The 57,671-nt window shown below is 61.1% G+C and carries 47 protein-coding genes and 1 pseudogene (1 of these 48 only partly in view); 20 read left to right on the forward strand and 28 right to left on the reverse strand.

The features are described 5' to 3' along the window. Window positions 1-323: 323 nt before the first annotated feature. Entirely contained in the window at window positions 324-929 is a 606-nt protein-coding gene (locus AC1DRE_RS01605) for a DUF1326 domain-containing protein (RefSeq protein ID WP_476983045.1), read from the reverse strand. Window positions 930-1,491: 562 nt separating this feature from the next. Here AC1DRE_RS01605 and AC1DRE_RS01610 point away from each other — a divergent pair. The 3 genes from AC1DRE_RS01610 to AC1DRE_RS01620 all read left to right on the forward strand — a co-directional run bounded on the left by AC1DRE_RS01610 (window position 1,492) and on the right by AC1DRE_RS01620 (window position 5,888). After that, on the forward strand, window positions 1,492-1,656 hold the full coding sequence (locus AC1DRE_RS01610; protein WP_476983046.1) for a hypothetical protein: 165 nt from the start codon (window positions 1,492-1,494) through the stop codon (window positions 1,654-1,656). 463 nt (window positions 1,657-2,119) lie between these two features. Continuing rightward, a complete protein-coding gene (locus tag AC1DRE_RS01615) occupies window positions 2,120-4,336 on the forward strand; it encodes a hypothetical protein (RefSeq protein ID WP_476983047.1) in 2,217 nt (738 codons plus the stop codon). Between the two features lie 484 nt (window positions 4,337-4,820). Beyond that, window positions 4,821-5,888: a hypothetical protein gene (locus AC1DRE_RS01620; protein WP_476983048.1), complete on the forward strand. Its 1,068-nt coding sequence runs from the start codon at window positions 4,821-4,823 to the stop codon at window positions 5,886-5,888. 374 nt (window positions 5,889-6,262) lie between these two features. Here the strand turns inward: AC1DRE_RS01620 and AC1DRE_RS01625 are convergent, their stop codons facing one another. The 3 genes from AC1DRE_RS01625 to AC1DRE_RS01635 all read right to left on the reverse strand — a co-directional run bounded on the left by AC1DRE_RS01625 (window position 6,263) and on the right by AC1DRE_RS01635 (window position 14,597). Further along, window positions 6,263-11,668: a DUF3320 domain-containing protein gene (locus AC1DRE_RS01625; RefSeq protein WP_476983049.1), complete on the reverse strand. Its 5,406-nt coding sequence runs from the start codon at window positions 11,666-11,668 to the stop codon at window positions 6,263-6,265. Between the two features lie 1,022 nt (window positions 11,669-12,690). Next, the gene (locus AC1DRE_RS01630) at window positions 12,691-14,121 is read right to left on the reverse strand and encodes a DUF6994 family protein (protein WP_476983050.1); all 1,431 of its coding nucleotides are present in this window, start codon (window positions 14,119-14,121) and stop codon (window positions 12,691-12,693) included. Between the two features lie 191 nt (window positions 14,122-14,312). Then, window positions 14,313-14,597 (reverse strand): hypothetical protein, encoded by a 285-nt coding sequence (locus tag AC1DRE_RS01635; RefSeq protein WP_476983051.1) that lies wholly within the window; start codon window positions 14,595-14,597, stop codon window positions 14,313-14,315. Window positions 14,598-14,864: 267 nt separating this feature from the next. Here AC1DRE_RS01635 and AC1DRE_RS01640 point away from each other — a divergent pair, with 267 nt between their 5' ends. Then, window positions 14,865-15,185: a ScoMcrA-related endonuclease gene (locus AC1DRE_RS01640; RefSeq protein ID WP_476983328.1), complete on the forward strand. Its 321-nt coding sequence runs from the start codon at window positions 14,865-14,867 to the stop codon at window positions 15,183-15,185. A gap of 445 nt (window positions 15,186-15,630) precedes the next feature. Here AC1DRE_RS01640 and AC1DRE_RS01645 read toward each other — a convergent pair whose 3' ends face one another. After that, window positions 15,631-18,294: a UvrD-helicase domain-containing protein gene (locus tag AC1DRE_RS01645; protein WP_476983052.1), complete on the reverse strand. Its 2,664-nt coding sequence runs from the start codon at window positions 18,292-18,294 to the stop codon at window positions 15,631-15,633. A 217-nt stretch (window positions 18,295-18,511) separates the two neighbouring features. Here AC1DRE_RS01645 and AC1DRE_RS01650 point away from each other — a divergent pair, with 217 nt between their 5' ends. Further along, a complete protein-coding gene (locus AC1DRE_RS01650; protein WP_257369038.1) occupies window positions 18,512-19,327 on the forward strand; it encodes a hypothetical protein in 816 nt (271 codons plus the stop codon). An 88-nt stretch (window positions 19,328-19,415) separates the two neighbouring features. On the opposite strand, the gene AC1DRE_RS01655 is transcribed toward AC1DRE_RS01650, so the two are convergent. After that, the gene (locus AC1DRE_RS01655; RefSeq protein ID WP_476983053.1) at window positions 19,416-20,117 is read right to left on the reverse strand and encodes a DUF6308 family protein; all 702 of its coding nucleotides are present in this window, start codon (window positions 20,115-20,117) and stop codon (window positions 19,416-19,418) included. Window positions 20,118-20,172: 55 nt separating this feature from the next. Further along, window positions 20,173-20,964 (reverse strand): DUF6994 family protein, encoded by a 792-nt coding sequence (locus AC1DRE_RS01660; RefSeq protein ID WP_476983054.1) that lies wholly within the window; start codon window positions 20,962-20,964, stop codon window positions 20,173-20,175. A 258-nt stretch (window positions 20,965-21,222) separates the two neighbouring features. Between AC1DRE_RS01660 and AC1DRE_RS01665 the strand changes: the two genes are divergently transcribed. Both AC1DRE_RS01665 and AC1DRE_RS01670 read left to right on the forward strand, forming a co-directional pair. Beyond that, window positions 21,223-21,522 carry a DUF4193 domain-containing protein gene (locus tag AC1DRE_RS01665; protein WP_257369041.1) on the forward strand — a complete coding sequence of 100 codons (300 nt, stop codon included), beginning with the start codon at window positions 21,223-21,225 and terminating at the stop codon, window positions 21,520-21,522. Beyond that, the gene (locus AC1DRE_RS01670) at window positions 21,494-21,910 is read left to right on the forward strand and encodes a hypothetical protein (protein ID WP_476983055.1); all 417 of its coding nucleotides are present in this window, start codon (window positions 21,494-21,496) and stop codon (window positions 21,908-21,910) included. Before AC1DRE_RS01665 ends, AC1DRE_RS01670 begins: the two co-directional genes overlap by 29 nt. 125 nt (window positions 21,911-22,035) lie before the next feature. Here the strand turns inward: AC1DRE_RS01670 and AC1DRE_RS01675 are convergent, their stop codons facing one another. Beyond that, window positions 22,036-22,857 carry a nuclease-related domain-containing protein gene (locus tag AC1DRE_RS01675; RefSeq protein ID WP_330194387.1) on the reverse strand — a complete coding sequence of 274 codons (822 nt, stop codon included), beginning with the start codon at window positions 22,855-22,857 and terminating at the stop codon, window positions 22,036-22,038. A gap of 625 nt (window positions 22,858-23,482) precedes the next feature. Here AC1DRE_RS01675 and AC1DRE_RS01680 point away from each other — a divergent pair. Continuing rightward, the gene (locus AC1DRE_RS01680; protein WP_476983056.1) at window positions 23,483-24,607 is read left to right on the forward strand and encodes a hypothetical protein; all 1,125 of its coding nucleotides are present in this window, start codon (window positions 23,483-23,485) and stop codon (window positions 24,605-24,607) included. Between the two features lie 37 nt (window positions 24,608-24,644). Here the strand turns inward: AC1DRE_RS01680 and AC1DRE_RS01685 are convergent, their stop codons facing one another. Continuing rightward, window positions 24,645-25,814: a hypothetical protein gene (locus AC1DRE_RS01685; protein WP_476983057.1), complete on the reverse strand. Its 1,170-nt coding sequence runs from the start codon at window positions 25,812-25,814 to the stop codon at window positions 24,645-24,647. Between the two features lie 358 nt (window positions 25,815-26,172). Here AC1DRE_RS01685 and AC1DRE_RS01690 point away from each other — a divergent pair, with 358 nt between their 5' ends. From AC1DRE_RS01690 to AC1DRE_RS01700, 3 genes are all read left to right on the forward strand, one after another. Then, entirely contained in the window at window positions 26,173-27,516 is a 1,344-nt protein-coding gene (locus AC1DRE_RS01690; RefSeq protein ID WP_476983058.1) for a hypothetical protein, read from the forward strand. A gap of 95 nt (window positions 27,517-27,611) precedes the next feature. Continuing rightward, window positions 27,612-29,576, forward strand: a complete 1,965-nt coding sequence (locus AC1DRE_RS01695; protein ID WP_476983059.1) for a hypothetical protein — start codon at window positions 27,612-27,614, stop codon at window positions 29,574-29,576. 156 nt (window positions 29,577-29,732) lie between these two features. Then, on the forward strand, window positions 29,733-30,074 hold the full coding sequence (locus tag AC1DRE_RS01700; protein WP_442959668.1) for a phospholipase D-like domain-containing protein: 342 nt from the start codon (window positions 29,733-29,735) through the stop codon (window positions 30,072-30,074). A 57-nt stretch (window positions 30,075-30,131) separates the two neighbouring features. Here the strand turns inward: AC1DRE_RS01700 and AC1DRE_RS01705 are convergent, their stop codons facing one another. The 7 genes and pseudogenes from AC1DRE_RS01705 to AC1DRE_RS01735 form a co-directional block, all read right to left on the reverse strand. Then, window positions 30,132-31,784: a DUF6119 family protein gene (locus AC1DRE_RS01705; RefSeq protein WP_476983060.1), complete on the reverse strand. Its 1,653-nt coding sequence runs from the start codon at window positions 31,782-31,784 to the stop codon at window positions 30,132-30,134. Window positions 31,785-31,811: 27 nt separating this feature from the next. Beyond that, window positions 31,812-32,615, reverse strand: coding sequence for an ImmA/IrrE family metallo-endopeptidase (locus AC1DRE_RS01710; protein ID WP_330194329.1), 804 nt, complete (start codon window positions 32,613-32,615; stop codon window positions 31,812-31,814). 84 nt (window positions 32,616-32,699) lie between these two features. Next, window positions 32,700-33,020 (reverse strand): annotated as a pseudogene (locus AC1DRE_RS01715) (helix-turn-helix domain-containing protein); the annotation flags it as partial. After that, window positions 32,917-33,555, reverse strand: coding sequence for a hypothetical protein (locus AC1DRE_RS01720; RefSeq protein ID WP_200900789.1), 639 nt, complete (start codon window positions 33,553-33,555; stop codon window positions 32,917-32,919). The pseudogene AC1DRE_RS01715 and the gene AC1DRE_RS01720, both read right to left, overlap by 104 nt. A gap of 776 nt (window positions 33,556-34,331) precedes the next feature. Next, window positions 34,332-35,765 carry an MFS transporter gene (locus AC1DRE_RS01725; protein ID WP_476983061.1) on the reverse strand — a complete coding sequence of 478 codons (1,434 nt, stop codon included), beginning with the start codon at window positions 35,763-35,765 and terminating at the stop codon, window positions 34,332-34,334. Window positions 35,766-36,027: 262 nt separating this feature from the next. Further along, window positions 36,028-36,423, reverse strand: coding sequence for a heavy-metal-associated domain-containing protein (locus AC1DRE_RS01730; protein ID WP_476983062.1), 396 nt, complete (start codon window positions 36,421-36,423; stop codon window positions 36,028-36,030). 374 nt (window positions 36,424-36,797) lie between these two features. Next, entirely contained in the window at window positions 36,798-38,084 is a 1,287-nt protein-coding gene (locus AC1DRE_RS01735; protein ID WP_056387753.1) for an MFS transporter, read from the reverse strand. Window positions 38,085-38,325: 241 nt separating this feature from the next. On the opposite strand from AC1DRE_RS01735, the gene AC1DRE_RS01740 reads away from it, so the two are divergent. The 6 genes from AC1DRE_RS01740 (at window position 38,326) to AC1DRE_RS01765 (ending at window position 43,225) form a co-directional block, all read left to right on the forward strand. Further along, a complete protein-coding gene (locus AC1DRE_RS01740; protein WP_476983063.1) occupies window positions 38,326-40,782 on the forward strand; it encodes a glycoside hydrolase family 3 C-terminal domain-containing protein in 2,457 nt (818 codons plus the stop codon). 3 nt (window positions 40,783-40,785) lie between these two features. Continuing rightward, window positions 40,786-41,427 (forward strand): TetR/AcrR family transcriptional regulator, encoded by a 642-nt coding sequence (locus tag AC1DRE_RS01745; RefSeq protein WP_056387765.1) that lies wholly within the window; start codon window positions 40,786-40,788, stop codon window positions 41,425-41,427. 97 nt (window positions 41,428-41,524) lie between these two features. Next, on the forward strand, window positions 41,525-41,968 hold the full coding sequence (locus tag AC1DRE_RS01750; RefSeq protein ID WP_354261443.1) for a pyridoxamine 5'-phosphate oxidase family protein: 444 nt from the start codon (window positions 41,525-41,527) through the stop codon (window positions 41,966-41,968). After that, on the forward strand, window positions 41,961-42,326 hold the full coding sequence (locus tag AC1DRE_RS01755) for a YidH family protein (protein WP_056387771.1): 366 nt from the start codon (window positions 41,961-41,963) through the stop codon (window positions 42,324-42,326). Before AC1DRE_RS01750 ends, AC1DRE_RS01755 begins: the two co-directional genes overlap by 8 nt. Then, window positions 42,323-42,661, forward strand: a complete 339-nt coding sequence (locus AC1DRE_RS01760; protein WP_354261447.1) for a DUF202 domain-containing protein — start codon at window positions 42,323-42,325, stop codon at window positions 42,659-42,661. Before AC1DRE_RS01755 ends, AC1DRE_RS01760 begins: the two co-directional genes overlap by 4 nt. A 168-nt stretch (window positions 42,662-42,829) precedes the next feature. Then, entirely contained in the window at window positions 42,830-43,225 is a 396-nt protein-coding gene (locus tag AC1DRE_RS01765; RefSeq protein ID WP_056387777.1) for a cupin domain-containing protein, read from the forward strand. A gap of 198 nt (window positions 43,226-43,423) precedes the next feature. Here AC1DRE_RS01765 and AC1DRE_RS01770 read toward each other — a convergent pair whose 3' ends face one another. The 5 genes from AC1DRE_RS01770 to AC1DRE_RS01790 all read right to left on the reverse strand — a co-directional run bounded on the left by AC1DRE_RS01770 (window position 43,424) and on the right by AC1DRE_RS01790 (window position 48,769). Further along, on the reverse strand, window positions 43,424-45,580 hold the full coding sequence (locus AC1DRE_RS01770) for an amylo-alpha-1,6-glucosidase (protein WP_476983064.1): 2,157 nt from the start codon (window positions 45,578-45,580) through the stop codon (window positions 43,424-43,426). A 235-nt stretch (window positions 45,581-45,815) separates the two neighbouring features. Further along, window positions 45,816-46,544: a winged helix-turn-helix transcriptional regulator gene (locus AC1DRE_RS01775; RefSeq protein ID WP_476983065.1), complete on the reverse strand. Its 729-nt coding sequence runs from the start codon at window positions 46,542-46,544 to the stop codon at window positions 45,816-45,818. 193 nt (window positions 46,545-46,737) lie between these two features. Beyond that, a complete protein-coding gene (locus AC1DRE_RS01780) occupies window positions 46,738-47,517 on the reverse strand; it encodes an MBL fold metallo-hydrolase (RefSeq protein WP_476983066.1) in 780 nt (259 codons plus the stop codon). Between the two features lie 42 nt (window positions 47,518-47,559). Further along, window positions 47,560-47,982, reverse strand: a complete 423-nt coding sequence (locus AC1DRE_RS01785; protein ID WP_476983067.1) for a PAS domain S-box protein — start codon at window positions 47,980-47,982, stop codon at window positions 47,560-47,562. 172 nt (window positions 47,983-48,154) lie between these two features. Continuing rightward, complete coding sequence (locus AC1DRE_RS01790) at window positions 48,155-48,769, reverse strand: Lrp/AsnC family transcriptional regulator (protein ID WP_476983068.1); 615 nt, start codon at window positions 48,767-48,769, stop codon at window positions 48,155-48,157. A gap of 4 nt (window positions 48,770-48,773) precedes the next feature. Between AC1DRE_RS01790 and ald the strand changes: the two genes are divergently transcribed. From ald to AC1DRE_RS01805, 3 genes are all read left to right on the forward strand, one after another. After that, on the forward strand, window positions 48,774-49,889 hold the full coding sequence (gene ald / locus AC1DRE_RS01795) for an alanine dehydrogenase (protein ID WP_476983329.1): 1,116 nt from the start codon (window positions 48,774-48,776) through the stop codon (window positions 49,887-49,889). A 67-nt stretch (window positions 49,890-49,956) separates the two neighbouring features. Next, window positions 49,957-50,214, forward strand: coding sequence for a hypothetical protein (locus tag AC1DRE_RS01800; protein WP_110504006.1), 258 nt, complete (start codon window positions 49,957-49,959; stop codon window positions 50,212-50,214). Between the two features lie 535 nt (window positions 50,215-50,749). After that, window positions 50,750-51,244 (forward strand): HtaA domain-containing protein, encoded by a 495-nt coding sequence (locus tag AC1DRE_RS01805; RefSeq protein ID WP_235009456.1) that lies wholly within the window; start codon window positions 50,750-50,752, stop codon window positions 51,242-51,244. 213 nt (window positions 51,245-51,457) lie between these two features. Here AC1DRE_RS01805 and AC1DRE_RS01810 read toward each other — a convergent pair whose 3' ends face one another. The 7 genes from AC1DRE_RS01810 to AC1DRE_RS01840 form a co-directional block, all read right to left on the reverse strand. Continuing rightward, window positions 51,458-52,222: a type 1 glutamine amidotransferase gene (locus AC1DRE_RS01810; RefSeq protein WP_476983069.1), complete on the reverse strand. Its 765-nt coding sequence runs from the start codon at window positions 52,220-52,222 to the stop codon at window positions 51,458-51,460. Window positions 52,223-52,484: 262 nt separating this feature from the next. Next, a complete protein-coding gene (locus AC1DRE_RS01815; protein ID WP_082581629.1) occupies window positions 52,485-54,269 on the reverse strand; it encodes a helix-turn-helix domain-containing protein in 1,785 nt (594 codons plus the stop codon). A gap of 4 nt (window positions 54,270-54,273) precedes the next feature. Continuing rightward, complete coding sequence (locus AC1DRE_RS01820; protein ID WP_476983070.1) at window positions 54,274-55,434, reverse strand: NAD(P)/FAD-dependent oxidoreductase; 1,161 nt, start codon at window positions 55,432-55,434, stop codon at window positions 54,274-54,276. After that, complete coding sequence (locus tag AC1DRE_RS01825; protein WP_476983071.1) at window positions 55,431-55,667, reverse strand: ferredoxin; 237 nt, start codon at window positions 55,665-55,667, stop codon at window positions 55,431-55,433. Before AC1DRE_RS01825 ends, AC1DRE_RS01820 begins: the two co-directional genes overlap by 4 nt. A gap of 5 nt (window positions 55,668-55,672) precedes the next feature. After that, the gene (locus AC1DRE_RS01830) at window positions 55,673-56,866 is read right to left on the reverse strand and encodes a cytochrome P450 (RefSeq protein ID WP_476983072.1); all 1,194 of its coding nucleotides are present in this window, start codon (window positions 56,864-56,866) and stop codon (window positions 55,673-55,675) included. Further along, window positions 56,863-57,603, reverse strand: coding sequence for a gamma-glutamyl-gamma-aminobutyrate hydrolase family protein (locus AC1DRE_RS01835; protein WP_476983073.1), 741 nt, complete (start codon window positions 57,601-57,603; stop codon window positions 56,863-56,865). Before AC1DRE_RS01835 ends, AC1DRE_RS01830 begins: the two co-directional genes overlap by 4 nt. 1 nt (window position 57,604) lies before the next feature. Then, window positions 57,605-57,671: the 3' end of an SDR family NAD(P)-dependent oxidoreductase gene (locus AC1DRE_RS01840; protein WP_476983074.1), read on the reverse strand. Its footprint extends 707 nt past the window's final position; the window shows 67 of its 774 coding nt (coding positions 708-774); its start codon lies off the right edge, out of view — the gene reads right to left on this strand; its stop codon occupies window positions 57,605-57,607.

Here is a 57,671-nt window from a genome sequence, read left to right on the forward strand (position 1 = left end):
TGACAAACATTGGTGCGTCCAACGGTCTGCTCCACCCGATACTTCCGGAAAGGAGCCGACTTCTGCGCGGAAGAACCAGCCGATGTCCGTTTCTCCGCGGACGAGATCGGCCGACCCCGTGCCCTCTTCGCGTGGAATAGTAGTGCAACCGGTGGGTTTGCTTCCCTCCAAGCCGATGCCGCCCTTCACGACAGTCCGGGTCTCGGTGCCACCGAAGGCACGCGTCCGCTGCCCTCAACTGGGATGTTGCTGGGAGTCCCCTTCGGGGAGCGCATCGGGCCAGTGTCCCGCACCGGATCAACTGCAGCCCTGTGGCGTGGTGGCTAAGCCGACCAGGCGAACGGGGCCGAGAAGGAGTTCTTCCCTGCGTTGTCCCAGGTCATCCCGAATACGTCGACGCGGCCGGTGCTCGCGGTGCCGGCTGCCAAGGTGTCGGCAGGAAATCCGATCCCGCTGACTTTCACCCCACGTTCCGTAGGGTCCATGGGAGACACAAAGTCCTCGACCGCCATGTCGACGGCACTGCCGATCCTGACCTGATGCCGGCGCCCATCGTTGGCGTAGGCCATCTCCCGAGACTCCATGCCAGCCATTTCACCGATCAAGCCGGCCAGACCCTCCATCGGTCCGCCAATCTGGCCGCCGAAGACTGCACCGAGCGACTCGGCCTGCTCAACTGAGGCGGCAGCATCCATCAGGACTCCGACCTTCCAGCCCCCGCCACCCATTAGGGCGGGTGCGTCGGCGACGACGCAGACGGTGAGGCCACCGACGTCGACACCATTAACGTCGCCGGTGTCAACGTGGAAGGCCAGGGCCACCTGGCAACGTTCGTTATCCGCCGGTGCGGTCAACCCGGAAGTCGCGCACGGGCAGACCATATCGCAGTTGCAATTCTCAAAATACGTACCCTCTATACGCCATGCCATTTTGGGGCTCCCTTCGAAGTGGCACCCCCCCAAAACAAAGTCTCCTCCCACCCAACACCACGGTCAACGGCCTCACATCACTCAGCAAAAAGGCCGACCAGACGTATGCTGCGAAAGCTCAATCGCCGCCGAAATTCGTCCATACGCCGGTCCCGGGACGGGCAGAAAACCTGGATCACCACGATGCCCAGGTTTCCCGGCTCGTCTGCCACAGCTGAGAACCTATTCGGTGAACCGCACCGTGACAGGGCCGTTTCCGAACACTCTGATCCGATCGGTCAACACCGTGGCGACCCGCACCCACGGCACCTGCCCCGACTGCGGGCAGCACAGACAGACTCCCCTGACCCACGACGGCCTCGACAGTCACCGCGAAACGGCAGGACGGGCAGCCGACCACCTCCGGGCGCTACTCGAGCATCACGGACTCCTCCCCCACCAGGACCCCTATCTGAACCGCTTCGAAGCCTGAATCGACAACAAACTCCGCCCCCTGCCGGCCGAAGTTGCCAAACCCGTCGAGCATTTCGCCAAATAGCACCACCTCCGACGCATCCGCGCCATGGCAACGCCGGACAAAACGGTCCAAAGCCCGGTGCACGCAGCCAAACAGGAGATCACGGAAACCATCAAGTTCCTCGACTGGCTCTGGCAGACCCACCACCGCACCGCCGCCACCTGCACCCAGCAGGACGTGCTCCAAGTTGTGCCGCCGGCACACCGATGAACGGCAAGACCGGCACTACGCAAAGCCCGGCGAAGGGGACGTGAAAGCAAAGCAACGCACACTCCATGACCAGCAGCCAACAGCTGAGACGCGGTCAAGATCGACCCAACCCGGGCTGCTTCTGCTAAATACGCCCAAACTTGATACGCAGAGGTGCCAGCAAGGCTACTTACCATTGTCTCACTCAGCCCTGATTTTCATTTTGTTCTGTCTTAGTTGTTTTATTGGCAGGCAGTAAGTAGGCCGTCCTTTCCATGCCAGTTTTCAATTGGTCTATCAATTTGGGCGTAGTTTGTCTATAGTCTGGATAAATCGCGACTCAGCGCGGTTTCCGCCTAATTCCGCCTACCGCGGACTTGGCCGGCATGACCAAAGGTGTCTCATGACTTCACCATCCGAACTCCAACCCGCGTCCCTGATCCGTCTAACCCCGACCCAGTTCAACACGTATATGCGCCCGCAGTTGCAGGCATTCCTGAGCCAGCACGCCGAGGAGTTGACCGGACACACCGTCGATGAGGATCAGGCGCTGACCGACCTCTTCGACCTCGCGCACGGCCAATCCAAGCTCGATTGGAATATGCCTCTCCGAGCGTCGACACCGCTCCCAGACAATGTCGGGACCAGCGCCGCGTGTGCCGCGGCCGTGGTGGGCGTCGCGGTAGGCGCTGTTGCCGTCGTATTCCAGGCCGCCGGTGTGCCCAGCAACGTTACAGTCGCGGCCGGGAGGAATGTGGTCAATGCGGCCATCGCGGAGTCGCCTGCCATCATCGTCGCGTTGGAGGCCGAAGTCGCAGCCCTCTCGGAAGCGAACGGCCTCTGGAACCAGGCCAAAGCCATCTTCAGCCTGTTCAGCACTATCGGAGATGCGGTGCCGATAAGCAAGATGATTGACGCGGTCAGACACGAAATGTCCTGGTACCAGTGGATACTGTTCGGCGTCATGATCACCGCACAGCTGACCTTGTGGTTCGCCACGGGCGGCGTCGCCGCCATCGCAGAACTCGTGCTGTTCGGCACTGCAGTGGGCTATCTGGTTGTCAACGCTGTCAACGCCTACAGCGTCTGCAGTGTGGCGGCGAGCGGACTGACGGCCACGGATTCACAGCCCGGTACCTTCGTCCTCATCGACGTCGGGAACGAGCCCTTCGCCATGCTGGACAGCGGAGAGATGTTCAAGGGTGACGGGCAAGGCACATGGGTGGACATGGGCCTGGGGTTTCCTGTGGAGGATTTCAGCGCAGGGTTGCCCAGCACCGCCTTTCCTAGCGGCCAATTGTGGGTGATCGACCAGAATGGCGACGCCGACGGGATGATCTCCTACATCGAGTACCCGACACGGAACAAAGTTCCGACGAATGCGCAGGCCAGCCTGATCAGCACCGGCGACGACGGCGAAACCTGGGCCATTCAGTCCACCGGCGCGGCGATGCGCTGGGACGCATCCTCGAAACAGTGGATTGGCAACCAGGGCGTCTTCGATCAGATTGCAGTCAGCAGCGCCAACCTGCAGTGGGCGCTCGTGCTCGCATCATCCACCAACCCTCAGACGTTGGTCTTGCAGCGCGAAAGCCCCGCAAACGCATGGACGAACGTCGCCGCTTCCCCCGAAGCCAGCGACATCATCCAGATCGCCACCAACGCCGCAGGCGACCTGGTCTGTGTGACCACCGACAACAGGGTCTTCCAGTACATCGCCGAAGGCAGCACGTGGATCCAGCTGGGCGGCAACGACCTCGCCGCACAGAGCGCCTGCATCCGCGACCCGGAGAACGCTTGGCTGATCGATACCAACGGACAGGCGCAGCTACTTGGTCCGCTGCTCAACCCCAGCGACAATCCCGGCCTGCTGCAATGGGACACGGAAGACGCGTGGGATGAGACGAAAAGCACCCACCTCTACCTCGTGAACCGCGCCGCGCAGCTGGTCGCAACCTGGACCAACCCCGCATTCCAAGACTTCGTGCAGAAGCAGATTCAGCCGATGGCGGGAAAGGACCAGGCAGGCCCGTTCCGGCAGGGCCTCTGCCAGGGTCTCTATGACGCGGACTTTTTGCCCGCCTACAACGACCCGAACTTCCTGCGCCAGCCCACCTGGAAGTCCCACTTCTACGACTCGAGCACCGGCAAGAATTACATGGGCGAGACGACGCCAACGGCACTCAGCAATGGAGTGGGCTTCTTACAGACCTCCCTGACGTTGCTGCGGTCGGGTGGAGACGACCTGTACCAGGCCGGCTACTCCCTGGGCCTAGCCCTGCACTACTTCACTGACCTGACCCAGCCAATGCACGCCGCGAACTACACGTACCTGTCCTCGTTCCCGTTCGGCTACCACACCGACTTCGAGGTTTACACGATGTCTGTGCAGGCGACCGTGGAGCCGCAACCGACCGTCACAGACTTCACTCCGGGAAGCGTGAATGACATAACCGCGATGTTTCAGACGACTGCGGCAAAGTTCAAGCAGACGTACTTTCCGGCCGTCGAAGAGGCGCACATGTACGCCTCGTGGAAATTGAGCCCCGCCACATGGCAGGCCGCTGTCCGGCCGCTCCTCCCCCCGATTCTCAACGACTCCGTGAGCGCCACTGCTCAGCTGCTTTATCTCTACTTAGAACAGCTGATCGTCAACCCGGTGTTGCTGGCCGACCGAGAGCCCGCGTCGATCCAATCCTGACAGGCGGTAAACGTCACAGGCGCCCTCAGTGATGGGGGTGCCTGTTTTTGCGCCCGTGGTGGCTGATCACAGGACTTGTATCTCCGCCGGGTCTCCGCCGGACTCGGCGATCGTCCGGGTGTCGTCCCAGACGGTGCCGGACAGCAAAGCACCACGCCGGCTGGTAGACGGTGCCGGTCCGGCTTCTAGCAACGGCCTACTCCGCAGCTGCTGCTCTTCATCGAGCTGTCGAACTGCCACCGCAAACACGGCTCACCGTCTGCTGCAGCCCCTCAGCGTGTGCGGCCAGATTCGCGAGGCCATCTTTAGTGATAGCTGAAAAAGGGAGCAGGCCCGGCGGACTGATCCCCTGTCTTGCATCACTGCTCTGGCTGGGGATGAGCCGTCCCCAATGGTTCCTCCTGATGATTCTCCCCCTGCTGTTCTGGCGGATGCTGCGGGTCTTCAGGAAACCACTCTGCCCAAAGTTGGAAAGAAGAGTGGCATGAGCGATGACAACCCCGAAGAAGCCTGGAGCCCACTGCCACCGCCCCGAGATGCCACCTACGACGAACTCCTCGCACTGCTGGCCAGGCACCGGGACCGCGTGGAGGTGTACCTCCAATACGACGGCCCGTCCAAAGAAGCCTCCATCCACCACCGAGGCGGAGACCTGACCCGCTTCAAAGACATGGCCATCGCGCGCCTGTCCGAGGCGGGTGTTTTCACCACCCTGACGATGACAGCGACACTCGGCGTCAACGATGGTGAGGTCGACGCCGTCGTCATGAGCGCTTTGGAAACCCCGTTCGCGGGTGGGGTTGCGCTGCAGCCGGTGTTCGGTTCAGGGCGCGGCCACGGCATCGACCCCACGTACAGGCTCACCAACACAGGCGTGCTGGAACGGCTCGCGGAGCAAACCGGAGCGGTGGTCTCATGGCACGACCTGACGGCACTCCCCTGCTCACATCCGCATTGCGCGTCCGTGGGCTACATGCTGAAGGACGACTCAGGGGCCTGGCGTTCGCTCACAGCCCTCATCGGGCACGATCAGCTGCTCGCCTGGCTGGAACTCAATCCTGACAGCATCGCCAACCGCATCGCCGACAGCGCGATCCCGATCGAACTGCGCAACCTCATGAAGTCCTCCCTGCTGAACCTGCTGAGCGAGCAATCCTCGCTGTCTCACCCGCGGACCATGGATCTTTTGAGTCTCGCAAAGACCATGACCTCACTTTCGGGGATTCTTTCCCGAGCTGTTCGAGCGACAACTCGGTCCGATCACCCGTTACGGATGAGATGGCAGAAGAAGGTACGTAGACTTCCGGGATCCGAGATAAACAGGTTCCGGACTGGAAGCCCCATGCCGCTCAATGATGCCCACTTTGGGGATCTTTTCTGCCCCAGGGAGCTTCAAAGGAGCCTTGGTCCGACCGGCTTGATATCAGCCGCAGAGCAACTGCAGGTTCGTGGAACTGGATTATGCGCCGACGGTGGGCTCCCCTCCCCCAAGGTTCGACTCTCCAAGGGCCGCGGCCTGATGCCGGTGAGCAGAAGTTCGCGGCCCGGGTGAAGTCTCATCGGCGCATCGAACACCTCAAATTGAACATTGGTGGTCACAAACTATGAGCCGGGGATGGGTAGCAGAAATGCCTTTGACCTGCGGAAATGCGCAAAATTACCCCGAAATGGACCCATGTAAATTTTCAGACTTTCTGGCCAGTGATGGTTTAAAAGGGGGGTGGGTGCAAAATACTCACTCTCTCAAGAGTTTCCTATGCGGATATGGGGTGGATCAGCTCACGGGCACAGTCTTCTGGTTAGTTACGAGGGTTCGACCGCGGATGTACTTTGTCATGGCTCAATCCTCACCCACGGAGGGAATCTTTTCGGTGCATGCCGCGTACGGCCCCAAAGACCTCGTGAACTGTCAGCGTGAAGGATCACTTAGTGCGACTTCGCCAGGGTCAAGGTGTCGTCGCCCGAGCAAATGACATTGCCGTCATTGACGAGACGGTCTATGGCCTCGTTGATACGCCGCTCAACCGTGGCTCCAGTTCTGGTCCAACCGAACACGCGGGCTATGCCTTGGACGACCTCCGACCGGTTGATCGCGCCAACATCGCGGATGGTCAGCACCGTCGCAATGGCGAGTTCTTCCAGGTGCACCTGCTCGACCTTTCGCGCGACCATCCCGGTCGGCGTACGGACGGATGTAACGTCGCTGCCGGGGATCATGAGGAAGTCGCCGTCGCGGATAACCTGTGCCCGTTGCACAGCGAGGTTGATGTTGCCGCGGATGTTGGCGCCGATACGGCCGACGTTCCACCAGTCCCGGAGACGTTCGTAGGCGACGTCGAGGTGGAGTGGCGATTCGTGCTCGACCAGCGTCTGGATGGAATCGACCATGTGGAGATGGCTGCCGGCCTCGCCGGGATCGACCCAGCGAGGCAGCTTCCGGGCCGGCGCGAGCGGATATGGAGTTGTCCAGATGGGCGCCGCGGCGATGTCCGCCTGTTCTGTCTCGACCACGGGTCGTTCGATCGCTGCCGCCTTCTTCGTCCGGCCCTCGAGGGGAGCGTTGATGGCGTCCTGGACAGCGGCCAGCAGGCGGCGTTCCTCGGTGGCGCGGTCCCGGTACCAGGCTGTCCCCCAGATGCGGTGAAGTCGCCAGCCGAGGCCGGTGAGGATCTGGTCGCGGAGCCGGTCGCGGTCGCGTGCGGCAGGAGCTGAGTGGTACTGGTAGCCATCGCATTCGATGCCGATGGCGAACATGCCTGGGTAGGCGGGGTGGCGTACACCGATGTCGATGCGGAACCCGGCTGCTCCGACCTGCGGTTCGACGATGTAGCCCCAGCCCTGGATGGCGGCAATGACAGATTCCTCGAAGGGTGAGTCCGGGTCGAGGCCTGTAAATGAGTACGGGACGGCGAGGGTTTGTGGCCCCTTCTCGGCGTAGTCGAGGTAAGCGCGGAAGTACTCGACGTTCTCGTTGGTCGAGGGCGGGATCTGTCCTGCGTGCATGGAAGCGACGACCTCGACGCGTTGACGGGCGCGGGTGATGCCGACGTTCAGGCGCCGCCAGCCCTTGTCCTTGTTCAGGGCCCCGAAGTTCGTCGAGATCTTACCCGCTTCGTCGGGGCCGTAGCCGATCGAGAAGATGATCACGTCACGTTCGTCGCCTTGGACCTGTTCCAGTGCGCGGATGAAGAAACCGTCGAGGCGGTCTTCCGTGTCGAAGAACCGGTCGAGGTCGCGGCGACGGACGCGGGCCTCGTCTATGGCGCTCTGGACTGCGTCGGCCTGGGCGACGGAGAAGGTCACGACGCCGAGTGTGAGGTCGGGACGGTTGGTGAAGTGTTCGATGACGCGTTCGGCGACCTTGGCAGCTTCGATGGGGTTATAGGCTCCGCCGCCGCGGCGGTACATGCCGTGAGCATGGAAAAACTCGACGCCCACGTCGTCGCCTTCGGTGTGGGCCGAGGGGAAGGTCACAAGCTTGCCTTCGTAGAACTTGTAGTTAGAGAAGGCGATGAGGTCTTCATGCCGTGAGCGATAGTGCCACCGGAGACCGAGGTTGTTGAACGCGCCCGAGGCCTTGGCGAGTTCGAGGATGGACTGGAAGTCCTTAACGTCAGTTTCTTCCTCGTCGTCATCGTCGATGTTGCGCTCGAAGAACGAGGTGGGCGGCAGTTGCTTGTCGTCGCCGGCGAGAATGAGGGACCTGCCCCGGTAGATGCAGTTGATGGCGTCGCCGGGCGTGACCTGCGAGGCCTCATCGAAGATGACGACGTCGAACTCAATATCAGAGGGCAGGTACTGGGAAACCGCCAGCGGCGACATCATGAAGATCGGCTTTATGCTGGGCGTGACGTTGCGGGTAAGCGACATAAGCTCGCGCACGGGCTTGTGCTTCTTCTGTTTGCCGCCTTCGCGGCGAATGACGGCGGGCTCGCCCATGGTGGTGTTCACGGGGCGGCGCGTGTTGGCGGCGAGAATGATGTCAGCGGTTGCCGCTTTGATCAGGTCGCGGTCGAGGGTGCGGTACTCCTCGACCAGCGCCTCGCGCTCGGTTGCCAGTAAAGGACGGAGACGTGCATCGCCCTGGACGACAGCGTCGGACCAGCCGCGCAGAAGAGCTCGATTGACGACGTTGGGGACGTCGTGCTCGCTAACGCGCTGCTCGATGCAGAAGTCGACGGCGGTGTCGAGACCCCGCTTGGCGAGGTCCCCGTAAGCGCGCTGGTAGTCGAACCATTCCTGCTGGCCGACCGTGTCGGCGCGCAAGTCGTTCATGAGCTCCACGGCATCGTGGAAATCATCGAACTCCTCGGAGAGCTCGCGGTGACGGGTTGGGGCAAAGGCCCCGATCACGCGGTCGCGGGTCTGGGTCCACTTATCGTAAGCAGGACGCATTGACTCGACAGGTGTGGAAACACCGAGCGTCTTCACCTGCTCCGTGGTCAGGGGCCCGTTGGCCAGCGATCGGAGGTTGACTGCCCAGCCGATGGCCTCGTCGAGGGTTTCGAGGTTGGTGTCGCCGAAGTCGAAGTAGGTGCCGAGGATGCCCCGGTAGACAGGTTCGGCTGCGTGCAGTTCCTCAGTCGCGTGCCTGGCGTCCTCGGCGAGTGCGAGGAGGTCATTGACCTCGGCAAGCGAGTGGTTTCCGCCGGTGACGCTCTCCACGCCTCTGATGCGTGCCGCGGCCTGCCGCATGGGCCCGACGTGGCCAGTAAGCCAGTCCACAGCCTGGCCAATGGGCTCGAAAATGAGTTCAGGACGACCGGCCAGCGCCGGACCGGGCTGGAGTCCCCGTTTCCACTCATCGAAGTCTGCACGGGCGGTGTCGGCCACGATCTTGTCGGCGTGGTTGGAACTGCTGGTGGTCAGGTAGGTGATAAGCGGTGCCGGCACTTTGTTGTCGGTGAGAGTCAGAACTTCCTCGACGATGTTGAATGCGGCATTGAGCGACTCGAAGTTTGTTTCCCGCCCTGCCCAATGTGCCGCGAGTGTCTCCCGGCACGCGGCGGCCAAGTTATCAAAGGCCTTGCTGCTCTCGCCCCACGCGATGGCATCGGAGAGGTGACCGATGCCGTTCTTGACGTCGGCGGCATTAACCAACAGTCCGGCGACGGTCTTCTTGTCTGCGCGGTAGTTGCCGGACAGCTTCTTCAGGCCCTTGTGCAGATTCGTGAACCGGTCCTGCAGATCAGCCAGCGGTGCTTTGAGGGCTTCGGGGGTGAATACGGAAGATGCCCTGGCCTCAGCATCGTTCAAAGCGGAGACGTGATCCCGGAGCGCAGCTGCCGCCGCGCGCGCCTCAGCCAATCCCGTTGAAGTGAACCAACTTCGGTCGGGTCTGGCGTTTTTCGTGTGTAGGTCAATGATGCGGGTCAGCCGGTCCACGTCACTGAACATCGAGACCGGCGGGAGCCCAAGGCTGGTGGCGAGCGAGGACAGGGACAACATCCGTTCGCCCAGCATGTGCGCCTCGGCCTCGAAGCGCTCGGCGGTCGCGGTCAGATCAGAAGCCGGCACGGTCTGCAGGTCCACAGGGCATGGCGATACCGTGACCGGAGAAGGGCTTGGTGGTATGGCCTCTGGTAGCGGCAGGGCCGTCCACGGAACGCCGGCGGCTTGCGTGACCGTCTCTTCAGCGGCCATCAGGTGGGCGATTTGACGGCCGAGGTCAGCGCGAATAGTTATCAACGACTGCGTGGAGTCCGCGGTGAGCCAGGGCTCCGTCATGCCGCTGGGGTGTGGCCGATGCTGGTGTTCGATGAGCGCGATCAGACGGGGTATGTCGGACGGCGCCCTCAGGCTGAAGGCGTCGACGACTTCGGCGTTGAGCGCGACCGTGCCGCGCAGCTCCTCGAGCGCGGACTCGGCCTGGTAGAGCCGAACTTCGAGTGACTGATCGTCGATGACGTCGCGCCACAGGAACGATCTGCCTTGCGCTGCCGGGCGCCACGCACGAACGACTTTCGACAGAGTCTTCTGGATGCCGAGGTACTCGGCCTCGGTGAGGTCGGTCGGGGCTTTCTCCGGGACAGGTGCGATCGGTGCCGTCGAGAGGTTCGCGTACATGCCCAGCACCTGGTGCAGGGACATGTTCAGCGGCTCGCGGACTTCGTTCATCGCAGCCGCGTAGTCGTTGAGCTGCTCTCGACGCTCCTTGACGCCTTGTCGGGCCAGCGTGGGCATTGCCATCGGGGGCTTGGCGATGCTGTCCAGGGTCTTGAGAAGCTCGGTCGCCACTTCCTTGCGACTCGCCTTGTGCGAGTGGAGCTCGAGAAGGTAGGAGCCGAGTCCGGCGGCGGCGAGACGGTTGCGGACCACATCGAGTGCAGCAATCTTCTCCGATACGAACAGGACAGTCTTGCCGGTATGGAGTAGTGCACCAATCATGTTCGCGATGGTCTGCGATTTTCCGGTCCCCGGAGGGCCATCCATGACGAATGTCTTGCCTGCCAGACTCGCTGCGACAGCCGCCCGCTGGGAGGAATCCGCGTCGAGCACGAGTGGCGTCACCTCGGGCGGGGCGAGCCTGTCAATGTCGGATGGGTCGATTGGGTCGAACTGGAACTCCGGCGACTGCTGGGTCGGGTCTGAAGTAGCGATCGCCCGCACGATGGGGTGCTCGAGAATCCTGGCTTCGTTGTCGAGGAGGTCTTTGAACATGGCCTCCTTCGCGAAAGAGAACGTCGCCAAGTAAGTGGTGTCGCGCAGGGTCCAGCCGGTGAAGGTCTTGTTCTTCTCTAAGGCTCCTCGGACCGCTGCGAGCGTCTCGGAGACTCCGAGCCCCTCGATGTCCTCGGCTGTCGGCAGGTCGATGCCGAATTCTTTGAGGCGAAGTGCGAGTGCAGGATTGAGCACCGGGTCGTCTTCACCCTCGGTGATTCGCGGTGTGCCCTTCGGGCCCTCGGGCAGCAACTGGACGGGCACCAGCAGAATTGGCGAGAGCATTGCGGTGTCGTCGACGTCGCGCCAGTCCAGGAGGCCGAAGGCCACGTACAACACCGAGAGGCCCCGGTCGAGGAACTCTGCTGACGCCTTGCGCATGAGGTTGCGAACGACTGGACCGACTTCACCATCGGGCCGGGGGGCGTGAAAGAAGGTGCCTGCGGGCAGTGGGTTCGGCGCGTCCGGATCGCCCAGGTTGAAGTCGCCACGGAATGCGTTCGTCTTGCCTGACTGGAGGCGGGCCAAAACCTCGTCCGGGGACGGCGAGTCGATGAGAAGCGAGGAAGCCTTCGGGGCGCGGAACTTGATGAGCGCGCTCTGTCGGGTCAGGCCAACCAGCCCGTCACGCCATACTTTGAGCGCCGCCTGATGCTGGCTCCACTGCGTCATTATCCCTCTTCTCGAATTTTCCCAACCGATCGCGCGTGCGTCGCACGGACCGCACTTCAGGCCGCACAATATAGTCACACATCAGAACCGCCCCGAAACCCAATATTGGCAAATCCTTGGCCAATATTGCGTCACCTCGGTAAAGGTCTGGGCCAACCTTGAGCCGGCTTGGTAGGAAACGACACGACCTGGGCCTGCCTACTAATTGGGTTCCGCCGAGAGATCCTGCCGAGACGCCCGCAACCGGAGTCCGTCCAATATGACGCTCATTACCGGAACCGCGCCGGGGCGGAGCGGCCGGCGCGGTATTCGATACGCGCATCACCTTGAAGGTAGGCGAGTATGACACGTCACAGTTTTCCAAGGAGCTTGGCGTAAGCTCATCGCGCTCGGCCTCTTGTTTCGCGAGCGATGATCGCCTGCTCCGGGACCGCCGCGCGCCGCCTTCTCCGCGCTCTCATTGACGAAAGGGTGAGACCCGCACGCGAGGCCGCGACGGTGCTCCCGACACTTCGCGGTCCGCGTTTCCAGGACGTTCAGTTCGTACAGGAGTCGACATGACGGCATCGCCAGCCCTTGGGGAGGTCGGCAGGCAGATCGAAGGCTCAGTGAACGCTTTCGCCGCTGTGCAGTGACGAACTTTGCATGGACTGAATCGTGTGGCGAAACCAGCTCCAGCCGGGCCAATGCCTGCTTCTCCTCCCCCAGTGCATTCGTCACCGTGTTCCCGCGCCCGCCTTCGGACAGACGCCCGGATCGTTGTACCGGTAGGTGCGACGGCTGAGATGCCAGATCCTTGCCACATGAAGCAACAAACGGCGACAGCCAGACCGGTGCTGACCTAGACTGGCACCGTTTGAACCACCACAACAGGACCCGCCGTCAATGACGGCGGGTCCTGTTGTTTCGCCGCGGGATCAGGTTCGCCACCAGCGCGGAAGCAGCACCTGAGCTGACCTGTTCAACCCCCGCAAGCCCACTCCGAAAACAGGCCAGCGATGCCGTACCGTTTGGCGTTGGCGCTACTGGCGAACCTCAGTCTCCGGGTGATGCTTCACGACCCACTCGGCCATCCGACGCCCACGTGCTGCGATGAACTCCAACGACTTTTCGCGATACGTCACGTACTCCGCGGTTGTGGCGGGTGTCCCGGAACGCTTGAAGTTGTCGAACGGCAGGAAAAACTGCACCCCGTCATAGTCGGGCGTCACGAGGTCCTGGAAGTGGAAGAACTCCACGAACTCCTTGAACCCGTCAAAGAGATTGAAGAAATCTCCGTATGCGTTGATGATATCCGCGAGGGGGCTCCCTGGTTCTCCGGCGTAGTGACGCCGGATGCACTCAAGGGTGAGGTCCATCCGGTCGCCGATCAGCAAACGCAGTCCTCGTGCCGTGTTCATGGTGGACAGATCTTTGGTCCTGAGGGGCCAAATCATCGTACTGCCGATGGTGTACGGCGGTTTGAGATGGCGGACCCGCTGCTCCTCGCTTAGGCCGGCAATTGCTTCGACCAGCGACTTCGGCTTTGACCATGTGGTGTAGGAATTGGTGATGGCGTCGCTGCCGTAGCAATGCCTCGCCCCGGAGCCGTCGGTGAAGATGAGGTACTCGTTTCGGCCAGCCGATGAGACACCCGGTGCGAATCGGACAACGGAGGGCAGGTCCTTCGTCCACAGGAGCTCATGGTCTGCACGAAGTCTCTGGCTGTCTTTGTCGGCGTCTGGCCGGTTCTTCGAAGGGGTGTCCGTTTTGTAGTCGAACGACGTGTCGAAGACGCGCCTTTTCGTGAAGATGAGCTGCTCCACCTGCTCGGGTTCAATGGCCAGTTCCTCTGCCCATTCGGCCATTCTCGCGGTGTACCTGCGGTAGCTGCCCGCGCCGTTCCAGGTCAGCCACAGGGGACCTATTTCCGGGCAGTGCCTTCGGAACCACCCCACGACAATGCTGTCCATGATCGGCGTGGTGGCCACCTGATCGGAGGCCTTAGTAGCGAAGCTGATGAACTTCGTTGCAAAGGCCGGCCCCCACTGGGTGAAGAACTTTCCGTAGTTCTGTCGTCTGTTCACGACGTGCTCGAACGCAGCGTTCCCGCCGTCAGTCATCGCGATTTTAGCCAGGGTGTGCAGTTCGCCCGCGAAGTCCCTCCCATTCTCAGCGTCGGTGTTCAGCCGGATGACGCGCTCGGCGCGATAGGGTCCGAAGTTGGCCCGGGCGTAGCCCCAGAGGTAGCTGGCGATGTACGCGTCTAGAGCCGACGCCGAATCATTGACGAGTCTGAACGACTCCAGTACACCAGCGCGGTCAATGGGATTTGGAAGCGTTTCGAGAATGTCGCGCCGGCCGAGGTATCTCTGCCAATTCTCCTTCTCCCAGGGGAAGGCCTTCTGCGGCGGACGACCCTTCGCGTTCCACTCGTCGAATCTTTTCTGTAGGTCCTCGGGCACAGCTGGCATGGTGGTATCTCCCCCAGGTAGATGGTCCAAATACTCTCCCATAAGCCATCTGGGGCCGCGCCATGACCGGCCGAAATCCCTGCCTACCGGTCAGTGCTGCATCCTCACAGACCACAATAGAGTCCAGGATCTCGATCTTGAGGTCCGTCGTCGCAGACATCGCCGGGGCGAACGGTGTCGTGAAGTAATATCTATTTTTTTCCGGTGAATGAGAGCACGCAGGCACCTATCAAGCGCCTGAACTCCTGATTACTAACTAGGAGGTTGAGGACCCGGTCAACTTCCCAACCTAACGCAAGTGCGAATGCGGCAGCCATCGCGTAGGCCTGTTCCTTCGAGTCGTCCCGGCTAATCCTGCCCGAGTGCCACATTTGCCCAAAATGAGTCAGTGCTTCCTCGCCTTCGGAACGCGTAATGCTAAAACTCAAATCCTCGGCAGTAAAAATCCGCTCGTTGGCGTCGTCTGCGTGGGCCAAGCTAACTCCTAGAGTTCCGCGTGAATAATGGCACATCCATTCTAGCGGCGTCTTTGCCTTGGCCTTTCCTCGGTTGAACCGGAACGAAACCGCTGAGCCCACACCGAATCAAATGCTCTGTCAATGCTAAGAGAAGCCTTTCTGAAGAATTACTACAGAAGGGACACCTATGAATGACAGTCCAGTTGAGACCTTGATCAGTTATGAATGTAGGCATGGGGAGATCTTGGAGCGATCTGAAGCCGCAGAGCATTCGCAGGGCTCGCGCTGTGGCATGAGCTCGGTAGTGAGGAATTCATTTCTCGCACCAGGTTCGGGGAGTCCAACAGGTACGTCGTAGTTGATCGCGGTCAGGCAATCGCCAGCAAGCCGCTGGTTGCTATGGCGTTCCAGCTGCAATTCGGCTGTGGAAAGGATGGACCGCCTCGATTGTCGGGAGGCGAACAGACCCGTGCAACCTTGAGTCGTCATGGCTTCGAGCTGGGCGGATATACATGGGGAAGCATCTACACGCACAGCGCAACTGACCAAGGTCTCCGTCGGCCCGGACACAAAGTTTTGGTGGGTCAAGCAGTCTGTGAACTTTGACCCGGTCTATGGTGGTGGGACCCTTTGGGCGCCTCTGAAGGACCGTCGCGGCCAGCAAGTCGACCACTGGCGCACCTTGGACCGTGTCCTTCCAGGCGACCTTGTCATTCACTACGCCCGTCCAGAGGTTAGGGCCATTAGCCGGGTGGCAACCAGGCCGCAGCCTGCCTACCCACCCCGCGGCTACGACGACGTGGCCGCCAACACGAAGGGCACGTTGGTGCTTACCGAACCCTTGCTTGACACACGGGTTCCCCGGGACGAGGCGCTCGCGATTCTCGAGCAAGACAAGTGTCCGGTCACCGGGGGTAGGACCCTGAGGAATGATTACGATCTTGGTCCGGGTTCCTACAGCTCCGCCGTCGATGGATCGACCCGGCGGCGAGCGGACCGCCCCAGATTGAGTTGGACACCATGGCCTCGCAATTTCGACATCTCCCTGCTCTTAAGCATCAGCGAGTTTCATCGTTCCTTTGCAAGTCGGGTACCCGGTGCAGCCGAAGAACCGGCCGTAGCGCCCTTTGCGTTCCCTCATCGTGTGTTTCTTGCATTTCGGGCAGACCACTGGGGTGATATCGTCGCCTGTCGCGGATCGGATCTTGACGACACGATCTCCGACCAACTCGAGGAGGAACGCTGATTCCCTACCGGCGCGCGTGACCAGGAGCGCTGAGCGCTTGGCACGGGTCAGTGCGACGTAGAACAGGCGTCGTTCTTCTGCGTGTGGGTAGGAGTCGGGGGCGGCCATGGCCAGTTGCAGGAGAGCATCATCCTCGACAATGCTGGGGAATCCGTTCCTCTCAAGGCCGAGCACAACGACGTAGTCTGCCTCCTTTCCTTTTGAGGCGTGCACGGTGTTGAACTCGATGGTCAGGTTGGCGTATCTGGCTTCCAGCGCCGAGATGACATCGTCCTTGGACCGGGAGTACCGGCCGAGCAGCAGCACAGTGGCCGGCTCAGTGAGCTCTGAGTCAAGGGTTGTCAGGTGCTGCCGAACGACCGATCCGTAGTGGCTGCGCTCCCGTACACTGACGGCGCACACCGTCTCGTCAGTCTCCGGCGCTGAAGATCGGACGTTCTTGGAGATTTGATTGGGGTTCTTCATCACGAACCCACCGGCGACATCGCACAGGGACTGCGGGGACCGGAAGGTGCGGTCCAGCCAGATGGTGGACGCTGTCCCGAACCAATTATCGAAGCGGGTCATCACACTGAGGTCTGAGCCCGCGAACCTGTTGATCGACTGCCAGTCGTCGCCGACCGCGTAAAGGTAGTTTCCAGGAGTCTTCATCAGCGCCCTCACCAGCGCCGCACGGGCAGAGCTGGTGTCCTGCATCTCGTCGACCATGACGAGCCGGTAAGGGCTCATCCAACGGCCCGACTCGACGTGATCGGTTGCGAGATTCAGCATGTCCTCGAAATCGATCTGGCCCGCGGCTCGGAGCTGACGGTCCCATTCGGCGAGGATGACGGCGTACAGGCGTGTGAAGAGCCTGGCCCGCAAGGTTCGGCCGGCCCGCTGCGTCAGCACGTCAGGGGTGAGGCGGTTGCCCTTCGCGTGGGCCATGAAGGACCGCATCAGCGCCACCATCGCCTGGTCGCTGATCGGCGGTTCCCCGAGTGCCTCCCTGTAGGGGTCTTCCTCGAGCTGGATTCCGTGTCGGCGGAGCTCCTGTTCGAGGTGCTCGAACCCGGACCCGTCCCGGATGATTGCCGAGGTTGTCTCGATAAGTCTTGTGCTGTATCGAGTGTGGGTCTGACGCCGCCACGCCATACTCTCGGCATACCCGTCAAAATGTGGCGGCGGGTTGCCGTCTGAACCGAGCGCCCAGTGCTCATGCCAGACGTCGATGTCCGGATAGTAGAAGTCCGGCTGATACTGACGGTGGTGCGCGTCCGCAACGTCGTGCGCGTAGGGTCGCTCGTATTCATATCGGACGCCGTTAAGGAAGAGCCAGTTGGCGATCATCACCTCTTCCTGGCTCTTGACGACCTCTCCAGCGAGAGTGCCGAAGCCGTTAATACCTGTGTTCCTGTCCGACTTCTCAGGTTCGGCTTCATCCCCGAGATCCGGCAGCTGCCTGCCGAACACGAGCCTGAAAAGGTCCCAGTCCCGCCGGAAGGCCGGGTCACGGTCGCGCAGGCCATCCACGATCCCTGCAAGCCGCCCCATCCCATTGTCCCTGGGGAGGTCATCGGGGACGGCGGGTTTGCGCCCGGTCGCCTCACCTACGATACGCAACCCGAAGGCATGGAAAGTGCTTGATGCTACCGACGCGCCGTCATCGCCGAGGCGGGAGACGAGCCGCTCCGAGAGCTCACCGGCTGCCTTTTTGTTGAATGCGAGGGCGAGGATCTCCGTCGGCTGGGCGATGCCACGCCGGATCGCATACCCGGCGCGGGCTACCATCGTCGACGTCTTCCCGGAGCCCGCGGCCGCGATCACACGCACCCGGTTGTCGAAGCAGACCGTCGCCCTCGTCTGCTCTTCCGTCAACGGCGACTTCTCGACCTTGCGGAAGAAGTCTGCCAACTCGTTTTTCTCCCACTCCAGGAACGCCTCGTTCCGCTGGGCAGCCCACCTTGACAAGTCAGTGGTGCGGCAGGCGTCGACTGCGGCACGCTGGTCCTCACGTTTACCCTTGGGAAGCCCGGAGAGCCTCGGATCGCTGTCGGCAGCCAGCCAGACAGCGACGTCCGGACGGGAGCCCTCAAGCGCGGCGATCGTGTCCTGGTCCGCCCACCGTTGTCGGTCCATCACATCCCGGACCCGGGACCACCACAGGCTGGCCGCCTCGCCCTGCTCCTCAGCCTTTGAGAGCAGGGCGGCGAGATGCCGTCGCTCATCGAGCTCGGAGTGGTAAGCAGCGGCGACCTCACGCACCGCGCGACGAGACAGCCCATTGAGCACCGTCTCTGTCCCGTGGACGAGAGTGACGATGAGCTGCCCCGAGCCTTCATCGACTGCGAGTCCGAGGACGTCGATGACATCAGCGTCCACCTCCCGGGGGATTCCGCAGACGCGCAGGCGGCCCTCACGGATCGACAGCACCCATGACCCGGCACCTCTGAACGCGCGTGCCCACCAACCCGGCTTCCACTCCGTCATGCTTCCCCCGACTCACACATGTTCAAAAGGAGACCGTTGCCCTCTTTCCACGGTATCAGCGAGGAATTGTGTGTCGTCGAGTGCGTTCACCGGGTTCGTGCTGATCCGCAGGTACTGGACTCGGCGGGCTTGCCCGTCAACCCTTCGATGGCATGGTGGAGGTGGACCTCCCCAGCATGGAAGGATATGGCAGAGATCTTGGGAGAAGGAATGGGTTGTGAGCACCACACACGAAGAAGTGAAAGCCGACCACGGGGCGCAAAAGAAACGTCCGCTCGTCCGCGTTGAGCCGCAAAGCCACCGTGACGACGGGTCGCCCATCGCAGGTGAAAATCAGGCGTATGTGACCCGCTCGGGCAAGCTTTTCCACACTCAATGGTGCTCGATCATGGATGGTCACTGGCGGGCCGTCAATGGAGGCATCTACGTGACCATGATGGCGGATGTGGGCCTGCGGGGACGTTGCCCGCAATGCGACCAGGACCCTGAAGCGAAGAAGCGCTCCAAATTGGAGCGGGCGGAGAAGCGGGCAGAGAGGCAGCGACTCAAAGAAGAAGCGAAAGCCGAGCACCGGGCAAAGGAACGCCCGCTCGTTCGCGTTGAGCCGCAAACCCACCGTGACGACGGGTCACCTGTGGCAGGTGACGGACAGGTGTACGTCACGCGAACCGGGAAACTGTTCCACACTCAGTGGTGCTCGATCATGGATGGTCAGTGGCGGGCGGGCCAAAAAGGCATCTACGTGACCATGATCGCTGATGTGGGCCCGAGGGGACGCTGCACGCAATGCGACAGGGACCCTGAAGTGTTGAAGCGCTCAAATTTCGAGCAGGCAGAGTGGCGGCGACTCAACCAGGAATTGGACCAACTGGGCAGGACCATAGCGCGAACCCTCGTGGTGAAGGGACCGGAGGGGGTCAACACATTGGGCCCCCACGTGATCCGGTTCAGGGAAACAGAGGCAGAGCTGAGTGCATTGTCCGGTCGCGTCGGGGGCTCGTTTCCGGACTCAAACGATGCTCCGAACTCGTAGTACTCCTTCACCGGCAGACTTCGGCCGGCTACGAAGCTGGCGCGGGCGGTGCGAGGTTCGACCAGGGGTGTCGTGGCTTCGCTGTGCTTCAGCCGGTGATTCCGAGTTTGCCGGCTCGCCCGCCCTTGATGCCATGGTCCTTGCCGTAGCGCCACAGGATGGCGTCCATGATGCGCAGTTCGGAAATGGGTGTCTGGACCGTAGAAAGCTTGTGAATGCGCTGCAATCGTCCAGCAAGGTCGGGGTCTTGCATGAAGAGGTTGTGCCAATTCAGCCACTGGCCTTCAGAGGTGTCTTTGCCCACGACTGCCCCGATTACTTTGTCCCAGATGGGGATGAGATGCGGTCGCTTCCTCGCCATGATTTTGCTGGCTGTGGTGGCCCCGACATCCCAGCGCGTTTTGGGTGTGCGTCTCAGCTCCTGCCAGAGCAGCCATGAGGGGCTGCCCTCCCCGAGAGTGGCTTCTGCTTCCGCGACCGTGAGGTCGCTCATCTTCACGTCGGTGCGTATATCAGCCAGGAGATTTCGTATGTTCTTCGCCAACGGCTGTTCCTGCAGCCCGATGATGGCCTGGGCCGGAACTTTGACGCTGAGCATTGACACGGCGACAGCGTCGCTATCGGTGATCCTGTCCCTGACATCAGGGCCGTCGCCGCGGTTCGCCCATTCATCAAAGTAGCTGCCGGTACTGAGCAGCCCCGTCTTTGTGGATGGTTCGAGGTAGTAGCGCCGGAGCAGTTCGGCTGCGGCTTCGACGTTCTCTTCTTTCAGGATGGCTGGTAGTTCCATGAATCCACCTATGGCTTCAATGCGCGGACTATAACTCTGAGACGTTGCCGGGTAGTCAGTCCGTATGGCGAACCTCGATCTCGCGGTGGTTTTCCTTGACCCACTCAGCCATCCGACGGTTCCGAGCCGCGATGAACTCGAGCGTGGCCTCCCGGTACGTTACGTACTCGTCTTTTGTGTCGGGCATCCCTGAACGCTTGAAGTTGTCGAAGGGAAGGTAGAACCGAACCTCTTCGTAGTCGGGCGTCACGAGGTCTTGAAAGTGGAAGAAGTCCACGAACTCCTTGAATCCGTCGAAGAACGCAAAGAAGTCCGCGTACGCGTTGATGACATTGGCCAGTGGGCTCTCCGGTTCTCCTGCGTAATGACGCCGGATGCACTCCAGGGTCAGATCCATCCGGTCGGCGATGAGCGACCTGAGCCCCCTCGCCTGGTTCATCGTGGGTCGGTCCTTCTTCCTGACGGGCCAGATCATCGCACTGCCGATGGTGTACGGCGGCTTCAGGTAGCGGGCCCGCTGCTCCTCATTCAGCGAGGCGATGGCGTTCGCCAGAGACGCCGTACGTGCCCGGCCGGTGTAGGAGTGGGTGATGGCGTCACTGCCGTACCAATGCATCACTCTGGAGGGGTCGGTGAAGATGAGGTAGCCGTCCGTACGCTTCGGCCGCGCGGTCGGTTCGAAGAGGACGCCGGAGTTCAGCGTCTTGGTCCACAGCAACTGATGGTCCGCCCGGAGCCTTGGACTGCCACTGTCCGGGTCAGTCCCTGGAGGGGTGTCGGTCTGGTAGTCGAACGAAGTATCGAAGACGCGCGGCTGTTGCTGCTGCGGGTATTCCGGATTGCTCAAGGTTCCCCCAAAGACCAGAGTTGTAAGACGCTCAAATCCGATGGTTGGTTCCGCAAATTTCGCGGCCGTCGGCTTTGCCCCACATTAGGTGCCACTTCCTGATATTGAAACCCCAGGTGCCCCACTGACCGTCGGCAATGCCATGTTCCCGGCGGTTCTGATTGTGTGCCCATGAAGCCGCTCTTTTAGGGAATTCTTCCCATGTCCTGTACGTTGCAGGATCGGTAATACCCCCTGACAGAGAAGAGATGCACTTTCGTGGCAACCGATTACGATGAACTGCGCACTGACGTCAAGGAATCCCAGGAAAACTCCCTGGAGGCCCTGAAGACTGCTAAAGCCCCTGATGCGAAATCCGTGGTTCAGGAGCTCGACGAGGCTGACGCCCTGGACGGCCTGACCCCTGGTGGCGAGTTCATTGCCGAAGAGCTCGTCGTCCAGGTCATCCCGCAGGCTGACGATGAGTTCACCTGCTATTCCTGCTTCCTGGTCCGCCACCGTTCGCAGAAGGCGAGCGAGAAGGACGGCCATGCCTACTGCGTCGAATGTGAAGGCTGAGCGGTTTTGGCCGGCTGTCCCGGAGCATATCTGGGACAGCATCCGCGAAGAATTCACCCTGCCGACAGCGGCAGACCTGGAGACGCATTTCCAATCCCTCGGCGACCGGGAGGCCATGCGCCGGGCAGTTCGGGTATTCATCGGCGTTGAAACCTTCTGCCCGGGCTTCCAGCTCAAAGATGGGCTCTTCCACGAACCTGTGTTGCGTCTCTTTGATCAGGCGATGAGCCTGAAGGTTCCTCACAATGTGTTCGCCGCCTGGATGGTCAGCCCACTCCCGGCAGAATCCCGTTCCCGGCCAGTGGACATACTGGGCAGAAGGACGCTGCTCCAGAGCTCCTTGGTCGCCTTTGGTGACAGGTACCGGCCGGCCGAAAAGCGTAGCTAAGAGCTTGGCTCTGCCGTATCCCAAGCCAGATAAGTTTGCCGGGACAAGGCTGAGCGCTACGTCTTGAAGAATGGCTCATGTTCAACGTCGTCGTCCCAGAGCGGCCTGGAACGTGGGCACCTGACTCAAGCAGGCTTGAATCGCGAGGCTAACGACTCACGCACCGCCGCTACATCAACGTCGCCGGCTGGCTCTTCTACAAGCACTTTGGCCAGCCGTTTCGGCCAGAGCACATGAACGCCATGGGTCGAGAATGCGCCTCCGATCAACGGCCAGTCGGCTTCAACAAAGCACAGCGCCCCTGTGACCGGAACATCCCCGACGAGGTTTCGCACGACGTCGACCTGTTTGAGCACCCCATCGACCAGCTTCGTGCAATCACGTCGGCCGACGAGGAGCTTCTCCACGCGGGGGCGCAGGATGCCACCCTCGACCTTCAGTTCAGGCCGTCCCTTGTACCTTTTGGCGTCGATGACCCAGATTCCACTGCGAGTGATGGCGATGTGGTCGATGTTGGCTTTCGAGCCGGGAATGCGTCGGTCGTGAAGGACGGCCAGGCCATCGGCTGCCAGGGCATCCAGCCGAGCGCCGAGGCGTTCCTCGCCAATCGCGCCTCGATCCCAGGCCTTGGTGCTTTGGCGTTCGTCAGAGACGGCGACTGCGATGCCGCCGAATGGACCCCACTTCTCGCGGAGCTTTTCCTCGTCTTTCGCTTTGCGACGCTCATACTCGCGTCGGGCTGACGACCCGGCTACTCCAGACTCATTGGCTGGCAACGCCTCACAAGCCGGTTCGAGGTCGTGGGACGTGGATTCGGCAGCCTCTGTGGGACACTCCAAGCAGCGGACGGTCTTTGTATCGCTCTCATAGATCGCTTCCGTCCCGGCCGGAAGAGATGTACCGCACAGCCGACACGCTCCGGCGTAACGGAGCCTCATCTTCTTCATGGGGGCACAGGGTGGAGCATCGACACGGACCCAATCTGCTTGTAGATCACGGCGGTTAGACCGCGGATGTGCTTGGCATGGCTCAATCCTCGCCGACGGCATGTCAATTCCCTGCAAGCCGTCCCAGGAGTTGAGTGAAAATCTCGACCGCCGGCCTTCCGGCGAGCTGTGATGACCTCGGGCGGCCGCCCGTCGGTCACTATGTCGTCTGCTGGCTGTCTGTAGCCGGGAATTCACGGAGTGTGGCCGCTATGGCTCTGACTGCCGCCGGGTCTTCCGTCCAGTGCCGGGCCGTACGTGTACAGGCGTGGAAGTTTTTCACTTTCGATGCTTTGGCGGCCTCAATTAGTTCTGCCCACGCTTCCCGCAGTTCCGCTTGGAGCTCAGGTGACATGGGCGCGCTCGGGACAGGTCCCGCCGCCACGACTGGACTTTTGGGTGTCGCGATTGCGCCTTTTCGCCGAAAAAGACTTGTGAGACCCATTTCGGTTCCCCCTTTCCCCTCTGCCCAGAGTATCAATGTCCCCGCAATGTGTCCGGGACTCCGAACCCGGCCGGCCAACCAGCTCGGCTGAAGCGGCTCCCCTAATTCAGGCTGCCGGAGGTCGTCAAGGATACTGAATGAGTGACTGACCGGCCTGCAATCTACCTGTTCCCGTATCTTCGTCTGCGCGAGGAAGTGAATGTCGGGCCATGGGTGCTGCAACCGCTTGACCCAAAAAAACTTGCTGAGCCCTTTGACGGCTTTGGTCGGACACTGAAGGCACTTCTTTCCCGGTTTCGCGATGATGCCGGCCAGCGATTGACGACTGCAACGCTCGTTCGACGTAAAGAACCAGAGCCTGATCCTGGCGAGGCCCGCGAACATGAACGAGGTGCCCTGCAAGCCGCAGTGTTGTTCGCGGTGACGGACGCCAACACCAGCAACGGAAACGAAATCCCCTGGGAAGCACCCGCATTAAACCTTGCCACTGCTGAAGTGGCGACGTTCTTTGTGGGTGAACTCACCGCGCTCGAAAACGGAACCTTTGTGCGCACCCGCGGCGGCACTCTGAATCGAAGAATCGTTGGCGGCGGCACCGTGAATGATGACTTTGTTGTTGTGCCAGCCCCGGAGGGTCTAGTGACGATTCCGGATCTCACACTCGACAGCCGACTTCTGGACGCCGTATACCGCGTTTCTGTAGAAGCCCTGTCAGATGACTCTGCCAAGACCAAGCGTGAGGTCTGGGCGGCACTCCATTGGCACGGTCGCGCGTGGGAGAACTCGCCGCTTCACAGCATGCCGGATATTCTCGTGCAGCTGAAGACGGCCATCGAGGCCCTCTCAGGTAAGACCGGGACGGCGACCGGCATCAGCGCTCTTGAAGAGATCTACCGTTCAGTCACTGGAACGATCGGTGCCGATGAGTTCCTATGGCGGGAGTCATCCCCGTGTTTTTCGCGTGAATACAATGGGAAGACCAACATGTATAGTTCTTTCGGCCACTGGTATTGGTGCCTGGCAGATACTCGCAACGCCATCGTTCACGACACAGAATCACCTGTCATGGAGCACGAGGCTGCTGGATCACCATTCCAGGGAAACCTCTTTCGTGTCGCCGAACGGGTAACGCGCGAACTCATCAAGATCCGCCTCGCTCAGTTTGGCTATCCGGAAGCAGCCCTTAGCCCGTCGAGTCGAAAGCATCTTCGCATCGCACAGAGCCTCGGCCTTCAAATAGGCACGATCTCTCCAGCCCAGAAGTAGGGGTGGAAGGTGACCGCAGTATCCTCAATAGGGTGCCTCAGTGCTCACCTGCAGTCTGCGTCTCGCGGCCGAATGCCAGAGCCTCGTCCCGCAGACCATTCAAGATTTCGACGTTGCGCAAAACGATGCCAGCCTCGTAGTTGAAGGCAGCTCCCAGCCGCCCCACCCGCTCCATGACCTCCGCGTCGGCCAACTGTTCCAGCCACGCCACAAGCTGCCCCCTGTCCGGGGAACCGTCGATCCTGCTGATCAAGTCAGCCAGATCGATCCGTGCTGACGCCGCTCCGAGACGCAGTTGATAGCGATCCACGGCGGTTGTCCTTGACCCCATGGACATCGCTTCACGCTCGTCTTCGTGACCGACCGTGATCTCGTAGCGGGCCGGAAGCGGGGCCTCGGGCGGTTCCGTACCGGTGATAAGGCGCGGCACCGCCTGCGTGCGGACCCACCCGGAGATCTCATCAAGCTCCTTTATCAGCACTGGCCACCGGTCCGTGCCCGGCCGGTTGATCCCCACGGTCGGGAACAGGGTGACAGGGACCTTAGTGCCCCAGGGAGTCTCTGCGATGATGTCGCCAATACGCATCGGCTCCTCCGGCAACGGAGAGTAATCACGCAGCGAGCGAGGCTTCTGGTCATCCCTGATCATGACCGCCAGCCTGACAGCCGTGATCGCCGGTGTCCTGTGCTTCGCATGGTTCGTGTGAAGCACGAGCCGCGCCAACGGGTGGAGTTCCGCCTGTGCGTGCCGATGGAAGGGCTGCAAGGCTTCAATCCGACGAGCCAGCTCGCCACCGGCGCGTAGCGATGGGGGACCGTTCCGGGCGCGCTTTTTCTTCCACTCGGCAAATTTTTCATGAGTATCCGAGGCCGGCATCTCGACAAGTTTGGCGGCCTTCTCGTCGAGCGGAGCACCGTCCAAGAACTCGACCTCGGCGAAGAGCGCATGCTCGAGCGCTGCCCGCAGGGCCACTAGCGCGTCGGCCACGAGCAGCGGCACCTTGCGCGGGATCGGAGCCACCCGCTCTACAACGGTTCGGCTGAACCTGCCGGCAGGCACTTCGCGCAGGCCGATCACGTCGTCTGGCTGCGTCTGGTAGTCGAAGAGGAGATCCGCGATCTGCCCGATTAGCTCGTCGGCGTGCGAGAGTGTCGCGGCGACGCCAAGATGGCGCTCGGGGAGCCAGACATACGTGTGATCGGTCATGACGACACTCTAGGAGTGATCCCGGGCGGATTATGCAACACACCGCAGGCGTGCCCGAGCCGCGGGGATCAGTTGTCCCTTCTTCGTCACGTTGTCCGCGCAACGCGCCTAGCTCATGCATCCCTCCCCGGAGACAATGGTCCACATGGTCAACCGCTACCAACCGTTGTCGGATCGCCAGATGAAGGTTCTCAAGCCCATGCCCTCGGCGAAGGCCTCACGCTTGCACCCGCACGGGCGCGGCTGCTCCTCGAACTCGCCGCCGCCGGCCTTGGCGTAGAACCCCGAGCCCTGGACCGGGCTATATGGTTGCACGAGAGCCCTTCAGAACCTGGACCGTCCCGGATTGGAGCATCCGTTGCCCCAGCACCATAAGCCACTTAGCGTTCTGCAGTCCGAAGTCTTAAAGTGGATCAATGACGGCTGTCCGGGCGGTGTCTTTGAAGGTTACTCGCATCGGATAGCAGCCAGAGCCTTGGCGGACGATCGATACATCACTATTACTGGCAAGGGTCCGACCTGGACGGCCAAGATCACCCAGCTGGGTGTGGAGCTGCTCAAGAGCATCGATGACTCCGATAGCAACAATCACACCCACGAATCTGAAGCCGACAAATTCATACTGAAGCTCACTGCCGCCGATGGCGTCCTGGAGGTCGAAGGCGGCTACCGGCATGCCGCAGTGAACGATGCCCTGATCCGCGGCGTTATGAAGTCAGCGTTGCGCCCGAAAGGCTACAAGCTCGAGATAACGAGCGTCGGGTCGTGGCAGAGCCCAAAGTACGAGGCACGGTGGGCGCGCCATTTCCCTGATGACGTCGACGAGCGTCCGGTCCCGATCCCGGAAACGGTGGGCAAATATCACCCGGTCGCCAAAGTGTTCCGGGACGGCACACGGGGAGTGTCGAAAGAGCACGTCGCCCGTGCAGCCAAACTGCTGCACGCACTGGCCACCGAAAGTACAGCCCGCGGCTACGAGGTCACACTGCCGTCGAGCCACAAACGCACCAACTCCCGCGGAACCACAACTCTCGATGGCGACATCGCCATCACGATCGGCACAACCACCGTCCCACTGGAAATGCGGGAACTCCCCCCGAACGGCGGATCCGCAAGGCCATACATCTCCAAATACAACTCCCGCAACCAGTCCTGGACGCTGGTAAACAACACCGATTTCGTATCAACGGGGCGGCTCCAACTGGAGTTGACACAAAGATACTCAACCAACGGTCGCCGAGAACGGTTTCGTGACGGCAAGCGGCAGCAGCTCGACAGCGCCCTGCCGTCCATACTGCGCGAAATTGAAATTCAGCATCTGGAAAACGAGTGGAAACGCGAGCAAGCACGCCTCAAGGAGGAGGAAACACAGCGCCGGTGGGAAGCCGCCATGAAGCGCGCCCGCATACGGATCCAGGACCATCACAAGGCCGAGCAGCTCAAGATGCAGGCAGACGCCTGGTCAGAAGCCAGCATGCTGCGCAAGTACGTGGACGCCCTTGAGACGAGGCTGGGCTCAGAACCGGACATAGAGCTGGTGAACCGCGGGCTGGCCTGGCTGACATGGGCCCGCGACTACATTGACACCAAAGATCCCCTGCTTCAGCCCATCAAGATTCCCGTCCTTGGAAACTATCGCGATGAAGACCTGGTGCCGTTTCTCGACGGGTGGAGCCCACACGGACCGCACGGAAGGACATAGACGATTTGTCGCTGTACAGATGCGCCGCTGATTCCGTGAGTGAGCTCGGCACAACCAGCGCGGTTCGATGAAGAATCTGCGGTTACCATGAGCCAATGGAACACTCGCAGTCATCTGAAAGGGTCAAGTTCTACGGCCCACGAGATCTCGCCAGCGGATGGCTAAGTGAACAAGCGGCCAAGCTGATTCAAGACTATTCTCACGGCCGCGAGGTCCACTCGCTGAACGATGCGCTCGAGCTGCACAACGCCTTAGCCTTCGAGGAGCACAACGTCGTTCCCCGCTCCCTTACGGAACAGGAGCGACAGGACCTGGCGCAGTCAGCGCGGGAGTCACGAAGGCAAGTCGCTTCGTTCTTCGCCTGCTTCGAGACATCGGACCTCGACCAACTGCTGGCCGACCTCGAGTACGAATATGCGGATGACCTGATACTGCTTCTCGACAGACACGAAGTCGCCAAAAAGGTCGGCGGACAGGCACTCTTCGATGCACTTTTGAAATCGGGCATGCCATTGGCGATCATGCTATCCAACCCCAGGTTCGTAAAGCGACATGACCGACGACTTCGCGACGCGCTCCTCGCCAGCGCTCAACACGGTGAGCTACTAGTCAGAATGCGACTGATCAAAGACTTCGATCCCGCATATCACCTCCCCGCGAGCTTCAGTGGCGTGGACTCACAACAGCTTTTGAGCGCATACATCGAAAGTGCATCACCACACCCTAATCACGTTGAAGCGATTGCCCAGGCGAACGACAATCCCGACTTCGGGATCACTCCGAAGATCCGGCTTCAGGCCAAGAAGCGCTACGAAGTGCTCATCGAAGAGCTTTTCACGGACGAGACGAACACACTGGTGAAAAGCCGTTTTGGCATCAGTATCGATACTGAACAGCACGAGCCCGTGCTCGACCACATCGAGCATGAGGAAGGCGGGATGACCCACATACGCTCCTTCGGTGGGCGATATCTGTCCGCCACTTTCGAGCCGGAGTCGGTGCTCGCAAACTTCGCCGCAGTGGTGGGTTATGCGGATCGTCAAGGGCTGCTCACTATGCCATCGTTCAAAACGCAGATGGGTACCCTCGAAGGGCTCTTCGTCGCGGGAAAGGACTCGTATCCCAGAGGTCAGGCGTTCAAGCACCTGGATGCGCTGACGATGCAAGGAACACATGCTTACGGAGAGTTCCTCCGCCAGAACGGTATCGAGGTCGAGGACGTCGTGGCGGCGTTCTTCCGGGAACAACTCACCAGCCAATATGATGCAGCGGGCTTCTACTACACCCCTTCCAGCACGAACAGTTCATTTCTTGAACGGTGCCGGCACATCTCCGCGGAGATGGAGAGTATCGCCAGGCAGTTCACTCTCTACTGTCACGAGGGCGAACTCGATCCCGAACTCCTGCGCATGACATCTGCACCAAGGCCGTGGAGTGAGATCCCCAGCCTCATCGAACATAAGTACTTGCGTATGAAGTCACCCAGCGATTGTGAGCCCGCGCTACATCTCCTGTTCAACGACCAGTCGAGGCTTACCTATATAAATAAGTCGCTGCGAGCCAAGAGCTTTGTCCAGCTGGTTACAGAGAATGAGTTGCCCTACGACGCGCTTCATTATTACCAGAAGACATCCGTCGATTGGTTAATCGCCGAGGGATTGGTAGCGGTCGATGCCGGCCTTATCGAGTTCTCCCAGCCAGCGCTGATTCTCGTTCTCAGCGATATCTATAACCAGGAAGCAGGCGCATTCGGCCACTACGGAGAGGACGAATCAGCTGCTGCGCTTGCCCTCGTGGACAAGGGATGGTTAGCGTTCAGTTCGACACTTCTGACCTCCGCTGAGGCCAACTACTTCAACTTCTACCTGAACAAGAGCGAGTTCAGTGATGGCCCAGATCTTCGCAACAGGTACCTGCATGGAACCAACGCCGATCCTGGCGATTTGGCTGCACACAGACAGGCCTACGTGCTGCTCCTGAGATTGCTGGTGTCGCTAACACTCAAGATCCGCGACGATTGTCAGTTGTCGGTCACGAAGTTATCGGCCGCACCGCAGTGAAACAAACTGCAACCCAAAGATAGATCATGTGCAGACCAGGACTCCTCGAGGCCCTCCCAGCCCGTGCACAGGTGAACAGGCGCTACAACTCCAAATCCCTTGAGCCGTGTTAATCCCCCGGCTCTCGTCGGACATGTGAGAATGCGGGTAGCACGAATGGCCGTGGCAGCAGACAATAGACAGCTGGCCGCCGAAAAACGAGCCAGCCCGCGCATGCATCACAAATTCCTGGTCCGTCTACGCCAGACGGCAGTTCCGGGCGACGTTGTGGGGGGCTTGGAGATGGCTGACTCCATCACTCTTGAGGCCGAGAGCGTCTGGACGGGTTCCTTCAACTTCACCAGGAACGCCAGCTTCTCGTTCGAGAACGCCGTGGTGATCCACGACCCAGTCATCGCCCATTCGTACTTCGAGGAGTTCAGCCGCGTCGCTTCTTTGAGCGAGCCCCTTGACTGGACTTCAAGGTGGGTTGAACCTGAGTGGCGGCTGGGCACTTAGCCGGAAAGCCACGACATCCTGCAGGGCCTTGCACGGCGCGACCTCCTAAGCCATGGTTCAGGTGCTGGCACCTTCGATCGATACCACACGCACCGAAACGCTTCGCTCCTCGAGCGACGCAGCCTGTCTGACCAAGTTAACCTTTGTGAAAGTGAAAAGGGTTTTCGCAGTCACCGGTTTCCCCTCACCCCGATGCATGGCTAGTACGACCCTCGAGGGCTTCGACCCCAGCCCATCTGCATTACCGCCAAGCGCCTTGATTCTGCTTCTCAGCTTCTCCCTCGCCTGAGAGTCGTTGCATAGAGCGTCCGCGGACACGAGCGCCTGCGCCAGGAGATGACTCGCGGCAGCGGACTTCTCGGTCTTCTTCACATGGATCAGCGTCGCGTCCGGAAGATATACGTCGCACGCTTCGATCCCTCGGCGGTGAAGGTCAGTGGTGATTAGCTTCCGATCAAGGCAAATCCCTCCCAGCGCGGCGGCCAGAGCCTTGTTGTACGCTTCCTCGTCATCGGCAGCGTGCCATTCCGGGAAATCCAGATCGTCTACCGGGCGATCGAAGAGCTCTTTGGTCATCCGGTTGATGTTCTCGACGTAGTCGTGGTGGACCTGATACCAGGAGCCGTCGTAGAGCGCGTAGGTCCGGCCGTCGAGATCGCCCTCGAACGCGACCCACCGCCTGAGAGGGATTGCCTGGCTGATCGGCTGTTCCCCTTCCGCGTCACGGCACAGCTGTATGGACGCGGAGTCCAGACGGGCCAGGCGCTTCCCGGCAGGAAGCTCATTCAGCGCTGCTCGTATCTCTGACCACTCTGGGTGCCCCGGACGAACACCGTTCCGCCCGCGTGGCCACAGTCCGGTAGGGACCCAAGAGTCCGGAGTGCCGTTCTCGTCCACCCTTTCGTGAGGCCACGCCAGTCCGACGTTGCCGCCGATGCCGTCCAAGGCGCTCGAAAGGAGCCCGTCGAGCCGCTCTCTCGTTTCAGGGTTCTTCACCGCCGCCAGCTGCTCGAGGATCTTGAGGGACGGGAGGGGGTCAGCCGCGAGCAGGTCCTCCAGCACATCCAGATCCGCGAGCACCTCCTCAGCGGTGAGGCCCAGCGGGACGTTGAGTGCGTCCGATCCCCGGATCTGTAGGGGTTCGCCATCAGATCGGGAGAGTTTCGGCAAATCCGCGATCGCAACGATCCGGCTGACGGCCTCCCCGACATCACCGACGCCGAAGCCCAACAGGCCATCACCCTGCGGGATGGTCGCGCGCGACGTCCGCGAGCGCTCGTCCATCGTGGTGACTGTGAGGGAGCGCAGCTTACCAGGATCCGCTGCTCGGATCGCGATGCGCTGCCCAAACAGGTTGTCTATCCTGCTGGGCTCGAGCAGCTGGAAGCCCATCCCGTAGCTCAGTGCATAGGCGATGCCGCCTTCTGCCACTTGGTCCCCGCTCGGCCTCACCAACAGCACGCCCGCTGGCGTGACGCCGCTAATCTCGACGGTGTCTCCGGTGAGAGCCGTCACCGTCGAGCACCAATCCGCCCTGTCCTTGGACATGGCACCTGCCACCAAGTAGGCAGGTCGCTTCCCCACCTCGACGCTCCGGTGATCGAAGCCCTCCCGATCGAGGTACTTGCGGCGGATCGCATCCTCGAAGTCCGAGACCCCTGTCAAGCGGTAAATCGTAGTGCGTCTTCCCGACTGCTTTTTCTCGACCATCTTCACTCCCCTGTTGAATATGACGCCTTAGACGATTCGAAGAACCGGGCGCTGATCTGCCGTTCCGAGCAGATCCCGCACCTGCGAGGTGCTGAGCTTCAAGACGTCAGCAAGCGCAGGTATTCCGGCCCCGTTGTCGCCGGCCAACTCGGCGGCCTTCCTCAGTAGCGTTGGAACCTCTCCTGCGTAGGAGCTGGTCGGGTCGGCATCGGGATCGTCGAGCACGGCAAGGCGCTGGTAGGCCCGGCGTGCTGAAGACTCTGTCGTGCGGCCACGTTCGACCATCCGGCGGATTAGCGAGTGCGGCGAGACACCCCAAGTCCTGCCGAGCCGGTCCAGGGCTGCCAGGTCGAGACGCTGCGGGAGCGCTGCATCCATCGAGGACGAGGGGGTCAGGAATGCTGCAGCAAACTCGTCGGCCTCCTTCTCGATCGCCGCGCTGTGCTCAACGCAATCGGTATGTAGCAGCAGGTGCCCAATCTCATGTGCGATCGAAAAGCGGTGCCGGAAGACGTTTTCGCTCCGGCGAGGCGTCGTGATGATGATGGGACGATCCAGGATCACTACTGAGAACGCATCAACCGCATCAATTTCACCGAGGGGTCGCACCGCCACCACGATGCCACGGGATTCAGCCGTGGCGACGAGGTGTTTGACGGGCCCGTCGGGCAGTTCCCAGTGCCGGCGCAACAACACGGCTGCATCCGCCGGCGATGTCCCCGTCGTCACGGCAGGTAGATCAGCCTCGGGAAGTTTCACGTACCGTTCAAGGGCGAACGTCAGTTCCCACACCATCGCCGCCGTGGCCAGTGCTTTCTGCCGATCGCTCACACGGGCGGACCTCAAGCTCCGGAAATGGGCATTCACAGTATCGATACGTGCCAGAGGACGGCCGATGCCAAAGAAGCCAGGGCGAACGTTCAAGGCCCGTGCCAAGCTGTCAAGAACGTCAGGGCGGGGCGAGTTGACTCCAGCTTCGTACTGTCCGATAGCTGCAGCGGATACCCCGACTTCGGCGGCAAGGTCTGTCTTGCTCACTCCGGCACGAACCCGGGCCTGGGTCAGCCGTGCCGGCTCAAATCGTCCATGCGTCTGCCCGGAGCCGGAGAATTCGAACAGACTCGGAGTGTCCTCACGCATCCGACTGCGTAGCCTCCTGCTTCTGCAGCTCGACGGCGGGCACGACCGGCACACCACTATCGAACGACTCGACATCGAACGACGCGTCGGCCGCATTTAGTTCCGGCTGCCAGATGGATTCATGCCCGCGAAGCACAACCTCGTCGGTCACATGGTTGAGTTCAGCGATTGCCCATTCGATCGACTGCAACTGACGGGGTGAAGACTGGATCATGACAAGCACCAGCGGCATCGTATCGCCGACCTCGCGTACGACACGCTCGAGCTCTGTCTCGTCGTCTGCAGCTTCGACAGGCTCAGGACCAGCCAACAATGCCGGGTCGAACAACATCGGATCCAGAGGCGGCGCGATGAACCCGTTCCTCTTCGTCGGGCTTGTCGCGAATGAGGCAACCGCGTCAACAGCTTCAGGAACCCTCCACAGATAGACGAGGCAGTCATTAACCACGGGGAGCTTGTAATTGGCCGGAGGCAGTTTGTACGACTGAAAACCGCGCGCCGTCAGTGCTTCGTGGGCGTCATCGAGCAGGTCCCGCCACTGGGTGCCAAACCCCATCGCGTACCGGGATTCCGAAATCTGGTGCGCCTCGGCGAAACGGCTATGCCGGGATCGCGCAGCCTGAACGAGCAAGTCGCGAATTGTCGGAGCATGGAGTCCGAGTGCATCGGTGGGAGAGTTTGGAACCACGGCAGGCCTCCTGAACAGGCATCGGTGCCGCGGGCGCGGCAAAGACTGAACTTCAGTATTGCACACGATTCGCGCATGGAAGCTTCAGTGGCATACGCGGCGTGTCGGATCCTGTTTCCATGGGATGTTTGGCGCGTAGGTGTCCGGCAGCCCGCCCTGCACCTGGAATCCCCGGGGTAAACGGATCGTAGACCGCAACTGGCGCTGTTCCAATTCCGTGATTACCGAGGCCGCACCACCAACATACTTAAGGGTGCGCTCCCGGAGGTGCAGGAAAGCGTAAAGACCATGTGTGCGCGCCCTGCTGACACCGAAGTTCTGGCTGATTTGTGGACGGTAGCCAGGATCGGTCCGACCAACTCTGGGGTTCTCGTGGGTACCTGAAGACCTACAAATTCCGATGGCATGTCCTCCAGAATGGGGATACACCAGGGCTAGGCTGGCGGAACAAAGTCGGATTGGGGGATCCCCTGAAGCGCAGAACCGGGTTGTTAGCGGCCAGGAAAACTGCCCATAGGGGCGGGGAAGCCCGGGCCAACCGCCGCTTCGAAGCGTTCCGCGAGGTCCCGGCTATTGAACGGTGACCCGGTGGTATCTAGGCGAGGCTCTAGCTGCGCTTTTCGAGCGGACGATACCTGTCACCAAGCATGCGCGCCCCGGCACCGGGGCGCGCATGCTGTACCTTCTCGTCGCCGGAGACAGTCCCTGTGCGGGTCCGCCTAATGAATTCCGGCCGCAGCGGGGGCGTTGGCCTGTGCCGCGGTTCGGGAAGGCAAGGTAGCTGCAGCCAGTATTCCTGCAGCCACCAGCAGCCCAGCCGCGACGGCAAGTGCGCTGCCGTATCCGGCGACCAGTTGGCCTGCCTCGGTGACGGCCGAATGCTGGCTGCTGTTGCTGACCGTTGCAGCAACGCCTGCCAAAACGGCCAGTCCGAGGGCAACGCCAATTTGCTGGGCCGAGTTCAGCAGCGCAGAGGCAATTCCGGCCTCCGTTTCCTTCGTGTAATATACGGCGGCCTGGGTCAGGGCGATAATGCCGAGGCCGAACCCAAGGGCGAGGATGAACATGGCCGGTGCCAGGTAGAGCCAGTAGTTCGTGTTTACCTGGATGAAGGAGAACCAGAAGGCAGCCCCGGCACTGAGCAGTGCCCCCGCTGCTGCGATGAGGCGCGCGGCCATCTTCAGCAGCAGCTTAGGCGCGGCCCCTGCCCCGAGCACCAGCCCTGCCGCGAACGGCAGCCAGCTGGCACCGGTCCGCAGAGGGCTGTAATGCTGAACCTGCTGGAGATAAAGGGTGATCACGTAGAAGCTGCCCATGGGACCAATGGCTAGCAGCAGCATGGAGGCGTATGCGCCAGCGCGGCCACGGTTCCGGAACAGCCCCAGTGGGACCAGCGGCGTGCTGCTGCGGGATTGCAGGGCGATAAAGGCAGCCAGCAGCAGGGCTGCAGCGGCTACCAGACCAAGGCCCAGAGGATCCGCGAAACCCTCCTCGCCAAAGCGGGTAATTGCGTACACCAGGGCGACCATGCCGCTGGTTCCCAATACGGCGCCCCTGACATCGAGACTCCCGGCGCGCCGTCCTGCGCTCACCAAGGTCCGGCTGCCCAGGAGCACGGGGATGGCGATGGGTACGTTGATGAAAAAGACCCACCGCCAGCCGAGGGTGTCGGTCAGGACGCCACCAAGAAGCAATCCCACCACAATTCCGAGAGCGGACATCGCGCCGTACAGCGACAGGGCTGCATCACGGGTCTTGCGTTCGGAGAAGGTTGTCGCAATGAGGGCCAGGGCGTTGGGCGCAACCAGTGCTGCTCCCAGTCCCTGAATCGCGCGGGCAGCGATGAGCGTATCGCTGTTGGGACTGAGGCCACCGGCCAGGGAAGCCACAACAAAGAGGGTGAGGCCTGCCTGCAGGATGCGGCGCCGGCCGTAGAGGTCGCCAAGCCGGCCGCCCAGGAGCAGCAGAGCGCCAAATGCGAGGATATATGCATTCACAATCCAGGGCAGATGCACGGCGCTCACCCGGAGTTCCTGCTGGATGCTTGGCAACGCGATGTTCACAATGGAGTCATCGAGCACCAACATCAGCTGGGCGGTCGCGATCACCAGCAGCGGTACCAATCCGCGCTGCTGGCCTGGCTTTCCGGTCATAACATCTCCTCTTAGATTGGCGGGCAGCGGCCCGCAGAAGCTTTGGAAACCCCGAGGGGGCATCACTCTGTTGAATTTGGGGCGTCGCCAACAGGACCCCGCGAAAGTCGAATCCTCCCCGTTGCCGGTTCAGTCCGTTTGTGGTGGACCTGCCGGGGGAATCGTTCGCTGCTGGCTGCACGTGCCCTTCCTCGCGTCTCCTTTTTCGGGAGGGGCGCCGGATTTGAGTGCAACCAGCAGGGGCTCGGGAAGTTGCAGGGGCTCAGTCGCCTACAACTGTGTAATCGGCGGACATGACGGCCTGACGCACAGCGGCTCCGGCGGCCTTACCACCTACAAGGAGGTGGGAACGGCCGCCGGGAACGAGCTCAATAGCCACAGACTCCACGCCCTCAAGGGCTGAGACGGCCTTCTCAACAGTGCGGGCGCAGTGCCCGCAGGTTAGGCCCTCGAGGGTGAGCTCAGCAGCAGCCGGGGTGAAGGCGGGTGGCGAAAAGGGTTCTGATGAGCAGCAACTGCACGCCGCGCCCGATGGGGCCAGGAGCAGTTGAGTGCGGTTTGCAGATTCAAACATGCCAGTTTCCATTCCTTGACGAAGCATCAATGGCGCTGGGGTTGACGGGCCGTGAGGGGCGGTGCAGGGCACACGCCGGGACATACCATGTCACTGACAACAGTTGAAAGCATACCCCCCAGGGGTATAGGAAGCAAAGTGTGGCCCGGCTGGAACGGCCCTCCGTAACGACGCCAACAGAGGCTCAGTCAGCGTCGCCACAGCGCCAATCTTCGCTTTGTGTCATGGTCCACCGTGTGCACGATGGACAACCTTCGGATGGTCCGCCGGTCAGGCCTCGATGAGAGATGGTTTTACGGATCTTTCGTGTGCCGGCACGATTCCTCAACACACCGGTTATGACGAAGCGCCCGGCTGGATTTCCCAGCCGGGCGCTTGCCCATTCCTTAGTTCATCGAAGAAAGTCCCCCTGCTTCGGCACATCTGACCCGATGCGGGGGCCAGTCATAAGGACAGTGTCACCGTACTTTCTTCACGGGGAGGATCGTCAATGCCCCCAACAGGGCGATCCCGGCCGCTACGGCGAGCAGGAGGTCGTAACGGCCACCACCCATGGTAACCAGGGCTGCCGAGACCGCCGGGGCGAGTGTCTGCGGACCTGTCATGGCGATGTTGAATACGCCGAGGTCCTTCGCTGTGTCATCAGGATTCGGAAGGACATCGATGACGAGGGCGAGGTCAACAGCGATGTAGATGCCAAAGCCAATGCCGATGACCAGTTCCGCCCAGTAGAACCCACTGGTGGAGTCGGCCGCAGTGAGCATCCAGGTGCCGATGCCGAAGATTATGGCCGAGGTCCAAATGAAGACTTTCCGCCGCCCTAGCCTGTCGGAGATCCATCCGGCAATCTGGCCGGCCGTAACCAAGGCGAGCGTGTAGATGAGAACGCCGGTTGCCAGTGCGCCGGCCGCATCCTGTTTGGACAGGCCCAGATCCTGCTGTAGGTACAGGAGGCGGAAGGTGACGAACATAAACATCGCCAGGACGACGAGGAAGCGGGAGACCCAGGCGAACGCGAAGTCGGGGTTCTTGCGGGGGTTTACCCAGAAGGTCTTCAGGGCGGTCCGCAACCCGCCTTCTGAGGCAGGGCGGCGCTCCATTGGCCGGTCCGGCAGTACGAAGGCGAAGACAAGGACCAGCACCAGGGCGAGGACGCCGGGGACCAGGAAGAGTAGGAGCATGTTCTGCCCGAAAAGGCTTGCCGAATAGGCTGCGCCGAGGGAGGCTGCCTGGGAAGCAATGCCGATCATGCCGCTTACTTTGCCTCGCTGCCACTGGGGTACCTGGTCTGCCAGGGTCGCCGTATGTGCAGCGACCGCCGCGTTGCCGAGAGCCTGCGCGAAGAACCAGCCGATGCCCAGCACTACGGCATTCGGGGCCGTGGCGATGACGGCCAGGCATGCCAGGAGTCCCAAAGCTCCGGCAACCAGCCAGGGACGGCGGCGGCCGAAACGTCCGACGGTGCGGTCGCTAAGGCGGCCAAAAACGGGGTCGAAGAGGAGGGCTGCGAACGCGCCCATGGAGATGACGGTGCCCAGTGTGGCGGCAACGTCCGGTCCCGGAACCAGAGACTGCACCTTGAGTGTCATGCCGGCGACGATGGGCATAAAAAGGGCAATCATCAGTCCCAGCCGCGCGAGCACCATCGTTGTGATGACACTGGCCTGGGCCTTTTCGACGGGGACGGGAGCGTAGGACAACGAGTTGGGCGCTTCGGGTCCTGCAGCAGAATCAGACACAACCATGGGTCTCATTGCTTTCTATTGGGAGAGGGGAGGCGGGCCAGACGTAGCCCGTGTGATAGGAACCACAGTACCGCAGACCGACCGAGTATGCGGTCGGTTTATCAAATCGTTACTTTTTCGTCGCGCAAACCTTGCGTTACCGACCGTGTAGTCGGTCGGCGTGCTATCGTTGTGATTCGAAGCACAACAGAAGGGGCACCAGTCCCGAAATTCGCCACTTTCCTGACGAAGGAGTCTTCCGATGAGCGTTCCTGCCACTGATCTTCCTGTCGTGTCCGGCGTGCAGTCGGACTTCATAGATGAAGCGGTGCAGTCCCTTGACCTGACAGGAAAGATCCGGCTGCTTTCCGGTGCAAAGATGTTCAGCCTCTGGGGTGATGCTTCCATTGGCTTGGACGAGATTGTCATGTCTGATGGCCCGACCGGTGTGCGTGGTGAAGAAGTTGTCGGTGGTCGCGAGAGCTGCCTGCTGCCGAACGCCACACTGCTGGCGCAGACGTGGAACTCTGGCGTGCTCGACGAGGTCGGCGCACTTCTGGCAGAGGAAGCCATGGACCAGCAGACCCACATCGTCCTGGGCCCCACGATCAACCTCCACCGCACTCCCCTGGGTGGTCGCCTCTTCGAGTGCTTCAGTGAGGACCCGTACCTCACCGGTGTCCTCGCGGCCGCCTATGTCCGCTCCCTCCAGAGCCGGGGCATCGGAGCGTCCCCGAAACATTTCCTCGCCAACGAATCCGAAATACAGCGCACCACTGTTGACTGCGTCGTTGACGAACAGACCCTGCGGGAGCTTTACCTGCTGCCGTTCGAAATCGTGAATCACGACGCGCAGCCGTGGACCGTGATGGCCTCCTACAACGGCGTAAACGGCGTCACCGCCACGGAGCACGATGAGCTCCTCAATGACATCCTGAAAAAAGAGTGGGGCTTTGACGGGCTTGTCATGTCCGACTGGTTCGCCACAAAGACGGCCGCGGAAAGCGCGAACGCCGGCCTGGACCTGGTGATGCCCGGGCCCGAAACGGTCTGGAGCACATCCCTGGAGAAAGCCGTGCGTTCCGGCGACGTCCCCGAAGAAGCCATCGATGACCACGTTCGCCGGTTACTGATTCTTGCCGCCCGGGTCGGCGCCTTCGGCACACGGCGTGACTGGCCCGCTGACATTGCCCGGCCCGACAGCGGAGTCCGCCGCGAACAGCTGCGAAGGATCGCTGCCCAGGGCATGGCAGTGCTCAAGAATGACAACGCCACCCTTCCGCTCGCCAACGAAACGGGGACCGTGGCCGTGATCGGTCGCCACGCTACTGACACCGTCGCCCAGGGCGGCGGCTCCGCCCGGGTCCGCCCGCCGCACATTGTGAGCATCGCAGATGGCCTTACGTCCGCGCTCGGCCCGGGGGTCACGATCGTGGACGGGGTGGAAACCAGGACGCGAATGGTGGCCGCGCCTGCCTCGACTGTGCGCGATCCCGAAAACGGCACTCCCGGGATGCGGGTCCGCGCTCTCGACGAGCAGGGCAACGTCATTGAGTCCCGCCACTTTGACGTAGCCGAACTTGAAGTAGCTGACGATGGTTGGCTCGCAAATGCGGCCAGGATCGAGCTCTCGGCCGACGTCGCCATGTCGTCACCGGCCCGGATGCGCGTCGGCGTGATCGGACCCGGCCAATGGACCGTGACGGCGCCCGGCCACCACGAGACGTTCGCCGTAACCCCGCATGATGGTCCCGGCGGCGGCCTTCACCGGCCCAAGAGCCACGTCGCAGTGGTGCCCTTGGAAGCCGGCGCCAGGATTACCGCCACCACCGGGCCCCACTTCGAAATGAGAATCATCGGGCTCGTCGTCACAGCGGCCGCCCGCCCCGCCGCCGCCGCGATCCGTGAGGCCGTGGTGGCAGCGGCATCGGCTGACACTGCCATTGTCGTCGTCGGCAACACCCAGGAACAGGAAACCGAAGGCCAGGACAAGAAAACGCTGGCATTGCCCGGCGACCAGGACGCCCTCGTGGCCGCCGTCGCCGCCGTCGCACGGCGTACTGTCGTCATCGTGAACGCCGCCACACCGGTCCTCATGCCCTGGCTTGATAATGTCGACGCCGTGCTCTTCGCCGGGCTCCCCGGGCAGGAAGCAGGAGACGCAGTCGCTGCAGCGCTGACCGGTGACATCGAACCGTCGGGGCGACTCGTTACCACCTTCCCCGCCCGTGACGGCGAAGGGCCGGCCTGGGGGACCATGCCCACCGACGGGCGTCTCGAGTACGCGGAAGGGCCGCGGGTAGGCTACCGAGGATGGCACCAATCCGGGACACAGCCCTTGTTCTGGTTCGGCCACGGCCTCGGCTACACTTCCTGGGACTACACCTCAGCGCACATCACTGGGCAGGACGGGACGGGGGTTAAAGCCGTTGCCGTGGCCCTGACCAACACAGGTCAGCGTTCCGGCAGGGAAACCGTGCAGGTCTATCGCGTCCCCGCCGGCGAGGATCAGCCTGCACGTCTTATCGGATGGGCACAGGTTTCCCTCGATCCCGGGCAGAGCGCTACTGTTCAGGTTGAGTGTGATCTCCGAACCCAGCGGATCTGGGACGTGGAAGAACACGGATGGCTGCCGCTCTCCGGCGGTTCAATCGTGATTGCGCGTGGCCTCGGCGATCCCCGCATCACGGTTCCGCTCGAAAACGGACAGGAGTCCTAAGGCATGTCTTACCCACCCGGCTACCGCATTGAACGCGAGCGGAACCGCACGGAAAAGGCCGGCGACATCGCCCGGGCCAAGGCCATTCAGGCGGCGATTGAGCTGTTCTCGACCAGCGGGTACAACAAATCCTCCATCGCCGAGGTAGCACTCCGGACTGGGCTGTCCCAGTCAGGCCTCCTCCACCATTTCCCCAACAAGACCGCCCTGCTCACTGCGGTGCTCGAACAGCGAGAAAAGGAAGACAGCGAATTCCTCTTCGGAGAAGGCGCGGCACCCATGGGATGGGCGGCCTTCGACTCGCTCGTCGCCCTCGTTGCCCGCAACTCCACCCGGCCGGAGTGGATCGGCCTGTTCGTCCGGATCTCGGCAGAAGCCACCGAAGCCAAACACCCGGCAAACCAATGGATGCTCGATCACTACCGCAGCACCCGGGAATGGCTCACCCAAGCCATCGAGGACGGCAAGCGAACGGGCGAGATCCTCCCGGACGCCCCCGTTGAAGCCATCGTCCGCAACACCATCGCTGTGCTTGACGGGCTCCAGCAGCAATGGGTGGCCGAACCGCACAGCATGTCAATGGTCGCGGAGCTCCGGGTGTACCTTGACCAGCTTCGTGCTACCTGGGGAAACTCTCAGCAGTAACCACAGCACCTGCCAGGCCCAGTTGCCCGGCGCGCGTACCAGTCGAGCGTGCGGGGCATTCTGGCGTACCCGTTCCCACCCTGAAAGGCGCGCCCTCATGCCCGCTCTCCCCCAGCACGTGTACGACTTCATCTCCCAACCCAATCCTGCAGTCATGTCCACGGTCGCCTCCGACGGGCGCCCTGTCAGCGTCCAGATTGTGTATCTCGTTGAAGATGCCGGGCACATCCTTCTGAGCATTGCTTCGGGCAATTCCCGCGGGGGCCGGCTCCAACACCTTCGCGAGGACCCGCGAGTGTCACTCACCGTCCTGACGAATGATGACTGGACAGAGGCCGTCACCGTTCTGGGAACCGCCGTTGAATTCTTCGACGACAAGGACCTCCAGATCATCGATGCCATGACCACCCACTACTTCGGTGCGCCCTACGCGATCCGCAACCCGCGCACGGCAGTCCGGGTCCGCGTCGACGAATGGACCGAACACTCCAACGCGATGTTCCGCGTCAACAAAGCCGGAGAAGGCGAGACAGTTGGCTGAGCTCAATCGCTTTCCCAAAAGAGTCTTCAGCCAGGGAGATGAACCGGATCCACGGTTCAGCCTCGCTAATGAACGCACCTTCCTGGCGTGGATCCGCACCGCACTGGCTTTACTCGCCGGCGGGGTCGCTCTCGAGGCACTGGGCCTCGGCATCCATCCCGGGTACCGGCTCTCTGCGTCCATCCTGCTGATCCTCAGCGGGATCATGTCGGCCATCCAGGCCTGGGGCGGGTGGACGAGGACGGAACAGGCCCTGCGGAAGAGTTCACCTCTTCCCCCGACGATCCTCTCGCTCCCCCTGACTGTTCTGCTGGTAGCGGTTGCGGTCCTGGTTCTGATTGGAATCGTTCTGAAGTGACCGGGCTCTTCGATCCCGGTCTCCAACCGGAGCGCACGGGTCTGGCCTGGCAACGGACCTGTCTTGCGTTCCTCGCAGGCTCCCTCGTCGCCATGAAGGTCCTTCCGCCCATCCTGGGGCCCTGGTCACTGCTGTTGGGTGTGGCGGGCGTTCTGGAGTCCGTGCTCTTACTGTTTGTGGTCCGTCGGCGATACCTCCGGCACCATCAAATTCTCACAGCCCCGGACGGGCCACCTGCCCGGGCCGCCGACGGCTTCCTTCCGGCCGCTCTTGGCGCCTCGACATTGGTTGCAGGGTTTGTTTCGCTGGCTCTGGTTCTGACAATCCGGCTTTAGGGACGTCGTCGGATATTCCGCCCTGGAGAGGGCAACTGCGTGGAACAGTGTGTTCAGTATCGGGGGCGGTACAGCTTTCGTACTTGTCCGGTCTACAGAGCAGGGCGCTGAATTGAAGCAAGGCGTCACCGCTGACGCCTTAAACCACGAAGGAGTAGACGAAGAACTATGACTACAGACCTCTCGCGCATGCAGAAGGCCAATTTTGTCGACGAGGACAATTACGAACTCATCACTATCGGGCGGATCACGAAGAGGATGGTGACCCTTGACGGGGCCAGCGCCGTTCTCGTCCGCTTTCCGGTGGGGGCATCAGTGACGGAGGATGCGGTCAAGACCGGAATTCTCGACACGGATATGTGTCCTATGCCGCATGTCGCCTACATCCTGGAAGGCAGTTTGGGGGTGCGCCAGCGTACCGGATCCGAGGAGGAATTCTCAGCCGGAGATCTTATGATGCTGCCGCCGGAGCATGAAGCATGGACCGTCGGGGACAGGGACTGCGTCTTTATCGAATTCATGCGTGGGACCAGTGACGTCTACGACTACTGGCCGGAGCACTGAGCGGGCGCGTAGGCGCCATGTGAAGTGCGGGCATGATGAGCGCTGAAGATAGCGCTCATCATGCCACGTCTCCCGTTGGGCAAGTCGCCGCGCCTAACGGGAGGCGTGCCAGAAGTCATCATCTAACTGTTCGCCGGCTTCGTCCCAGAGGGGATGGCGGCGCTGTAACATCGAGGGTGTTGACGACAGTCAGGCTGCCTACTTCCGTCGTCGGCGGTCTGCCTGTTCGACCAGTTCCGTAATCCATGGCCGATGTCCGCGTCGAAATTCCATCCACTCAGGCAGGCCCTGAATGGAGGGGCCGGACCTATCGATGTCGATGGTGATCCGGCCGCCACCAACAGGTGCGTTGGTGATGTGCAGATCACCATAGGCTTCCGGAAGCACAGGATCCATCCACAGTCCCCGACGGGAGACATGAACGTCGTACCGCATCAGGTTCGTTACCAGGAGGATCGGTGCGGTCGCTGCCCAAGCCTGGGGCGAACACGCTGTTGGATAAGGTACGGGTTCGGCGAATTGATCACGGCTAAAGCCGCAAAACAGCTCTGGCAAGCGCCCGCCCGAGAATTCGGCGGCTTCCAATATCGCAGTGGTAATGCGCTGTGCTTCCGCCACGAAGCCGTATCGCAACAGACCGGCAGCGATGATTGCATTGTCGTGGGGCCATACCGAGCCGTTGTGATAGCTGGCCGGGTTATATGCGCCCATGTTGCTGGCCAAGGTCCGTATACCCCAGCCGCTGAACATCTCCGGAGACATAAGCCGCTCGGCAACCTGCGGAGCCTTGTCCTCGTCTACGAGTCCGTAGACCAGACAGTGGCCCATGTTGGAAGCACACGCGTCCACCTGTCGCTTCCTGCCGTCGAGTGCGATTGCATAGTACCCCCGGTCCGGCATCCAGAACTGCTCGTTGAATCTCCGCTTCAGTTCCGCCGCCCGATCGGCGAGTTCATCTCCCCGTGCCGTGTCGCCCGCGTCGTATGCCATCCAGGCACGCGCGGTATACGCGGCATAGACATAGGCCTGGACTTCACAGAGCGCGATTGGAGGCTCGGCAAGCATTCCATCGGCAAAATTGATGCCGTCCCAGGAGTCTTTCCAGCCCTGGTTTATCAGGCCTTGGTCGTTGAGGCGTTCATACTCGACGAAACCGTCGCCGTCCTTGTCCCCGTAATGACTTATCCATTCCAAGGCGCGGTCCGCGTGAGGCAGCAGATTGGCGATGATATCTGCTCCGAATCCCCACCGGCTGACGGCTCCGAGCACATCAACAAACAGCGGAGTCGCGTCGACGCTTCCGTAGTAGGCCGATTTGCCTCCAAGGGCCAAGCCAGCGTTGACACTAAACCTTACTTCGTGCAGGATCTTGCCGGGCTCCTCCTCCGTCAGCGGGTCCACAACGCTTCCTTGCCGGTCCGCCAGCGTCTGCAGCGTCCCCAGGGCGAGTGATGGATCCACCGGTAACGCCATTTCCGAGGCCCACAAGGAATCACGGCCAAAGAGCGTCATGAACCACGGGGCACCTGCAGCCACCACAACACGCTCGGGATGATTCGGGTCCTCGATCCGGAGGGCACCCAAGTCATCGTAGCTCCGCCGTAATGTCCGCTCAATGGATCGATTACTCATGCGTACAACCGGAATCTTGGCAACCCATTCCTTGCGGCGCCGGTCACTTGGGGACACCCCTTCCCCATCGGGGTGGACAAGTGCAGCGCTCCGGGCGGAGCCTTCGACCTCAGCCGTAGCACTGACAATTGCGCTCCAGTGACCGTGCGGCGGGACGGATACCTGATAGGTGACCGCCTCCGGCTTCACGTCGGCTCCTGGCGCCTGAATGACTACCCGTTTTCGCATGCCTTGCCAAGCGCCATCAATGGTCAACTGGTCCCGGTCGACATGGCGGGTTGCGTTCCACGTTCGCTGAATCCGGGCTTCCTTCACTTCGAAGAGGTCCGCGAAATCCGCTTCAACCTCCAAGGAAATCGCGCATTGGACGGGCTTTGTTGAGTAATTGCGAACCGTAAGTTGTTCTTGGAGACCGGCGCCGACTTCCCGCAGCCGCTCGACGATCAGCGGGCTGTCGGCATATCCGTCGGAGCGGGGAACGCGACCTGCAAACAGGGCCCGGAAAGGCTCGCGTGTCTCGGCAGCCAAGGACTCAAGCGGGTGATTGTTGACTGTCAGGTTCCAGCGGGACAGGAAGCGGGTGTCCTGGACGAACAGGCCATGCGGGTGCTCAGGATGAATGTCGCCATTGGGCAAGGAAATGCAGAACGAAGTTTCCTCGACCAGGGTGACGGTCCCTGCCCCTACTGGGCCGGCAGCCGTGTCAGCATTCCATCCAGCCATCCCGGTTCCTCCAAGAAAACAGCGCCGACATAACGTGGTCTCTTAGACACGCACGCTTGGCGACGGCACCTCTGTTTACTTGACCATACTCTCCCCCGGCTGAGGGGTGTAGACCCTGTTTCATATCCTGTGTTGCATCCAGAAAAGGAACCGGACCGCGGATCAAACGGCGAAAAAACAGGGAAAGGTACGAGCCGACAATCCTCGGAGGCATCTGGAGTTGGGGCGCTGAACGCTAGGAAGCTGCTGCTCGAGGAGTGAACCAACCGGAGAACTCCGCAGCCCACTCGTGCGGACCAACAAATCCGATGGAGCCCAGCTGCCGTGCATCCTCACAGCGGCGAAGACCCCACCACAGATCGTAGAGGACCCGCGGGGCGACATGGATCTGAAGATCCGGGACACGTTCTGAGCGGCCGATGCTCGCGGTTGTCTTGCTGTTCTCTCTGCAGATCCAACCTTGAAAGGGAGCTCCCCTGACATTGTCGAACTCGAACCCCAGGACAAGTGACTTCCGGGGCAGGGAACCTGTCACAAGGCTGCGGCCCATGTGTTCGAGCAGTGTGCCAAGTCCTGCCCGCAGGTCATTCTCGAAGGGCGCCTGCCATTGACTCGCCCAGAGGCCGAGCGACTCCAGGGTCTGCCGCAGCCCGTAGCCGACCGGCGTCAGTCTGTAGCGGCGTGAGCCGCGGGGGCCGGTTTCATCGTTGCGGATGACAAGCTCCAGCTGGGCCAGTCGCTTGAGCCGCTGGGAGAGCAGCGTCCGTGAGAGATCAGGCAGCGCCCGGGACATGTCGTTGAACCCCATTTCACCGCCGAGGAGTTCTCGCACGATCAACAGGGACCAGCGGTCACCCAGCAGCCGCAGCCCTTGCGATACGGACCAATAATCAGCACTCAGGCGTCTTGCTGAATTCGCCAGGTCGTCGTGTTCCCGGGTGAACTGCTCTGCAATGATTGTCATCGTTCGTGAGCTCCAAGCGATCTGTGAGTTGTGCTGCCGCCATTCTTCCCCACCTGTCGGGGTACTGTGTGTGCGCCGCGCACATAAGTTGATGCCACACTGTCCTTCGGGGGCTTGCACCGGTTCTGCCTTTAAAGCACGAATCGAAGGTTGGCCGATAACCGTCCAACCTTCGATTCTTGCGGTCCGTTTGCTAGAGCCGGATGTCTGCAGACTCCCCCGGTTTCAAGGCGATGAGGAGTTCGCTGAGCCCGGCATCCGCGAAAAGCTTGCTGATCTGGTCAGCATTCTGGCTGAAATGTTCCCACGAATCCTCGTGCACTGGAACGACCTTCTTGACACCCATGATCTTGGCCGCCTCCAGGGCCCGGTCATTGCTGAGGGTGATGTACGCGCCATCTGCGATCACATCGAATTTTGCGCCGCCGACGAAGAGCACAGCGATATCAATGGCTGGAAAACGATCCGCAATTTCGCGCACGATATCCAGCTCGGAGTTATCACCGCTGATGTAAATCGTCGGCATGCCCTCTGCTTCGAGGACAAAGCCAATAACGGGCCCGAGTGCGTCCCACACGCCCTCCGGGCCATGATGCGCCGGCACTGCCGTGATTTTCATCTGCCTGCCATCGGGAAGCGTAACGGTATGAGTCTCGTAGTCGCTGGTCCCGCGGACGTTGGGGCCGAAGTTCTTCGCAGCCTCCGTCGTGGTGAGGGCAAGCGGCACCATCGTCAGAAAACCCCGGCCGGCCACGTCCAGATTGTCGATGTGCTCGTGGGAGGCGAGAGCCAGATCAATTTGACCGAGCTCCTCGGGTGTGGCGCTCGGGCCTAGCTTCTTGGTAACTGGCCCGGCGATTGGGTGGTGGTAGACCTGGGGAGAATCGAAGGTGGGGTCAGTGATCATCCGGTAGCCGGAGATCTCGAGGAGCAGGGTCGGTCCTCCAATGAGGGTTACTTTGACGTCGTCCATGATTTCAGTCCTATCGGTTCGGTGCGCCTGATTACGGGAGGTTCAGCTTTTGCTCATCATTTGAGCCGTGATGTCTTCCGCTCCGTGCAGGACGTAGACGAGCTTGCCCTCATCGTCGAAAGCCGGGGCGTTCAGGGGCTGGAACCAGCGGGGCTCGAAAATTCCGTCCGAGTTCTCGATGTCATAGCGAACAGGTGGAAGAATGTCGATCTTTCCGGTCTCGACAACACGCTCGATGGAGCTGCGCAGAATCTCTGTTCCCTTCGCATCAGGGTTGTCCGGGTTGTCTGGAAAAGCGTCAAGGATGTCCATGCCGACGATTCCCTCACGGCTCTTTCCCGTAGATGCAAGGAAGGAGTCAGTGGCGGCGACAATCGTTCTGTCGGGGGCGACGATGATGTATTGGTTCGGCAGGCTTTCGAAGATTTTCTGAAAGTCGGGATTACGTGCATCTGAGGATGGCACTTTCGGTTCCTTTCCTGATAAGCGACGTCTTTGCGTCTCGTAATGCCATTGGAGCAGCTGGCGTCGCCCCTAACTAGTGCAAGACATGGACCGGAACGCTCAGTTGCCTCGACCACGAAACCTCGGGATGCCCCTCGGCCTGGGCCATTTATGGCGGTTTGTCCTAGGCCACCTAGAGCCCGAAGGCGGTTCCGTGACCGTGTTCGAACACGAGGTTGGTCTGGGTGCCTGCTACGGCAGGATTCGATGACAAGTGATCCAGTACGAATTGACGGATGTGCTCGGTGTTTTTGGCCGTGATGTGGATCAAGAAATCGTCTGCACCGCCGAGTACGAAGAACTGCTTGATTTCGGGAAGGTCCCGTAACTCGTTTCCGAAGGCGTTCATGAGGTGACGGGCGCCAGGTCTAAGCCGCACGCTAACCAGGGCTTGGAGAGGCAGGCCCATTGCTTCGGGTGCGACTTCGACGGTGAACCGCTTGATCACCCCCGACTCTTTGAGCGCCTTGAGGCGGGCCAGACAGGTTGACGGCGCAAGTCCGAGGGCTTCCGACAACGACTGATTGGTACGCCTTGAATTCTCGGACAGCAGGCCCAGAAGCTTCTGGTCGACTTCGTCCAGGATCGCCTGTTGCAGTTTCTGCGGGTCGGACACCGTGTAATGCTCCTCACAATGCAGGAATTGACTAGTTTCTTCAATTCTGCCGCAGATCCTGCACGCCAAGTTCGATCTTCCGCAGTTTCTGTCATTCTTTTGCCCACAAGCATCAATCTCGTCAGAAAGCATGAGCATGATTATCTCCGTCCCCAAGGAAATCAAGAACAACGAGTTCCGCGTCGCCATCACGGCTGCCGGCGTGCAAGAATTCAAAGCAAACGGCCACGACGTGCTCGTGGAAACCGGTGCCGGCGCTGGTTCCGGCATTAGCGATCAGGAGTACGCACTCGCCGGAGCTGAGATCGTTGAGACTGCAGAAGAGGTCTGGTCCCGAGCCGACATGGTGATGAAGGTTAAGGAACCCGTGGCGTCCGAATACCGCCACTTCCGCGAGGGATTGCTCCTTTTCACCTACCTTCACCTTGCCGCGGAACCCGCACTGACGAAGGCGCTTGTCGACTCCGGCGTCACGGCCATTGCGTACGAGACGGTCCAGGAAGGCCGAACGCTGCCGCTGCTCGCACCCATGTCCGAGGTGGCCGGCAGGCTCTCCGTCCAGGTCGGCGCGACCTCCCTCATGGCGCCCGCCGGCGGCAAAGGCGTGCTGCTCGGCGGCGTTCCCGGCGTCCGCCCAGCCAAGGTGGTTGTCCTCGGTGCAGGTGTCGCAGGCACCAACGCCGCGGCCATGGCGCTCGGCCTCGGCGCCGACGTCACCATCCTGGACATCAACATCAACCGGCTGCGCGAACTCGACGCCCAGTACCAGGGCCGGCTCAAGACCGTGGCGTCAAACTCGTACGAGATCGAAAAGTCAGTTATCGATGCAGATCTCGTCATCGGCTCCGTCCTGATTCCGGGAGCGAAGGCACCCAAGCTCGTCACCAACGACCTCGTGGCCCGGATGAAACCCGGCTCGGTCCTGGTGGACATCGCGGTGGACCAAGGCGGCTGCTTCGAGGACACGCACCCCACCACGCATCAGGAACCCACGTACAAGGTTCACGAGACGATCTTCTACTGCGTGGCCAACATGCCCGGCGCTGTCCCGAACACGTCCACTTACGCGCTGACCAACGTCACGCTCCGCTACGCGGTGGCTTTGGCCAATTACGGCGTCAAAGGTGCTTTCGACCGGCTCCCCGCTCTGGCCGGCGGTCTGAACGTGGCGGCGGGAAAGGTCACCCACAAGTCTGTCAGCGATGCCCATGGACATGACCTCGCCGACTGGCAGGACCTCGTAAAGGTATAGGACATCGGCTGTGCCTGCCCGGTAGAAGGCAGGCACAGCCCGCTCCATAGGAAGGGCACGGCATCAAATGGCATTTCATCTGCAACCCAAATGGCAGCCGCTGGTCGGTCAACTGGTCATCGTGAAACTTCTGGATAAGGAGATCCGCCGCGGAGTTGTCGATGCAGTCACCGATGACGATCAAATCCTATGGCTCGACAGTCACGGCGCCGAGCCCCGCCGTCTCTTTCACCGGGCAGACGGTTTCAAGGTGTGGGTCGACTATAGATGGGAAACCGACAGGTCAAGCCTCTGCCCTGGCTTCCAGCATGCTGCTGCACCATGACGTGCGAACACTCCGCTGCCCCTGGACGCGTACAGCTTCTGGAACAGCTGCATGATGATAATGAGTTAGCAAGAGCCATTACCCGACTGCGCTCTGAAACGGTCCCGGATGAAGCGTTAGGCGTTCTTGTCACCTGGTACGGCCCTTGGTCCTACACCCTTGAACTCAGCCATCAGATTCCTCCTGGTCTCGTCTACGAGTGCGTCGCCCCTGAACAACTGAACTTCTCAGACTGATTCAGGACCGCCGGTCTGACTGGTCGAGCCCATCAGCGCCCCTCCCCCAACGGCGGCGCGCTGGCGGCGCCCTTCCAGCAGGCTGTCGACCTCACGAGCCGACCGCGGGTCCACCGTCCTAACGGATGGGCACCAGGCACACAGCCGATGCGAACGCTGTGCCCGCAGTACATATCGATCATCTGAGCCGGCACGAAAATGGTCGAATATGAAGAGTCGGTAAGCCACTCCCATTCCTGGTGAGTCGGGAGCGGGAGCCCCACCGGCCGTGTGCAACCTGGCAACGAGAAGGAACCCTGATGTCCGAACTTCCTGTGGAAAGAGCAGATCTCGGCATGGCCTGGGCGGTGAAAGAGAGCTTTGTACAGTACGTGCAGTCTATGCGCGATGGACGCATACTCCTGCGCGAGGGTGCTGCCGTGACAAATACCCGACAGTTCTATTTCCCGTTCAGAAGCCTGGATCAATCCGACGGGAACAACTTTGTGCTCCAGTTCGGTGGAGAGGCCCGCTTCCTCGCCCATCACGGGCTAATGTCGGTCTCAATTTGCAACCCAAGAATTAAAGTCGGGCCCGACGGGGCATGCCTGTCCATCGAACAAGGAAACGAGATCGTGCACCTCGCCCATCTCAACTTGCCGGCGGTGTCGGTGGAAGAAGGCATCAATATGTGGGCAAATGTCCCCGTAGCTCTGACCAGCGCAGGAGCGGCTGTTTTCGCAGATAGCTACTCAGCCGGAGAAACACTGGCTCCACTGACCGTGAGAGCACCATCCATTGTGGAAGTATCCTGACCGCGTTCTGCGGGGGACTGGCTGTACCACTTGGGACACCGTGCTGGGCCAGGCATGAACACGCCGTGCCTTGCCCCGCTCCCGACGACTCGGTGGCACGAGGGACTGGCAAGGACCTGTTCCTGCCCGCAGACTCAATGGGTCCAGGGGCAGGAATCGCTGCATCGACTAGTGTGTCCAACCCGCGGCCGCAGCACCACCACGCACTGTTGGTTACTGAGTAGCCACAGTTGCGGTCGTTCGGACCAGGTGGGCGAAGCGTCGCGCCATCGCCTCGGTATGCTCCCTCACGATCTGGTCTTGATTCTCGAATGCTTTCATTCCGCGGCCGGCCCGCTCTACGGCATCCGTGTCATTCTCCTTGACCAGGGACAACCACTGGCGGTAGACCACCGGCGAGATTTCCGGGTGAAACTGAACTCCCCATGACATCTCGCCTACTCGAAAAGCTTGGTGCGGATACTGGGCCGTCATCCCGAGCCATACCGCTGACGGCGGGAGTTGTTCGATCATGTCCCCATGCATGGCGCCTGCGAAGAATGGACCCGGCAATCCGGCCATCAAGGGATCCTTGGCAGCATCGGGCCGTAATGCCACCTCTACGACCCCCGCCTCGAGGCCTTGGTCTCCCCTAGCCACGGTCCCTCCGAACGTCTGTGCCATCAGCTGAGCTCCAAGGCAGATCCCTAGCGTGGGCTTTCTATGGCTGTCGGCGGCCGCCATAAGGCGCCGGATGTCGGTAAGCCAGTGATAGGCATCGTCGTCCAAGGAGCTCATGTCTCCGCCAAGAACCACCAAGGCGTCCTCCTGGATCACGTCCGGGATCACGTCGCCAATGAAAGGCTGGATAATTCTGGTGGTTATTCCCTCGTCATGCAGCCAAACACCGAGACGGTCCAGCGGGCAGTGGAAATCTGGCTGTATGACGAGTGCCTGCAGGGTACCGGTACCTCGGGGCAGGTTTGGCTGATTGGTCATGCTCGAATTCCTTATCGGGCGATCGGGGTTTCAGCGTTCGAAACCCCCGGTTGTGAAGGGACGGTGGCATCCGGTGCGGTTAACCCGGACACAAGGCCCCATGGCCTTTAATCCCCGACTCCCGCGGACAACTTCAACGTAGCGAACAGCATCGCCGGGACCGCAGTGCCGATTGCACATTAAGATCCAAATGTGTGTGCCACACCCTGGTGCTCTTGGGATCACGCGAATATTCCTCAGCGAACTCCGGCCGCTGTTGCCGTCATTGAAGAACCGCGCGGTGGCCTTCGCGCATCGCCAGTCGCGCTGCAATGCCCGTGGGAAGCCAGTCGCCGGCTTCTTCGAATGAATGACCGATCAGCTGCTCTACACGCTGGAGCCGTTGCCGGAGTGTGTTGCGGTGGATGTGCAGTTTTGAGACCGTGTCGGCAATGGATCCTTTGTTGGATAGGAGCATGGCGACTGTTTCGGCCAGCTGGGTTCCATTTTCCGCGTCGTAGTGCGTGAGGGACCTGAGTTCCGCGAGCACGTCCCTGATCTCCGCAGACATCCCTTCCCCAACAAGCGGCAGTTCCTGCAGGTGTTCTATGTCGCTGAAAGAGGTTACTCGTCTCCCGGATGTCCTGCCGACCAGTTCTGTCCATGCCAGTGCGGTTTCGGCGTCTGAAAGCGCTGGCTGCAGAGAGGCGACGTCCCGCGCCAGTGGACCTACGCCGGCGAAAGCTGAGACGCCACGGTGTTCGTCGAGGTCAGAAAGAGTTGTCTCCAACTTCGCCTTGATCTCTTCTCCGGAGCCGGAGGCGGTATCGATAAAGAGCAGGCTGAGGGGGCCTTCAGTGAAGACCAGGGATCGGGAGCCAGCCAGCTCCTGAAGATAGGGGGCGATGCGCCTGGACACCGCGTCAGAGTCGAATTTCAGCCGTTTCACTCGCACCAGAACCGGCAGAGTGCGGCCCTTGGACCAGCCTGACTCCTCGAGAATCCGGGCGAATGTGCTCGTGCCGACGCTTCGGAGCAAGCGTGAAGCATGGGATGAACCGACGGACTCCAGTTCTACTGCTTCAAACAGAGCGGCCAGCTGAGAGCAAATGGCGCTCAGCCGATCGAGCTCTCTGGCGGAATAGCGGCGTGGACGATAGCACGTGACGATGCCCCGGGTGCTCGTCAGGCCAAAGGAGACAGATATCCGCTCGTGTCCAGCGACGTTGGATTCAATGAACTCGGACGTTGCGGTTCGTGAATGAGTGGTTCGAACCATGATTCCGCTCCGCTCGCCCTTGTCCATTGCAATGGCGGTGGGCGGCGACGTGGCTGGACCACGCCCGAAATATTCAATGACGCAGGCGTCCGAGCTCATGTGCTTAAGAATCGACCGGGCGGCCACCTGGGCGCACTGCAGGACGGAAGTGGCGGAGTTGATCGGGAAATCGACAAGGAAATGCGCTGCTGCGGATTGGCGCCGCAAGTCATCAACAGTCTCAGCCTGCAGCAGGCCGCTGGCAAGCAGCACGCCCACCTCGTCAGCAATCAGCTTCGACTCCCAGGTGAAGGTTTCCTCCTCATATGACCAGAGGCTAAACACGCCTAGCAGGGTCCCGGTCGGTGCCACGATCGGGACAACCAGCATCGAATTGAAATCTTCTTCCTGCAGTTCGCTGATGCTGACGAACCGCGGGTCCTGCTGAATGTTCTTGTTAAGGACAACCGACTGCCTAGTAAGCCCTACCCAGCCAGTTACACCTTCGCCGAGGCGAAGGGTGACTCTTCCCACTTGCTGGCTTTGCACTCCAGCGGTGCCTGCGCGCATGACAAGGACTTGTTCCTGTTCATCCCACAGGTAGACGAAAACCCCTGCTGAGTTTGTTGCCCTGGCTACCAAGTCCACTGCTCTTTGAGCAAGCGCGAGTGGATCCGGTCCTTCCATCATTAGCTGCGTGAGCTCGGACAAGGTATCTGCGCGAAGCTCTGCTATTTGGAGTTTATGGCGATAGTCAGCGGGCAGGGCCTCATTCGGTTGCGAGGCCGCGGGCTCAGCAGGGGGTTTCATGGTTTCAGCTTAGAAGGCTCATGCCCATGGACGCCCGGCTGAACTGCCTTGGCGCGTTGACGCCTATCCAAGCCACGTCCTCCTCCGCAGATCCAATCCGGTACAAGGCGGCGTTGCGTTCCTCTGCAGCGTATACCTGTACGAGTTCACCTGCCGACGGAAGCATTCCGTGTACCTGTACCTTTCGGCCGAACTGCTCCGTCCACCCGTACGGAGCCTGTTCCAGTTCCGTGGAGTCGAAACCGGCAAAGTATTCAGCCAGGGCTGCGCCATGCCGTTGGGCCTGGGTCCAACTCTCGAACCGCCGAAAGGTTCCGTCCTCCGCCTGCCGGGCCGAAACGTCTCCGATAGCGAAGATCCCGTCGGCGATTTCACCGCTGGCCAGCAGGGCTTTCCCGTCCGCAGTGCAACGGACTCCGTTGGAAACGTCAAGCTCGCTATAGGTCAGCCATTCGGTATTGGGCCGCGCACCGATAGCGCTAATAACCAGGTCGGCGTGCAGGTCCAGGGCGCTGACCCGGACCGTCCAGTGCGCATCAGTTTTCTGAATGGATTCCACAGCAACCCCAAAATGAGTTACAACACCGGCCTGGTGCATCCATGCCTTCGCTTCCTTCCCAAGATGCCCCGAAAAGAAGCGCTGCATTGGTTGCGGAGCCAAATCCACTACCGTGACGGCAAGCCCACGTTGGGCGAGAGTAGACGCCAGTTCCGCACCAATGGTTCCGGCGCCGATGATGATTGCACTGGCAGCTCCTGCATCCACAGCGTTGCGCAGGGCCAGGGCGTCCTGGGCGGTTCTTAGGCTTAGAACGCCCGCTGGCTCGTTCGGCAGCCGGATTGAACCGGCTCCTGTTGAGATGACGACCGCGTCAGCAGCTACCTCTCCGAGCTTGTCCAGCAGGACAGTTCGCTTGTCGGTGAGCAGCCCGATCGCCTTTGCGTTGAGGATCGGTGTAGCCTCCGGCCACCACTCGGCCGGTTCAACGGGACCAGTGCCTAGAAGGAATTGCTTGGACAGCGGGGGCCTGTCGTAGGGCGCGTTCGGGTCTGAATCAATGACGATAAATTCGCCTGCAAAGCCCAGCTCGCGACTGCGTTCAATCAGCATTGCTGATGCAACCGAAGCGCCAACGACCGCAATCCGCTCTGGCAGATGTGTCACGACGTCGAAACCTCTGATGCTTTCTCGCTGGCCTCGTTCGTTTCCCGTTCCAGGATTGCCCGTTCGGGGCAGTTCCGGATGGCCTTTCGGACGTTGGGTTCATCGCCGCTGTTTTCGCGGCCAGGAATGACGTGCGCGTAGCCTTCCTCGTCGATCTCAAAGGTTTCAGGTGCCAGAGCCCAGCACCGGGCGTGGCCTTGGCAACGCCCTCCGTCGACCCAAAGTTCTCCCATGGTGATCAAGCTCCAATCTTGAGGGTAAGCGGGCCGACGCCGTGCCACGGTTCGTCGTCATTCGCCCGTTCGAAGTGAGGGACAGCCTTCAGGAATTCCTCCATGGCGATAACCATTTCGGCGCGGCCAAGGTTCGAGCCAAGGCACCGGTGGATCCCTCCGCCGAAGGCCAGGTGGCGGTTGTCTTCACGGTCAATCTTGATGTCATTGGGTTCTTCGTAGACCTCTGGGTCACGGTTGCCCGCGCCGAAGACGAGCACGACGCGTTCACCGGCCTTGATCTCCTGGCCCCGGACAACTGTGTCCTTCTTCGCGGTGCGGGCCATGGCCTGAACCGGGGAAAGCGTCCGCAGGAATTCTTCTGCAGCGGTGGGGATCAGTTCCGGGTTTTCACGCAACTGCTGCTGGGCCTGCGGGTTGCCGGCCAGGTACCAAAGGGCGGAACGGATCGCCCAGGCGGTCGTGTCCAGCCCGGCCAAGAAAAGCAGGTAGCAGTACGACAGCAGCTCTTCACGCGTGAGCTTCCGGCCTTTCACTTCCGCTTTCAGAAGCTGGGTGATCAGGTCATTGCCGGCTTCTGCCTCCGGTCCGGCCTTTTCCCGTTCGTCGAGAAGACGGTCGAAGTAGTCGTTGAGCTCGCGTCCGGCCGCGTATGCCTTTTCCGGATGAGCGGTCCGCTCATAGATGATCTCGTCAATCCACCGGTCGAAAATCGGCCAGTCCTGTTCCGGATATCCGGCCAGGCGGCTGAAGATAATGGTCGGCATCGGGCGGGCAAGCTTCGCCGAAACATCAACGACGTCGCCGGCTGCAAGGACCTCCTGGCACAGCTGCTTAGCGGTCTCCCGCATGCCGGGTGTCAGCTTTGAGATGTTCATGGGTGTGAACATCGGCAGCAGGATTTTGCGGAAGTCAGCGTGGGTCGGCGGATCGATGTCGATCGGAATCAGGGGGACGTCAGTGCCGAACGCCGGAAGGAGCATTGAGGGACCGACAGCGAAGGTATCGGGGTCCTGCTCGGCGTTGAAGATATCCTCGCTTTTGGTGATGTACCAAAAGCCTCCATACTTGTTGCTGTGTCCAACAGGGCCGTTGGCCAGTATGTCCTGGTATTCGTCGAAAATGTTATCGAGCGACCGTCCGTGGAAGTCAAAGTCTGACTTGTTGTGGCTGAGTCCCCGCTCAGTTTCTGTGCTCATGAGAATTGCTCCTGAAGTGGTTTCTGTGACTGTGCGTACGCTGCGGCCTTCTCCACGAGATCAACGAAGAGGGCCTTCTGGGCTTCGTGATAGTCGACCATGTGCTCGGGATGCCATTGGACTCCGATGAGGCGGGCATCATCGGCTTCAATTGCTTCGATGACGTCGCCTTCCCGTCCCACGACACGAAGACCTGTTCCGAGCTTTCCCAAGCCCTGATGGTGGTAGCTGTTCACGGGAATGCTCAGGCCTTTGGAGATCCGGGCAAGTTCGGAACCGGGCTCCAGCTGTACCTTGTGCCATGGTTCGTGTGAGGGGTGGTCCTGCCAGTGCCCCCTGTCCGGGCTCACTTCCTGGACGAGGTTGCCGCCGCGGATGACGTTGACAAGCTGCATCCCCCGGCAAGTGGCCAGGATGGGCAGGCCGCGCAGCATAGCCTCGTTGTAAAGTTCGATTTCGAAGTCGTCCCTGATGTCGCAGACGTCATAGACCGTGTCGATCGGGTCCTCGCCGTACAGCCGGGGGCTGATGTCACCGCCACCGGTGAGGATGAGCCCGTCAAATCCTTCAAGAGCCGCATCCGGGATTGTTGCCGTGGATGGAAGAATGGCGGGACGGCCGCCCGCGGCAAGCACGCCGTTGGCGTAGGCCATGTTCTGGACCGTTGAAGGCATCGGGCCAAAGGCGGTATCGACGGTTTGCCGGGCCGCTGAAATGGCAATAAGGGGCGCCCTCATGTCAGTAAACCAGCCAACCACCGTCGACGTGGATGGTGGTACCGGTCACCCAGCTGGCCTCGTCGCTG

The sequence above is a fragment of the Arthrobacter sp. P4_H3 genome, from assembly GCF_056400885.1.

Excerpts from the sequence above, each read along its gene's own strand:
- AC1DRE_RS01605 (WP_476983045.1), bottom strand. The coding sequence starts at position 929 with ATGGCATGGCGTATAGAGGGTACGTATTTTGAGAATTGCAACTGCGAT.
- AC1DRE_RS01610 (WP_476983046.1), top strand. The coding sequence starts at position 1,492 with ATGGCAACGCCGGACAAAACGGTCCAAAGCCCGGTGCACGCAGCCAAA.
- AC1DRE_RS01620 (WP_476983048.1), top strand. The coding sequence starts at position 4,821 with ATGAGCGATGACAACCCCGAAGAAGCCTGGAGCCCACTGCCACCGCCC.
- AC1DRE_RS01625 (WP_476983049.1), bottom strand. The coding sequence starts at position 11,668 with ATGACGCAGTGGAGCCAGCATCAGGCGGCGCTCAAAGTATGGCGTGAC.
- AC1DRE_RS01630 (WP_476983050.1), bottom strand. The coding sequence starts at position 14,121 with ATGCCAGCTGTGCCCGAGGACCTACAGAAAAGATTCGACGAGTGGAAC.
- AC1DRE_RS01645 (WP_476983052.1), bottom strand. The coding sequence starts at position 18,294 with ATGACGGAGTGGAAGCCGGGTTGGTGGGCACGCGCGTTCAGAGGTGCC.
- AC1DRE_RS01655 (WP_476983053.1), bottom strand. The coding sequence starts at position 20,117 with ATGGAACTACCAGCCATCCTGAAAGAAGAGAACGTCGAAGCCGCAGCC.
- AC1DRE_RS01670 (WP_476983055.1), top strand. The coding sequence starts at position 21,494 with ATGCCTACTGCGTCGAATGTGAAGGCTGAGCGGTTTTGGCCGGCTGTC.
- AC1DRE_RS01675 (WP_330194387.1), bottom strand. The coding sequence starts at position 22,857 with ATGAAGAAGATGAGGCTCCGTTACGCCGGAGCGTGTCGGCTGTGCGGT.
- AC1DRE_RS01685 (WP_476983057.1), bottom strand. The coding sequence starts at position 25,814 with ATGACCGATCACACGTATGTCTGGCTCCCCGAGCGCCATCTTGGCGTC.
- AC1DRE_RS01695 (WP_476983059.1), top strand. The coding sequence starts at position 27,612 with ATGGAACACTCGCAGTCATCTGAAAGGGTCAAGTTCTACGGCCCACGA.
- AC1DRE_RS01700 (WP_442959668.1), top strand. The coding sequence starts at position 29,733 with ATGGCCGTGGCAGCAGACAATAGACAGCTGGCCGCCGAAAAACGAGCC.
- AC1DRE_RS01705 (WP_476983060.1), bottom strand. The coding sequence starts at position 31,784 with ATGGTCGAGAAAAAGCAGTCGGGAAGACGCACTACGATTTACCGCTTG.
- AC1DRE_RS01725 (WP_476983061.1), bottom strand. The coding sequence starts at position 35,765 with ATGACCGGAAAGCCAGGCCAGCAGCGCGGATTGGTACCGCTGCTGGTG.
- AC1DRE_RS01730 (WP_476983062.1), bottom strand. The coding sequence starts at position 36,423 with ATGTCCCGGCGTGTGCCCTGCACCGCCCCTCACGGCCCGTCAACCCCA.
- AC1DRE_RS01735 (WP_056387753.1), bottom strand. The coding sequence starts at position 38,084 with ATGGTTGTGTCTGATTCTGCTGCAGGACCCGAAGCGCCCAACTCGTTG.
- AC1DRE_RS01740 (WP_476983063.1), top strand. The coding sequence starts at position 38,326 with ATGAGCGTTCCTGCCACTGATCTTCCTGTCGTGTCCGGCGTGCAGTCG.
- AC1DRE_RS01745 (WP_056387765.1), top strand. The coding sequence starts at position 40,786 with ATGTCTTACCCACCCGGCTACCGCATTGAACGCGAGCGGAACCGCACG.
- AC1DRE_RS01750 (WP_354261443.1), top strand. The coding sequence starts at position 41,525 with ATGCCCGCTCTCCCCCAGCACGTGTACGACTTCATCTCCCAACCCAAT.
- AC1DRE_RS01765 (WP_056387777.1), top strand. The coding sequence starts at position 42,830 with ATGACTACAGACCTCTCGCGCATGCAGAAGGCCAATTTTGTCGACGAG.
- AC1DRE_RS01770 (WP_476983064.1), bottom strand. The coding sequence starts at position 45,580 with ATGGCTGGATGGAATGCTGACACGGCTGCCGGCCCAGTAGGGGCAGGG.
- AC1DRE_RS01775 (WP_476983065.1), bottom strand. The coding sequence starts at position 46,544 with ATGACAATCATTGCAGAGCAGTTCACCCGGGAACACGACGACCTGGCG.
- AC1DRE_RS01780 (WP_476983066.1), bottom strand. The coding sequence starts at position 47,517 with ATGGACGACGTCAAAGTAACCCTCATTGGAGGACCGACCCTGCTCCTC.
- AC1DRE_RS01790 (WP_476983068.1), bottom strand. The coding sequence starts at position 48,769 with ATGCTTTCTGACGAGATTGATGCTTGTGGGCAAAAGAATGACAGAAAC.
- ald (WP_476983329.1), top strand. The coding sequence starts at position 48,774 with ATGATTATCTCCGTCCCCAAGGAAATCAAGAACAACGAGTTCCGCGTC.
- AC1DRE_RS01800 (WP_110504006.1), top strand. The coding sequence starts at position 49,957 with ATGGCATTTCATCTGCAACCCAAATGGCAGCCGCTGGTCGGTCAACTG.
- AC1DRE_RS01805 (WP_235009456.1), top strand. The coding sequence starts at position 50,750 with ATGTCCGAACTTCCTGTGGAAAGAGCAGATCTCGGCATGGCCTGGGCG.
- AC1DRE_RS01810 (WP_476983069.1), bottom strand. The coding sequence starts at position 52,222 with ATGACCAATCAGCCAAACCTGCCCCGAGGTACCGGTACCCTGCAGGCA.
- AC1DRE_RS01815 (WP_082581629.1), bottom strand. The coding sequence starts at position 54,269 with ATGAAACCCCCTGCTGAGCCCGCGGCCTCGCAACCGAATGAGGCCCTG.
- AC1DRE_RS01825 (WP_476983071.1), bottom strand. The coding sequence starts at position 55,667 with ATGGGAGAACTTTGGGTCGACGGAGGGCGTTGCCAAGGCCACGCCCGG.
- AC1DRE_RS01830 (WP_476983072.1), bottom strand. The coding sequence starts at position 56,866 with ATGAGCACAGAAACTGAGCGGGGACTCAGCCACAACAAGTCAGACTTT.
- AC1DRE_RS01835 (WP_476983073.1), bottom strand. The coding sequence starts at position 57,603 with ATGAGGGCGCCCCTTATTGCCATTTCAGCGGCCCGGCAAACCGTCGAT.